We start from the raw sequence: 54,932 nt of genomic DNA, 5'->3' as shown, positions 1-54,932 counted from the left end.
GCAACGACGCTGCCTCGAACGCGGAGTGTTCTGCTCCCTCGACGACCTCAAGACCGCACTGGAGACCTGGATCAAGGTCTGGAACGACGACGCCCAGCCCTTCAAGTGGACCAAGACCGCCGACCAGATCCTCGACCGCATCTGCCGCTACTGCTCACGCATCTCCGAACCAGATCACTAGGCCAGGCCCGCCAGCTCCAGCGCCTCGACGCCGGCCCGCAGCGAGGCGAGCCGCTCGTCCAGCGTGAACCCCGCCGGGGCCAGCGTCAGCGTGGTGACCCCCGCCTCCGCGTACGCCTTCATGCCGTCCGCGATCCGCTCCACCGGACCGAGCAGGGTCGTCGAGTCGATCAGCTGGTGCGGTACGGCCGCGGCCGCGCCCGCCTTGTCGCCGCCCAGGTACTTGTCCTGGATCTCGGCGGCCTCCTTCTCGTACCCCATGCGCTGCGCGAGCTGGTTGTAGAAGTTCTGCTTCCGGCTGCCCATGCCGCCCACGTACAGCGCGGTGTACGGACGGAACATGTCGGCCAGCCCGGTCACGTCCGGGCCCACGGCCAGCGGGACCGTCGGGCACACGTCGAAGCCCTCCATGGTCAGCCCGGCCTTCTCGCGGCCGGCCCGGATGTGGGTGAGCGCGGTGGCCTCCAGGTGCTCGGCCGCCGGGAAGATCAGCAGGGCGCCGTCGGCGATCTCGCCGGTCTGCTCCAGGTTCTTCGGGCCGATCGCGGCGATGTAGAGCGGGATGTGCTCGCGCTCCGGGTGGACGGTCAGCTTGATCGGCTTGCCGGGGCCGCCGGGCAGCGGCAGCGTCCAGTGCTCGCCGTCGTACGAGAGCCGCTCGCGGGTCATCGCCTTGCGGACGATCTCGACGTACTCGCGGGTGCGGGCCAGCGGCTTGTCGAACTTCACGCCGTACCAGCCCTCGGAGACCTGCGGGCCCGAGACGCCGAGGCCGAGGCGGAAGCGGCCGCCGGAGAGGGAGTCGAGGGTGGCCGCGGTCATCGCCGTCATCGCGGGCTGGCGGGCCGGGATCTGCATGATGGCCGAGCCCACGTCGATGCGCTCGGTCTGCGCGGCGACCCAGGAGAGCACGGTCGGCGCGTCGGAGCCGTAGGCCTCCGCGGCCCAGCAGACGTCGTAGCCGAGGCGGTCCGCCTCCCGCGCGACGGCGAGATTGTCGGCGTCCATGCCCGCACCCCAGTAGCCGAGGTTGATGCCGAGCCTCATGACCTGTCCCCTTACCGATCAGTAACGTTCTGGTGCCGGGACTGTAGCGCGCGCAGGTCCGATCCGTCAGTGCCCCCAGTAGTCTCAGCCCTCATGGAGCAGAGGCGACTCGGCCGCACCGGCCTGCGGGTGTCCAGGATCGGACTCGGCACGCTCACCTGGGGGCGGGACACCGACGAGCACGACGCCGCCGACCAGTTGAAGACCTTCTGGGAGGCGGGCGGCACGCTGGTCGACACCGCCGACGTGTACGGCGGCGGGGACGCCGAGTACCTGCTCGGACAGCTCATCGGGGGCCTCGTGCCCCGGCGCGACCTGGTGATCGCCACCAAGGCCGGCAGCGTGCCCGACCCCGACCGGCGCTCCGACGGCTCCCGCGGGCACCTGCTCGCCGCGCTGGACGACTCGCTGGCCCGGCTGGGCACCGACCACGTCGACCTCTGGCAGCTGCACGCCTTCGACCCGTACACCCCGCTGGAGGAGACCCTCGGGGCGCTGGACCTGGCGGTGGCCAGCGGCCGGGCCCGCTATGTCGGCGTGTCGAACCTGTCGGGCTGGCAGCTGGCGAAGGCCGCGACCTGGCAGCTGGCGGCGCCGGGCGCGCGCACCCCGCTGGCGAGCACGCAGATGGAGTACTCGCTGCTCCAGCGGGGCGTCGAACGCGAGGTGCTGCCCGCCGCCCTGGACCTGGGCCTCGGGCTGCTGCCGTCCTCCCCGCTGGGGCGCGGGGTGCTGACGGGCAAGTACCGGGGCGGGGCGGCCCCGGTGGGCTCCCGGGGCGACGCCGAGCACCTGGCGCCCTTCGTCGCGCCGTACCTGGACGAGACCGCGAGCCGGATCGTGGACGCGGTGCTGACGGCGGCGAACGGGCTCGCGGTCACCCCGCTCCAGGTGGCGCTGGCCTGGGTGCGCGACCGGCCGGGCGTGGCCGCGCCGGTGGTCGGCGCGCGGACGGCGCAGCAGCTGACGGAGGCGCTGTCGGTGGAGGCCCTTAGTCTTCCCGAGGAGATCCGCCTGGCGCTGGACGACGTGTCCGCGCCGGTGCACCGCTATCCCGACCAGGACTGGAGCGAGCTGTGAGCACGGAGCCGGGGGCGCCCGAGGCGCCGCACACCGGGGAGCCCGAAGACACCGGGGCACCGACGGCGCCGGAGGCCGCCGGCGCCTCGGATGCCGCGCACCCGGAGGACGCCCCGGACACCGGCCGCGGCCCGGGGAGCGCCGCGGACGACGCTGCGGAGGCGGGTACGGGGGCCCGGGAGGGAATCGGTTCCGAGACCGGCACGGACGCGGAGGCCGAGGGCGGCGCGGACGCAGCCGCCGGTACCGACTCCGAGGGCGCCGAGGCGCCGCAGCTCAGCGAGGCCGAGGCCGAGCTGGCCGCGCAGAAGGTCGAGCGGGAGCGCATCGCGCGGCGCAAGGCCGAGCGCACGGCGCCCATCGAGGCCGGGGCCGGGCTCAGCGGCACCGCGGCCGACCTGCTGGCCGCGGTGCGCGCCGTGGAGGGCGGCGGCAGGCCCGCCCGGCCCGTGTTCGACGAGGCCGCCCCGGCGCCCCGCCGGGCGGCCCCCGCTCCCCCGCCGGCACCGCGCGCCCCCGTCCCCGTCCCGGCACCGGCCGCCGGCCCGGAACTCCTCGCCGCGGTACGCGAGGTGCTGGCCCGCGGCGGCGCCCCGGAGGCCCTGGCCGCGCCCGCCGTCGAGGCGCTCGGGACCGGCGCGGCGGAGCTGCTGCGCGAAGACCCCTGGCAGCTGCTGGCGGTCGCCTCCGTACGTCCCGCCCAGGCCGACGGCTTCGCCCGCGCGCTGCTGGGCCCCGAGTGCGGTCCCGGGGACGAGCGACGCGTACTCGCCCTGACCGGGTGGCTGCTGGAGCAGGCGGCGGTCAAGGGGCACACCGCCCTGGAGCAGCCCGTCCTGGCGTCCGCGCTCGGGCAGTACGCGGTGCCCGACCCGGAGCGGGCCGTGGAACTGGCCGTCTCCGAGGGCACGGTGATCGTCTTCCAGGAGCCCCTCGGCGAACCGCAGGCGGCGCAGGACACGGAGCGGGCGGAGGACGCGGAGGACGCGGACGAGGAGGTTCCGGTCCGGGTCCTGCTCGGTCTGGAGAGCCACACGCTGGCCGAGGAGAGCCTCGCGGACGGCCTGTTCCGGCTGATCGGCACGTTCGGCAAGGGCGGGGACGCCGACTGGGAGGGGGCCGCGGCGCAGGCGCCGTCGCCGTCCGCGGCCGAGCTGGTGCGCGCGGCGGCGGGGCACGGCCTGGTCGTCCACACCGGCGGCGAGGCCGCCCGGGCGGAGCCGGCCGCGCTGGTGGCTGCGGCCCGGTCGCTGGGCCTGCGGGCGTACGCGGCCACGCACACGGCCGACGCGCGGGACCGCCTGGGGGCCGGCGCGGTGACCGTCACGGGCCTGCTGTCCGGCGCGGAGGGCCCCGGCCGGGACGCGGAGGGCGTGCTCGCGCTGGACCTGCTGGTGGTGCTGGACGCCCCCCAGCTGGACGTGGACCGCGCCGCGGCGCTGGTGGAGTCGGTGCCGGACGGCGCGCGGCTGGTGCTGAGCGGCGATCCCGCGGTGCTCGGACCGGCGGGCGCCGGGCGGGTGTTCGGGGATCTGATCGCGGCCCGGGTCTGCCCGCAGGTCGCCTCCCGCACCCCCGACCCCGGCCCGCTCGGCGAGCTGGTGTCCGGCATCGGCGTGGGCGAGCTGAACCAGGTCGAGGCCCCCGGCAAGGAGGTCGTGATCGTCCCGGTGCGGGACGCCGGCGAGGCCGTGCACCGCACGGTGCAGCTGGTCGCCGACTCGGTGCCGCGCGCCTTCGGCCTGGCCGCCGACCAGGTCCGGGTGATCACCCCCGGGCACGGCGGCGCGGCGGGCACCCGGGCGCTGAACGCGGCGCTGAAGGAGCGGCTGAGCCCCGGCCCCGGCCGGTTCGGCGGCTTCGACCCGGGCGACCTGGTGGTGCACGTGCCGGCCCCGGGCCGGGCGGTGCCGGGCCGGGTGGTCTCGGCCGACGCGGCGGGGCTGCACCTGGACTGCGCGGGCGAGCGGGTCGTCGTACCGAAGGACCGCGTGGAGCAGGCGGTGCGGCACGGCTGGGCGGTGACCGCGCACCAGGCGGTGGGCAGCCGTTGGCCGGCCGTGGTGGTGGTGCTGCCGGGCGACGCGGCGGAGGCGCTGTCGCGGGACTGGGTGTACACGGCGTTCGGCCGGGCCGAGCGTCACCTGTCGGTGGTGCACGGGGTGGACCAGGCGCTGCCGCGGGCCGTGGCGGAGGTACTGCCGAAACCCCGTACGACGCGGCTGACGGCGCTGCTGCGGGCACTGGCGGCGCAGACAGCGGAGTAGGGCGCAGGAGCCGAAGGGCGGCATGGAAGCGCCCGGAGGTGGCGGAGCCGGCCGGTACTGCCGGCAGGAGCGGCGCCCGGCGGCCCCTGAGAGGGCTGCCGGGCGCCGTTTTTGGTTGGGGCCGGGGCCGTCCGGTAGCCGGGTCCCCGGTCGGGCGGGCCCGCGGTCGGGACGGTCAGCGGTCGGGACGGTCAGCGGTCGGGACGGTCAGCGGTCGAGGGGTTCCAGTTCCCCGTCGTCGAGTTCGTCGTCGAAGACCGAGCTGACGTCGATGCGGTGCAGCACGCTGCCCGGATCGGCGTGGTCGAAGGGGGTGTTGAACCACTCGCCGGGCTCGGGGGCCTCCTCGGCCGCCGTGATCCAGAGCGTGGAGTCGCCCTCTTCGAGGCCGAACTCCTTGTAGCGGGAGGCGATCTCGTCGGGTTCGTACTCGCCGAAGAGCACCCCGAGGGCCTCGGCCGTGCCTCCTCCGTCGCCGGGTTCGTCCTCGTGGTGCAGGGCGGCGACGCGGTCGGCCTGGGCGATCAGGCGCTGGGGTTCGGCGACCAGGTAGTCGCGGCGGATCAGGACGCTGAAGGAGGTGGGTTCGGCGGGCCCGCTGTACGGGGCCTGGCCCTCACCCGCGGGGATCTCGAAGGGGGTCACCTCGTCGTACCGCTCGTAGAGCAGTTCGTCGTACTCCTCGGCCGCTGCGGCCAGTTCGTTGAAGGCGGCGTAGACGGCCGGGTCGTCGTCCCCTGACCGGCCTTCGACCGCCGCCAGGTGACGGTCCAGCGCGGTCTTGACCGCCTCGGCGGCGGCGCGTACCTCGGCAGCGGTGGGCTGAGCGGCATCAGACATAGTGCAGACGCTATCCGTACGAGGCCCGTGCCCGCACAATAGATGCGATGCCGGAATACGAATTCGTCGACGTGTACGTGCCGCGCGGTGTGAGCCGTAAGGAGGCGACCCGTCTGCTGACCGACCACGCCGAGTACGGGAACTGGGAGCTGGACCGGTTGAGCCTGCACCGGGACGGCAGCCGCCGGGTGCGGCTGCGCCGCCGGATCATCCGCCAGGTCCGGGCCACCTGGTGAGACCGGGGTGGCCCGGATCCGGGTGACGGGCGCCGGCTAGCCGGCGGCGCCGTCGCGGCGGGTGCGGCGGTAGAGCACGGTCCCGGCGAGGAGCATGCCGCCGGCAAGCGGCAGGCCCGCGCCGAGGGCTCCCGCGCCGGTGTGGGCGAGCTCGGAGCCGCGCATGCCGTGGACACCGGTGCCGATGCGGCCGGTGCCGGGCTTCGCCGTGCCCGGGGTGCCGGGCTTCCCCGTGTGGTTCTTGCCGGGGCCGGGCTGGGCCGGGGTGCCGGGTCCGCCGGGGGTCCCGGGCGTGCCCGGGGTGCCGGGGTGGCCCGGAGTGCCGGGGGTCCCGGGCGTACCGGGGTGGCCCGGCGTACCCGGGTTTCCGGGGGTGCCGGGAGTCCCCGGCGTGCCCGGGTTACCGGGGTGGCCCGGCGTGCCGGGGGTGCCCGGGTGGCCCGGAGTGCCAGGGTGTCCGGGGTGTCCGGGATGACCGGGAGTGCCCGGATGGCCCGGAGTGCCGGGGCCCGGAAGATTGGCGCAATCGTTTCCCAGTGCGGGGTTCAGCAGACCGACCACGTCGGCCGTGTTCCCGCAGGCGTTGACCGGGAGCCGGAGCGGGGCCTGGATCAGGTTGCCCGAGCCCACGCCCGGCGAGCCGTGGGCGTCGCCGTGCGCGCCGGAGCCGGACCCGCCGCCGGCGTGGTCGCCCGATCCGCCGTACCCGCCGTCGTCCCCGTGGCCGCCGCCCGTGTTGGCGCAGCGGTTGCCCGCGGCCGGGTTCAGCAGACCGATGACGGAGACGGTGTTGCCGCAGGCGTTCACGGGTGCGTGCACCGGCGCCTGGATGGTGTTCCCGGACAGTACGCCCGGGGAATTCGAAGTGCCCCCCACGGCACCGGAATCCGCGTGTGCGTAGCCCCCACCCAGAGCGAGGGCACCGCCCGCGGCCGCCATGGTGAAGAGAGTCTTCCTGGTGACCTGTCGCATTGCTGCTCGTTCCCTGCTTGTGCGTTCCGGATCGGCGTACGTGCTCCCCTGCCCGGACGCCGAAGTGCTGGATGGCCCGCGGCCCCGGAACGCGGGAGGTGCGTTCCGGGGCCCGGGCTCAGACCCTTGGAAGGGTGAGACTTCGACGTCAGGCGTTGACGCAGGTGTTGCCGAAGGCCGGGTTCAGCAGGCCGATCACGTTGACCGTGTTGCCGCACACGTTGACCGGCACGTGGACCGGCACCTGGACGACGTTGCCGGAGAGCACACCGGGCGAACCGACAGCGGCACCCTGGGCGCCGGCGTCGGCGACGGCGAGGCCCGCACCCGCGAGAACCAGGCCACCGGTGGCAGCCGCGGCAGCGACAACCTTCTTGATCATCATTCCTCCTAGTAGGCAATGCGGTCCCAGCCGCGGACCGCACCACCAACAACGAGGAGGACCAACCAGGGCTACGAGCTTATGGTCGCATTCACTCTTCCGCGTGGTGTGCGAACACCTTGGCGATCGTTCAGCAGTTGTCGATGAATCGGTCGAGCACGCGCACGCCGAACTTCAGGCCGTCGACCGGGACGCGCTCGTCGACCCCGTGGAACATGCCGGCGAAGTCCAGCTCGGGCGGCAGCTGGAGCGGCGCGAAGCCGAAGCAGCGGATGCCGAGGTCGTCGAAGGACTTGGCGTCTGTACCGCCGGAGAGCATGTACGGCACGGCGCGGGCGATCGGGTCCTCGGCCTTGAGGGCGGTCTGCATGGCGTCGACCAGACGGCCGTCGAAGTCGGTCTCCAGTGCCTTGTCGCCGTGCACGTCCTCCCGCCTGACCTTCGGGCCGAGGATCCGGTCGAGGTCGGCCAGGAACTCCTGCTCGTACCCGGGCAGGAAGCGGCCGTCGACGTGGGCGGTGGCCTGGCCGGGGATGACGTTCACCTTGTAGCCGGCGCCGAGCATCGTGGGGGCGGCGGAGTTCCGCAGGGTCGCGCCGACCATCTTGGCGATGCCGCCGAGCTTGGCCAGGGTGCCGTCCATGTCCTCGGGGTCGAGGGGGGTGCCCAGGGCGTCGGAGAGCTCGTCCAGGAAGGACCGCACGGTCTTGGTGACCCGCACCGGCCACTGGTGGCGGCCCAGGCGGCCGACGGCCTCGCACAGCTCGGTGATGGCGTTGTCGTTGTTGGTCATCGAGCCGTGGCCCGCGGTGCCCTCGACGGTGAGGCGCATCCAGTGCATGCCCTTCTGCGCCGTCTCGACCAGGTAGAGGCGCAGGTTCTCGTTGACCGTGAAGGAGAAGCCGCCCACCTCGCCGATGGCCTCGGTGACGCCCTCGAAGAGGTCGGGGTGCTTGTCGACCAGGTGGCGGGCGCCGTAGGTGCCGCCGGCCTCCTCGTCGGCCAGGAAGGCCAGCACGATGTCCCGCGGGGGCTTGCGGCCGGTGCGCAGGCGGTCGCGGACGACCGCGAGGGTCATCGCGTCCATGTCCTTCATGTCGACGGCCCCGCGGCCCCACACGCAGCCGTCGGCGACCTCGCCCGAGAAGGGGTGGTGGGTCCAGTCGGCCGCGTTGGCCGGGACCACGTCGGTGTGGCCGTGGATGAGCAGGGCGGGCTTGGAGGGGTCCTCGCCCGCGATCCGGGCGACGGTGGAGGCGCGTCCCTGGTGGGACTCGAAGATCTGCGGCTCCAGGCCGACCTCGGCGAGCTTCTCCGCCACGTACTCGGCGGCCTTGCGTTCGCCCGGCCCGGAGTGGTCGCCGTAGTTGCTGGTGTCGATCCGGATCAGTTCGCGGCAGAGGTCGACGACCTCGTCCTCGCCGGAGACGGTCCTGCCGGTGCTCGACTCGCTCACGCTGCTTCCTCCCACACTCGGTGCCGGTGATCCCCCTCATCCTCTCGCCCCGGCCGCCGCTGCCCAAGGGCGGACCCGGCCGGACCCGCCGGGAGCGCGGCCGGGGCCGGGGCGGAGGGGGCGCGCGGGGGTGCGATCGGAGCACTCCGAATCCCTGGTAATGTTCTCTTCGTCGGAGCGGCCCGGAAGGGACGCGAGACAGACACCTTGTCCGGGTGGCGGAATGGCAGACGCGCTAGCTTGAGGTGCTAGTGCCCTTTATCGGGCGTGGGGGTTCAAGTCCCCCCTCGGACACCAGCTAAGACCCCACTTCACGTGGGGTTTTTTGCTTTTCTAGGCTGTGGCGTGACCAACCACGTGACCAACAGCCCAGAGATTCCCAGGTCAGACCAGGGATGACAGACCGATCCGGCCCGCTCCAGAGGCGGCGAGCTTCCGCGCTCCGTCCTTACGTGAGTGCCCGTACCGGGCCATCGTGTAGCCCGGCGAGTGGTGCCGGACGTTTGCTGAGACCTCTACGGGGTTCTCCCCGGCCTCCAGATCGTTCGTGACCTTGCTGTGCCTCCAGTCGTGAATCCGGAAGTCCTCCGGCAGGTGCAGGCGCGTCCGGAGGGTGCGCCAGCGTGCCGAAACCTTCTCAGGGTCCTGGGGCCCACCTGCCTCCCCTCGGTAGAGCTTGAAGCCGTCCCGGGCGAACACCAGGTCATGATCAACCCACGCGGTCCCTAGTCGTTTCCGCTCCTCGTCCTGGCGCTGCTTCTGCCACTTGAGGACGTTCATCACGGACTGATCTACGTAGATCCGAGCGTTGGCGTCACCGTCCTTGGTCAGCTTCCGAAGCCGGTAGGCGTTTCCTTCTTCGACTACCACCCAGCCCAGTTCGATCGACCCCTCGTCCCAGTGGATGAGAGACCACTTCATACCCAGTGCCTCGCTGCGCCGGACACCAGTCGCGGCGTAGACGGTCCACAGCGGAGCGTCCCGAAGACAGTGATGGGTCAGGCCGCCGTCACAGACCCGATTACCGCACGGCTCCCACACCGAGCCCAGGAAGCGGGCTGTCTGGCCGTCGTCCACGGTGGGGAAGTCGCGTTCCTGCTTCCGTATCTCTCGGGCGGTAGGCGGGTGCGCCGTGGCCGCCGGGTTGGCGGGTATCAGCTTGGGCACTGCCGCCCCGAGGGCACCCGACAGGATGTTGTGGACGTGCCGGACGCTCTTGGCGCCCAGGGGCTTGCCCTTGTTCGTCGAGCACGGGACGGTCTCCAGCAGCCGGTACAGGTCGTCAAGGGTGTCGTCCGTGACCTCGCACAGCTTCACTGCGCCGATGTGCGGCTTGATGTGCAGACGGATCTTTGTCTCGTACCCGGCCACGGTCGTCCCCTCCTTCCTGTGGTTGCTCAGCCACTTATCGAGCCAGTCGCCCAGCTTCATGTCTGAGCGGGCAGCGATCTTGCCCGCGTCGTGGTCGCTGTGCCACTGCCGTAGCGCCTTCTCCGCCTCGGTCTTGGTCTTGTACTCCCGGCCTATCCAGTAGCGCTCCTGCTTCCCGCTCGCCTTGTTGAAGTGGAGGGGCGTACGGACGCCCCAGGTGTTCGGTCGGCCCTTGCGCGGGATCTCCACAGGAGTCCCCCCGAGCCCGTTACCGCGCTTCGCCACGTGGCTCAGTTGCCTTCCCGCTCGCGCCACCACTGGGTAAGGAGGGCTGTCGCCTTGTCGGTGAGCCGTTGCCCGTCCCAGAGTCCGAGTCCTTTAGATCGTTTGATGCGCTCGGACATGGTGGCCTTGCCGATCCCCAGACGGCCGGCCAGCTCGCCCTGGGGCGCGGTGGTGCCCGTGGCGCGCATCCGGGCCAGCTCCGCAACGAGGAGGGTGTAGTCCTCTTCCGTGCGGCAGCGCGCCGGGACGGGGTAGGGCTCGTTCATGGCCCGGTCTTCCTGCTTGGCGAGTGCCGCGCGGGCTCCGGCCTTGATCTCCGCTAGCGGGATCTGGCGGAGGAGGCTGGCGGGGATGCCATCCGTCTCCAGGGCTTCATCCATGCCCTCCTCGGTCTCTTGGAGACTGCCGCCCACCGCGAGGCGAATGGTCAGCTCTGAGGGGCCGTTGAACGGGGCGGCGACGGGACAGCGGGCATCGACCCGCCAAGGACCGTAGAACCTCGTCCATACGATCTCTGTCCCGTCGCGCTGCCACTCCTGGCCTGCTTCGTGTGGTGTTGATGTGTTCACAAGATCGACCCTAGCAGCACCCGAACACGGCGCAACCTGTTCGGAAGGGTGGCGTACGCCACAGGTTCCGAACTTGCCGCAAGAGGTTCGGATGTGTTGTTAATGGAGAGCAGCCGGGCAGCAACGGACGGAAACACCGACCACCGGCCGACAAGGGAGCACACGCCATGAAGATCGATTTCTGCAAGCTCAATGAGGACCTTCCCCGGGAAGTCATGCGGGCCCACCAGGTCGGCATCCATGCGGCATTGGATGCAGGCGAACTCACCCCCGAGGGGCTTCGGATGATCTCTGACGCGGTCGGGGCACATCTCGATTCTCTGCGGCTCGCCGGGCGGTGGTGACCAGTTGGACACCCGGAAGCTGATGACCGTTGACGATGTGGCGGAGTACCTGGCGGTACCCGAATCCTGGGTCTACTCGAATTGGCGGCAACGCAAGATCCCTTTCCGAAAGGTCGGACAGGCCCTCCGATGCCGTCCGGCCGATCTAGAGAACTGGCTAGACCGGCAGAACTGAACGGCATGACCAACGACGCCCCCGAGGCAACCGGGGGCTTTTTCTTTGCCTGGAGTGGTAGTTGACCGCAGTCGCTGTGAAGCTCGTTGACCTTGTGTGCGCTACCTGCCGCGAGCCCTACACGTACGAACGCCCATGGGGTCCAGGGAGGAACCCGGCGACGAATCCGAACCACCCTGAGTGCAAGCAGAATCGGGAGAACCAGGGTCGCGCCATGTCTCGGGAACGCAAGCGAAAGGGACTGCCGCCGAAGAGGCGGACAGAGAGCGCCGACGCCCTGGATATCGCATGGCGTGCCGGGGCCTACGTCGAGGAGGTCCTACGGTTTCAGAGCCCGCCGGAAAAGTACGACACCCGGCAGGAGGCTGAGAAGCGTGTTCATCCGGACATCGCCTATTCGACCCGTGAGGACCGCCGCGCGGTCGCCCTGTGGTTTGCCGACACGAGGGAACCGAAGGTCGGCCCGGAAACGGGGCGGACCTCGCCCCGGCGCCTGACGGTGATCGGCTCCGCTCGGCCCTGGTGGGCGTCCGAGGTGACGTGTACGCGCGGCCCGGTCAGGCCCCTGGAGCCGTTCACGATGGGCGGTTGAAAAATGTGTGCGCATCCCATGTCCTGGATGCGTCCGTTTTTTCTTATAGGTGAGGGGAGCTTTCCCCTTGGAGTCATGACCGCTGGGCGGCGGTCCTCTGACGCGGACGAGAGTCCGGGCCCGTTCGAAGTCCTGAGCATCAACCATGCTCGAATGCGGCTCTGCGGATACCTGCCTGTGAGATCACAGCGGACAACCGGAGGGCGGACCCTTACCCCGTGAAGTTGATTGTGTGGGGGTAGGGGCCCGTCTGTCTCTTACGTTGTCCTGTTGTGAGGTTAGGGGCCGCCTTGAGAGCGGCCCTTACTTCTTTCCACTTGATTAGTTTCTGAGGAGGTGTCGCCTATGAGCGACCCACAGACTGATTCCCATTCTCCAGCCCAGGTGCCGGCCGACGGTTCCGAGACCGTTCGGGCCGAGGTGCAGCGTGAGTACGCCATCAAGCTCGTTAAGGCTGAACTCAGGGTTCAGGCCGCCCAGGCAGGTATCAAGCTCGGTGACGGTTTCACTGACTATCTGGATGCTTCCAAGCTGCTTGGTGAGGACGGGAATCCATCGACCGAGGCCATTGGCCAGGCTCTGGCTCCGCTGGCTGCGGCCCAGGAATCGAAGTTCGCTCCTCTTGCTGGAGCTGGCTACAACCGCAACGGTCCGCCCCCTGCCCGCCGCATTTCCCTTGACGTCCGTCAGCGCTAACTAGGAGTACCTATATGACCTTTGCTTACCAGTCTGCCGCCAGTCACTCGTTCGTCCCGGAAATCTGGGATGCCGACCTACTGACCCAGTTTGACCCGCTGCTTGTTTGGGCTTCTCCGGTCGTCTCCAACAATAAGTACGAGGGTGAGATCCGGAAGAAGGGCGATGTCGTCCACATCAACTCGCTTCTGCGGCCGACCGTTGGCGAGTACAAGCTTCCCGATGGCATGACGGCCCAGCGGCCGGAGACCGTGGATCAGAAGCTTCCGATTACTGAGGCGCGTTACCTCCAGGTCCTCATTGAGGACGCGGAGCGTGTCCAGGTTGCAGGCGGCCTAAGTTCCCCGATCAACCAGCAGATGATCCGGGCCCTTGCCCGGGAGGCCGACACGTTCATGGGCGGCGTCATCGCCAAGGCCGCCACGGCTCTCCCGAACGTCAAGCCGGGCGCAGGGAACATCCCTCAGAGCCTCTACAGCACGATCCTGGACATGATGCTGGCCCTGGACGACAACGACATCCCGGCAGGCCGGTACGTGGTCGTCTCGCCTCGCGTGAAGCGCTACCTCGTGGAACACCCGGCCGTCGCCAACGCTGCGGCCTACGGTGAGGGCGGCGTGACGGCGAACGGTGTTGTGGCGCGTCTGGCGGGCTTCACGATCCTGAGCACCACGGCCATGCCGACCGGCGTCGACATCGTGGCCGGACACAAGGAGTTCGCCACCTACGCTTCCCAGTTCTCCGGCTTCCGTGAGGGCCAGTCGGAGAAGTACCGGGCCGACTACATCGACACCCTCCACCTGTACGGCGGCAAGATCGTGCGGTACCCCGAGCTGGATACGAAGAAGTCGGACCAGACCTTTGATGAGTCCAAGCCCACCAAGGGAATCGTCAAGGCCACCGTCGAGTGGCCCACCGCTGCCTGATCGCCCGAGCCGTCCGGGGCCCCTGCCAGCACAGGCAGGGGCCCCGTTCCGTTCACGCTCCGCGGCGCCGGCCATCCACTCCCCGTGACCAGAACCGGAGGACACCACCGTGCCCAAGCCCCGTAACCCGATCTCACCCCATTCCCGATACCGAGAGGCCCAGAGGATTACGGTCCTGCCGATCGACCACGGCCTACCCGTTCCAGATATTCCGAAGGGGCGAGAATGGTCCGAGCATGAACGGGCCTATTGGGTTGAATTGTGGGAGACGCCGCAGGCTTCGCAATGGGACGATGCCACGGCGGGAATCGTGGCCGCTGTCGTCGTCCATTGGTCCGCGACCCTTGAGGGTCGGGCATCCAGTACCCAGCTCATGGAGTTCCGGCATCTGACGAAGGCTCTGGGACTGACGCCGGAGGGTTTGCGGGCGCTGGGGTGGGTGATCGGTGATGAGTAAGAAGCTCGCCCGTCGCAGGGCTCAGCATGTGTCGGAGTCAGGCGGGAGCCGTGACCAGGGCGACGGGGCAGAACGCTGGCTGACCTGGTGTCTTCATGTCGCCTGGCTGGCCACGGACGGGTCGGCGGAGCCGTGGGGCGACGGTCGGCGGCACGACACGGAAACATGCTCCGAATGCACGGAACCGAATGGGAATGACCCCGGTATTGATTGACAAACAAACGATGGAAGGAACGCACCCCCGGTGGGCCCTTTCCCCAATAACGAAGGCATTACCCCCTGTATTCATGTAATTAGAGTTATGTTTTCGTTATCTGTTAGTTACTGTCCTGAGATACGGAATCGGCAATGTTGATCACGTCGCACCTAGGAGTGCGGTAGCCGTAAGAGCGATGCTCCGGCCGGTTGACTTCCTGCCTTGCAGATCCCGAATCAAAGGATTCCGACGTGCGTAAGACTGTGCTCGTTCCCGTTCTTAAGACGCTTTGTGACGCCCACCTTGCGAAGGATGGGAGCGAGCAAGAGGCCACGGACACGCTGACTCTGGGAGTTCGTGAGTGGGACCTGTGCGGGTCTCACGCCGAGACCTTCGGTCTGTACCTCGTGGATGCCCTGGGGGTGCCGGAGAGTGCTGGTGTCGAACCTGAGCCCGTGGGTGAGCCGTCGCCCGTTGTGGCGGAGTGTGAAGCCGAGGATGGGGGCGAGGGTGCGAACGAGTCTGTCCCCGTGCGGTCCGTGATGGTGGCTGGTGAGGTCCCGGGCTACGACTGGGAGACCGCGCGGGAAGCGGTGCGGAACCTGGGCTACGAGGTCGTTGGCCGCGCCGATGACAGCACGGTCCTGCTCATCCTGGGTGAGGGTGGGGAGCGCAACGGGTCGAAGCTGCGGGATGCGTCCGAGCGTGGCATCCCGTGCATGGATGTGCGGGCCCCGGGCCGCTTCAAGGAAGCTGTCTGTGCTGGGGAGTTGGCCGGGGGTGACCCGCTTCCCGAGCCTGCCAAGGTGGACCGTTCCGAGATGAGCACGCGGGAGCGCAACCGCGTGATCCGGGTCTGGGCAAGGCAGAACGGTTGGCCGAACCTCCCCGTCCAGGGCCGTGTCCCGATGAACGTGCGCCATGCGTTCGAGCTGGCCCACAGGGAGCCTGTCCAGGGAAAAGCGGCAGCGGCCTGAGTGTCGCGCCCACGGTGACGGCCGCTGACTGCGGCCGTCACCCCGGCCCCCGTGACCTGAGCGTGTGGAAGAGCGCCAAGGCGTACGGGGCCGAATCGAAGCCATCCCAGGGCGACTGCACGCCCGGTTCCTGGATCACCTGGACCACGCCCAAGGGCAGGCAGCGTACGGGGATCGTGAGCAACGACCCCGCCACGGTGGCCACCGTGAGAAGACATGTCCCGATGGACAAGGTGTCCCGCTGTACCGCCGTGATCATCCCGGCGGACGGGGGCGACGTGCTCCCACTGCTGCGCAAGACAGCCAAGGAACCGAACACCCAGACCAAAGACGGGGGCCGATGGCGGTCCGTCGTCCCTCTCAACCGAACCAACTCTCAGGAAGCGAAAGCAGCATGAGCACCCCCGTTCTCTACGGTCCGATCGGCCGAGCCGTCCGCAAGATCGCCCCGTTCCTCGAAGCTGACGCGCTCGGGGTATATGTGGCGGCCCTGTCAATGTGGTCGGCCGCCATTGGCGGAACCGTCAAGGTCTCCTCCCGGGGGTCCGCTCGCCCCCTTCTGCTGTGGTCCGCTCTGGTGGCCGGTACCGGGCGCGGGAAAGGGACCGCGCTGCGGGCAGCGCTTCACGTTTTGGACCCTTCCCTGGGGCGGTTCCTCGCCACGCACACCACATCCGGAATCACCTCCGGGGCCAGCCTCGTCCATCACCTGTGGGAGCAGCAGGAAGCGACCACTGAAACCGAACGGGGTCGGGACGTCCGGGCCCTGGTGGTGGAAGAGGAATGGACGGAGGTCTTGAAGCGAGTCAAGCGTGACCCGTCGTTCACCACCAAGCTCCGCGCTGCCTGGGACGGGGCAACTCTGCGCAACACCACCAAGGAGGAGGCCCAGGAAATCCGCGATCCCGCCATGGTCCTTCACTCCCACATCACTCCGTCCGACTGGGCCAAGTACGTAGGCGAGTCGGAAGCGGCCGGAGGGTCGTACAACCGCATCCTGCCCTTCCTGCTCGGCGCGGTCCCGATGCTGGACGACGACCGCGTGAGCCTGCCCAAGGTGGATGGACGGGAGCTGTCCGACGCTTACGGATGGGCCACGGCCCGACTCCGTGTCATCACCCTTTCCGAGGACGCCCGGCCCCTGTGGCGGATCGTAAGGCGCTACGCCCGCATCCTGGGGGAGACGCTCCCCGAAGGGCAGGCCGTGTTCATCGAACGCACCGCAGAGCAGACGCTCAGGGTCGCGGCGTGCCTCGCGGCCTCCGAGTGCTCCGAGTCCATCACGGAAGAGATGCTGTCGGGCGCCCTCACTCTGGTACGCCGTTCCGTCCAGGACGCGGTACGGATCACCAAGGGGACTGACGCCCCGAGGGCGAAGCGGCAGCCGCTCAGTCTTGCGGACAAGGTCCGGGCCCGGATCGAACTGAACGGCGGACGGGCCACCTCCTCCCAGGTCCTCCCGTACGTGGGGGCAACCGCCGAAGAGGTCAAGGCACTGCCCGGAATCGTCGTCACCGTGGAACGGTCGGGGAAGACGGGCCGACCGGCGACGGTTTTCACGCTCCGCGGTGACACTCCCGTTCACACAGAGCAGCCGAATCCTTCTCCCACCCCACAGCCGGCCAGCGCGGAGCGTGACGTGAAGCGCGCCACGGTCGTCCAGATGGACGCCTACCGTCCGACCCCGAAGCCCGTTCCAGTGGACGTGCCGGTGGAGCGGCCCGCTGCTCCGGTTTCCGATTCCAACCCGTTCCGCGCACTGCTCTGAACCACCAACAAACCAAGCAAGCCCCGGCCAAATCGGCCGGGGCTTCTTTCGTTGGTTCGACTATGCCAGTGGGTAGGACAGTTCGGGACGGGAGGCGTTTGGGAAGCAGGGCACCAAAGGCAACCGAGCTACGCACGGTAGAACGAAGGGCGCTCGGCTACCTGGTCAGGGCTGAGGCCCTCCACGGCCAGGTTGCCGGTCCACAGATGATCTCGGTGGGCGTAGGTGGACTCGAAGCTGACGCGCTTCCCACCGGGCTCCAGCTTCCAGCCCTGGTCTTGGAACTGGGCGATGCGGTCGCTGCCGCAGACGAACGAGCGGGTCGCCTGGATCAGAATCCACTGTGCAAGTTCGGCGTCTTTGGCGGCGGGCCTGCCGCAGGTGCGGGCCATCTGCCAGAGCCGGGGCCATTCGACGCCGGGGCTCAGGGGGCCGATTACGGCCACCTCTCCGATCCGCCGGTCGTCAAGGTGGTGGGTGGCGTAGCCGAAGACCGCACCGAACATCGCGAACACCGTGACCCGACTTCGTCCGGTCAGGCCCTCGTCATTGCTGCTCATCTTTGGAACCCTTGGCTGTGGCCGTCCGGGCGCCTTAGCCACGCCCGGACGGCTTCCGTTCAGTGAGAGTGGATCAGCAGCCGTCGCCGTCACCGCAGCAGGCGGGCGGGTTGCACTCCTTCGCCGCGCCCCACAGCCGGTCATCGACGTGGAACCCGGCGGCCCTGACGCGGTCCACCACGGAACCGATCAGCGGCCGGGTGCGGACGGTGGCCTTGGGCTCGTGTCCGAGGAAGAACCCGAACTGTTCCTCGCACCACGCGGCGTATGCCTGGGTGTGGAGCACGAACGAGTGCCATCCGGGGTCGACGGCGTCGGACGGGGTCATGTCGAACGCGCGGGTGTCGCCCATGACCTTGAGGAAGGCAAGGGCCTGGTCCACGATCCGCCGGGCGGTGGACAGCTCGTGCCCGTACTCCTCCGCGCAGAACTCCGACACCTTCTCGAACAGCTCGGGACTGACGAGGTCCCGCCCGTGCCGTAAGGCGACGGGAGATTCCAGCATGGTCGTCATAGTGAGATTCCCTCTCTCTTGACGGTTGGGGACTGGTTACGCGGCGGGCGGGGGCGGGAACTTCTCGCCGCCGTCCTTCTCTCCGGGGTCGGTCATCGCTGCACCTCCTCTCCGTGCGTGTGCCGGCCGAAGGCCCGCCCCCACAAGGGGCGGGAGTCAGAGAGGAGCTGCGGGCAGGCGAAGAGCTTCGGCGATCTGCTCAACGACATCGGCCGGGAGCTTGCCGAAGTCCACGTAGGCCCCTCCGTTGTGGGTCACCGTGGGCCGAAGGCTGTTCCACACGGTCTCGGGAACGCCGAGGGCAGCCAGGGCCGTGCGTATGGACTCTGAAGCGTTGTCGGCCCGGCCCCAGGAATCCCGCCACGTCTGCATTTCCATCAGTGGCCCGTCCCGTGCATCCGCAGCAGGATGTTGCAGTCAACGATCGTGCTGTTGTCCCGCTCCATCACAGCGGCCTTCCGGAGCTGGCCCAGCCGCGCGCACTCGGGGCAACCTGCCACCGGCCGGGGCGAGGGGGGTTCCTTCCGCGTAGGCAGCGTCACCGTTGGTTCATGCCACCGATTCGGTTCCGTCGTCATTACGCCGCGCCCTCCCGATCGCTTCCGAGGTCGATGGAATGACCCTAGAAAGCGGGGAAGGGAGTGGGCCACGGTCTTGCACGAGCTTGCATGCAAACTAACCGAGGGACGTGATCGCATCCGAGATCAGAGCCCGGGCGGGTGCACCGTAGACAGCGAGCTTGGACAGCTCGGAAAACGCCTTGGCGTACGTGGCAACCTCGCTGGGCGCCGTGACGTTCACTGCGGCCGTGAGTAGCTCCACGCTCGCTTGGCGGCCGTCGAAGAGATAGAAGGCTTCCAAGGGCCAGACGCGCCGCTGGGCCGTGAAAGGGATTACCCCGAGGCTCACGTTCGGAAGCGCCATGACAGCCAACAGGTAGCCGAGCTGTCCAGCCATGGCGGCAGCGTCGCCAATGCGATAGCGAAGCACCGTTTCTTCCAACAGCAGAGCGAAGCGGTGGTTGCCGTCATGGAGCACGCGAGAGCGCTCGATTCGGGATGCTGCCGCCGTCTGCGAGTCGTCAGGGGTGCCTTGAAAGGCGGCAATGGTCGAGAGCAGAGCTGCCGCGTACGCCTCGGTCTGGAGCATGCCCGGCACCACGTTCGAGCAGTACACGCGGAAGTGGCGGGTCTGCTCGTAGAGAGGGACAACCTCCTCCTGCGCCCGGCGCATGCCGTGCCGGTGCAGCTTTTGCCAGTGGACATACATCTGGTCGGCTTGGCGGTTCGCCGCGATCAGATCGTCTGTCTGATCCTCTGCTCCGCACGCTTTGCACCAGGCGCGGATGTCGGCGGCCGATGCCGGTGTCTTGGCCCGCTCAATGCGGGATGACTTCGCGGGACTCCAGCCGCACCGAAGAGCCAACTCATGCCCGGTCAACTCCGCGTCTTTGCGTAGGCCCCCGAGACGGGCGGCGATGGCTTCACGGGCGGCCTGGGCGCTGGACGAGGGGGACGCAGACATGAGTGGGCTCTTCGTTTTCCGTCAGGTCAGACCGTGAACTTCTCGTGCGGGATGCCGCGCTCCCAGACTGCCTCGAACGCAGCCGAGGCCAGCCGTGCCACAGCGGGCTCGGAACGGACCTCCCAGCCGGGCTCGGACCAGTTCCCATCACCGGAGAAGTGGTTGAAGAGCACAATCTCTCCGTCGAACACCCAGCAGTCGTTTCCGGGAAGCGCGATGTCCGACGCCTGCCGCCTGGGCAGCCAGCGAACCTGCTCCCCGGCGTGAAGGTTGACCACAGTGCCGGCGTGCTCGTACCGGATGTAATCCGTTACCGGTTCCGATACGACGCGGGCACGGCGGACGGTCACTCCTCGGGCCACGGTGCTGCGAATCAAATCAACCCAGGGCGTCCAGTAGGTGGACGCCGGGTCAATGTCGCGCTGGCCCGTACGCTTCCAGGTCTCGAAGTCCTCGGCCTCATCACCCACGCCGTACGAGTCGCGCAGCTCCAGGTGCACAGCCGAGTGCTTGGCTGCGGCCAGCAGCTCGTTAAAGCCCGGCTCGTTCTGCGACATCGCACGCCTCCCTGAGCATCGGCACCATACGGGCCGGAATCCGAATCACGGCTTCGTGCGGCGGGATGCCCGGAGCGTGCCCGGGAACCTCGAACGCTGCACACTCTGCCTCAAGCTTCTCGTCTGGCTTCCAGCCCTGAAGCACCAGCTCCCCCTTCTCCTCGTCCACCCATACGGTGGGGGAACCCTGCTGCCCGGTGTCTGGATCAATCCCGATGAACCGTAGTGCCATGACTGCCTCCGGTGTCGAGTGGCTTACGCCAACTTGCACGAGCTTCGTCCTGAGGGCGTGGCAACGTCAAGGTTGACGAGCGCGTGCACGGCCGGTGTAGAGCGGTTCTCAGCCAGCCTGGAGGCCCTGCTGTGTGAAGGAGCGGACCGGGATGGTCACGTGACCAACGCATGACCAACAGCGGCCCGAAACAGGCAGAAACAGCAGGTGAGAGTGACCAACCGTGGCAGGCCCTGGACGGCCTCCACGGGGGCATTTATGCAGGTCAGCTCACTAAGAAGCTGGTGCCCGAGTGGAGAGTTCAAGTCCCCCCTCGGACACAGATGAGGACCCCAGTCGATGCGGCTGGGGTCCTCGCCGTTGTCCCGGTGGCGGGCGCGGTCACGTGTGACATTGCGATGTCACCTGTGACCGGAGGCCCGCGGGGAGGAACGGCAAGGGCCCCGTGGGCCGGGAGTGTCCCGGACCGCGGGGCCCTTCGGCATCGCGGGGGCCGTGTCAGCCGTTGCGCGTCGCGGTGTCCGAGCCGGCGGCGATGGCGGCCACGCGGCGGCGGACGAGGTACCAGCCGCCGACCAGGGCGGCGCCGATCAGGGGCAGGAACATCACCGTCTGGCGGCCCACTCCCCCGTCGCTCCACATCAGCACCAGCACGGTGGCGAGGAAGACCAGCGTGACGATCTGCGTGTACGGGGCCCAGGGCAGCCGGTAGCCGGGGCGCGTGACCAGACCGGCCCGGGAGCGGCGCCAGAACAGCAGCGAGCAGATCATGACCATGCCCCAGGTGCCCAGGATGCCGATCGAGGCGAGGTTCAGCACGATCTCGAAGGCGTCTGAGGGCACGAAGTAGTTGAGGGCCACGCCGGCGACGCCGAAGGCGGCGGTGAACAGCACGCCGCCGTAGGGGACCTTGCCCTTGTTCATGCGGGCGGTGAACCGCGGCGCGGAGCCGGACATCGCCATGGAGCGCAGGATGCGGCCGGTGGAGTAGAGGCCGGAGTTCAGGGAGGAGAGCGCGGCGGTCAGCACGACGAGGTTCATGATGCCCGCGGTGCCGGGGACGCCGAGCTTGTCGAAGACGGTGACGAACGGGCTCTGGTCGCCGGAGTAGGCGGTGTACGGCAGCAGCAGGGCGAGCAGGACGACCGAGCCGACGTAGAAGACGCCGACGCGCCACATGATCGAGTTGATCGCCTTCGGCATGATCTTCTCGGGGTTCTCGGTCTCGCCGGCGGCGACGCCGCACAGCTCGACGGAGGCGTACGCGAAGACGACGCCCTGGACGACGAGCAGCATCGGCAGCACGCCGGAGGGGAAGAGGCCGCCGTTGTCGGTGATGCTGGACAGGCCCGGGGTGTGGCCGTCGATGGGGTGGCTGGTGGCGACGAGGTAGATGCCCACCAGCATGAAGGCGACGAGGGCGGCGACCTTGACGATCGAGAACCAGAACTCCATCTCGCCGAACCAGCGGACGGAGATCAGGTTGGCGGCCAGCACCACCGAGAGGGCGATCAGCGCGAGGATCCACTGGGGGACGTCGCTGAACATGGCCCAGAAGTGGGCGTAGGTGGCGGCGGCGGTGATGTCGGCCACGGTGGTGGTCGACCAGTTGAGGAAGTACAGCCAGCCGGCGGTGTACGCGCCCTTCTCGCCCATGAACTCACGGGCGTAGGAGACGAAGGCACCCGAGGAGGGGCGGTAGAGGACCAGCTCGCCGAGGGCCCGTACGACGAAGAAGGCGAACACGCCGCAGACCGCGTACGCGATGGCGAGCGAGGGGCCGGCTCCGGCGAGGCGGCCGCCCGCGCCGAGGAAGAGGCCGGTGCCTATCGCTCCGCCGATCGCGATCATGTTGATGTGGCGGGACTTCAGGTCCTTGCTGTAGCCCTCGTCACCGGCGTCGACGTGCGGGGTCGCCGCGGTCGTCTGGGCCGCGGTCAGGGTGCGGTCACTCATGTATGACTTCGCCTTCGTGGATGGGACAGGCAGGTCCGGGCGGCACGGAGGCGGTCTGTTGTGGTCCGCCCGCGGTGCCGGAGGTCCGCCGGTCCGACGGTCGCTCCGCACCTCCGGGGATCGCCCCGTCGGTGACCCGGGCGCCCGGACTCGGGCCTGCGGGCGCGGTCCTGGGCATGGGTACAACGGCCACAAGGAGACCATGAGCTACTGGATCAGCCAAAACCGGGCGGACCGCTGCTGCGGTCCGCCCGGTTCGGTGGGGTGTGGCGCGGTATTGGCGGCGCGCCGGGTGACGTGTGACGTGGTACGCGGCGGGGGTCAGTCGCGTGCGGCCGCCTGGTCGAGGCGGAAGGCCTCGTTGCCGAGGCCGATGCGGGCGTGCGCCTCGGGGTTGCGGGAGCGCATGACCGCGCCGTGGAGCAGGCCGAGGCCGGCGGCGGCGCCGATCAGGCCGGGCAGGATCCAGCTCAGCGCGGAGCCGGGGCCGGCGCCAACGAGGACGCCGAAGTCCTTGACGGTGTAGACGGCGATGCCGAGCAGGGCGAGTCCGGCGAGGCCCGCCGCGGCCAGGCGCCAGACCTGGGCGCCGGCGGCGCCGCGCCGTACGAAGAAGGCGATGACGGCGAAGGAGGCGGTGGCCATCAGCACGGTGACGCCGAAGGCTCCGACGCTGCCCATCCAGGTGAACAGGTGCAGGACCGGGGTGGTGGGGTCGCCCGCCGGCTTGTCGTCGGTGAGGGCGAAGGCGGCCACGACGAGCACGGAGACGACGGTCTGGAGCAGCGAACCGGTGGCCGGGGCGCCGCTGGTGGGGCTGGTGCGGCCGAAGGCGGAGGGGAGCAGGCCCTCGCGGCCCATGGCGAACGCGTAACGGGCGACCACGTTGTGGAAGCTGAGCATGGCGGCGAACATGCCCGTGACGAAGAGCACGTGCAGCACGTCGGTGAAGGCGGTGCCGAGGCGGGCGCCGGTGAGCTCGAAGAGCAGGCCGGGGCCGGCCTTCAAGGAGGTGTCCACGACGGCGGCGGGTCCGGTGGCCACGGTGAGGGCCCAGGCGCTGAGGGCGAAGAAGAGGGCGACGAAGCCGACCGCGAGGAACATCACGCGGGAGACGACGATGTGCGGACGGCTGGTCTCCTCGGCGTAGACCGGGGACTGCTCGAAGCCGACGAAGGCGGCGATGCAGAAGCACAGGGCGGTGCCCAGGCCGGCGCCGCCGAGGGTGGCGGGGTCGAAGGCGGCGAGCGAGCGGCCCTCCGGGCCCGGCTCGACGAGGGCGGCGACGTCGAAGATCACGACGAGGGCGCACTCGACGAGCAGCAGCACGCCGAGGACCCGGGCGTTGAGGTCGATCTTGAGCCAGCCCAGCGCGCCGGTCACGGCGACGCCGGCCAGGGCGGGGATCCACCAGGCGATCTGCACGTCGAGGTAGGTGGCGAAGAGGCCGGAGACCTCGAAGCCGAGGATGCCGTAGACGCCGACCTGCATGGCGCTGTACGCGATGAGGGCGACCAGGGAGGCGCCGGCGCCCGCGGTGGGGCCGAGGCCGCGGGCGATGTAGGCGTAGAAGGCGCCCGCGTTGTGGACGTGCCGGCTCATCTCGGCGTAGCCGATGCTGAAGAGCGCCAGGACGAGGCCCAGGATCACGAAGAGCAGGGGCTGTCCGACGATGCCCATCACGCCGAACGTGGTGGGCATCACGCCGGCGACGACCATGAGGGGCGCGCTGGCGGCGAGTACGGAGAGCAGGAGGCCCGCGGTGCCGAGCCGGTCGGCGCGCAGCGCGCGGTCCTGGCCCTTGTACGTGCGTATCTCGGCCGTGCCGGGGAGCGTGCTGGAACTGCCCGTCGCCATGGCGGGTGGTCCTTTCCGAACGGGGGTGGGGTCGGGCTGGGGATGGTCCCGACGGTGGTGCGGCGTGGTGCGGCGTGCTGCGTTGCGGAGGGGTGGAGCGGGGGTGGGGCGTGGAGCGGGGTGGTGCCTGGTGGGGCAGGTGGTGCGGCGTGGTGACGGGGTGCGCGGTGGTGCCGGGTTCAGGCCGAGCCGAGGGCCGCGCTGCGGGCGGCCAGGAAGGCCTGGTGCGGGTCGAGGTCGGGGTACGACCAGGGGGCGGGGGTGGCGTGCCGGCCGATCCGGTGGAACAGGGCGGCGGCCTCGGCCGGGCGGCCCTCGCAGAGTTTGGCGTGGGCGAGGAAGTTGAGGTCGATGCGGTTGCGCGGGTGGTCCTCGCGCTCCCACTCCAGCCACCAGTCGAAGGCCGAGCGCAGCACCTGGCGGGCGCGGCGGCCCGACCAGTGGTCGGCGGCTCCGGGGGCGTGCCCCTCGGCGGCCAGCACGCGGTAGCGCTCGGCGTGGGCGATGACCGGCAGCACGGCGAGCGGGGAGTCGGCCGGTGACTCCTCGGCGGCCCAGGCGGCGAAGTCGTACACCTCGTGGAGCGGGTCGGGGCCGGCGGCGGGCGCGTGCTCGGCGAGCCGGGCGACCATCAGGTGGTGGGCGTGGTGGTGCTCGCGGTGCCGGGCGCGGACCTGGTCGAAGGTGCGGGTGAACTCCTCGGCCGGGCCGAAGGCACGGGCCAGGAGCAGGAGTCCGAGCCAGGGCGTGGGGTCGGCGGGTTCGCGGGCCGCGGCGGCGCGGCAGGCTTGTTCCGCCTTCTCGGGCGAACCCTTTCCGCGCAGGGCCGCGAAGACCTGGGCGCAGGCGAGGAGGGTCGCGGCGTCAGGGCTCTCGGGTTCGGCGAGGAGCCATTCGCGGGACCAGGCCACGGCGGCGGGGGTTTCGGCGAGGACGACCACGCGGTGGCCGCGGCGGTCCCAGTCGTCGCCGGTGGCGACCAGCAGGGCACGCGCCTTGACCCAGCGCCCCTGGGTGAACTGGCCGCGTACGTCGACGAGTTCGGTGTCGCAGAGCGCGGGGTCGAAGAACTGGTCGTCCTTCTTGCGGGGGCGGCCGAAGGGCGGCGGCGGAGGCGGTGACATCCGCGGACTTCCCTCCAGGCACACGGTCATCGGTGTCAACTACGGTCTACGAGCGAATGATCACGCACAGCAAAGCGGTAGGGGTTGCTCCGAGTCAAGGTCCAGTCCACTACGTGGCGCGTTTCAACTGGTCCGGAATGCAGCGTAGTTGGCTGGAGAGGTCGCCCCGGCGGCGGGGGTGCCGGCCGGGTTGCGCTGCGGCGGTGGGCACGTACGAGGGACTCCCGCCCCTCCTGCCGGGCTGCCCGGGGCCGCCTCGCGACCGGTCGGCCTCCGCGGTGCCCGGCGGCGCGAAGACGACCACGCCCGGCACGATGCCCGTCGCCGGCCGGTGCCGGGTCAGCCGGTGGCCGCCGCGGCCGCGCGGCCCGCCGTACGGCCGGAGAACAGGCAGCCGCCGAGGAAGGTGCCCTCCAGGGCGCGGTAGCCGTGCACGCCCCCGCCGCCGAAGCCGGCGGCCTCGCCGGCGGCGTACACGCCGGGCAGCGGCTCGCCGCCCTCGGCGAGGACCCGGGAGGAGAGGTCGGTCTCCAGCCCGCCGAGGGACTTGCGGGTGAGGATGTTCAGCCGTACGGCGATCAGCGGGCCGGCCTTGGGGTCGAGGATGCGGTGCGGCGCGGCGGTGCGGATCAGCTTGTCGCCGAGGTACCTGCGGGCCCCGTGGATGGCGGTGACCTGGAGGTCCTTGGTGAACGGGTTGGTGATCTCGCGGTCGCGGGCGACGATCTCGCGGCGCAGCGCCTCCTCGTCGATGAGCGGCTTCTCGGTGAGCGCGTTCATGCCGCGGACCAGGGCGGACAGGTCGCGCTCGACGACGAAGTCGACGCCGTGGTCCATGAAGGCCCTGACCGGTCCGGGCACCGCCTGCCGGGCGCGGTTGATCACGTCGCGGACCGACCGGCCGGTGAGGTCCGGGTTCTGCTCGGAGCCGGAGAGCGCGAACTCCTTGCCGATGATGCGCTGGTCGAGCACGAACCAGGTGTGGTCGTGGCCGGTGCGCATGATGTGTTCGAGCGTGCCGAGGGTGTCGAAGCCGGGGAAGAGCGGTACGGGCAGCCGCTTGCCGGTGGCGTCGAGCCAGAGGCTGGACGGGCCTGGCAGGATGCGGATGCCGTGCCGGGGCCAGATGGGGTCCCAGTTCTCGATGCCCTCGGTGTAGTGCCACATGCGGTCCTTGTTGATGTGGCGCGCGCCCGCCCGTTCGGTGATGCCGAGCATCAGGCCGTCGACGTGCGCGGGCACGCCGGAGAGGAGCTTGGCGGGCGGGGTGCCGAGGCGGGCCGGCCACTGGGCGCGGACCAGGTCGTGGTTGCCTCCGATGCCTCCGGAGGTGACGATCACGGCCTGGGCGCGGAGTTCGAAGGCGCCGGTGACCTCGCGGCTGCTGGACTGGCCGCGGGCGACCGTGGAGGGTTCGAGGACCTCTCCGGTGACGGTGTCCACGGCGCCGGCGCTGCGGCCGAGGCCGGTGACCCGGTGCCGGAACCGCAGCTCGACCAGGCCCCGGGCCACGCCGGCGCGGACCCGCCGCTCGAAGGGCTCGACCAGGCCGGGGCCGGTGCCCCAGGTGATGTGGAAGCGGGGCACGGAGTTGCCGTGGCCGGTGGCGTCGTAGCCGCCGCGCTCTGCCCAGCCGACGACGGGGAAGAAGCGCACGCCCTGGGCGTGCAGCCAGGACCGCTTCTCGCCGGCGGCGAAGTCGACGTAGGCCTCGGCCCAGCGGCGGGGCCAGTGGTCCTCGGGCCGGTCGAAGCCGGCTGTGCCGAGCCAGTCCTGGAGGGCCAGGGCGTGGCTGTCCTTGATGCGCATGCGCCGCTGTTCCGGCGAGTCGACGAAGAACAGGCCGCCGAAGGACCAGTGGGCCTGGCCGCCGAGGGACTGCTCGGGCTCCTGGTCGAGCAGGATCACCTTCCTGCCCGCGTCCACCAGCTCGGCGGTGGCCGCGAGGCCCGCGAGTCCGGCTCCGATAACGATCACGTCTGCGTCGTACGCCATGGCCAGATCTTGGCTACGCGGCGGTAACCCGTCAACAGCGGTGCTTGGATGAATCCATGAGCGCTTCCGAGGAGATCCTGGACATCGTGGACGAGAACGACCGGGTGGTGGGGCGGGCCACCCGGGGCGAGATGTACGAGCGGGGGCTGCGGCACCGCTGCGTGTTCGTCCAGGCCCGCGACGCCGAGGGGCGGATCTTCGTGCACCGGCGGACCGCCACGAAGCTGGTGTTCCCCTCGCTGTACGACATGTTCGTGGGAGGCGTGGTGGGCGCGGGCGAGGGCTACGCCGAGGCGGCGCTGCGGGAGGCCGAGGAGGAGCTGGGGGTGTCGGGGCTGCCGCAGCCGGTGCCGCTGTTCAAGTTCCTGTACGAGGACCCGGCGAGCGGGCAGTCCTGGTGGTCGTACGTGCACGAGGTGCGGTGTGACATGGCGGTCGATCCACAGGCGGAGGAGGTGGCCTGGCACGCCTTCCTCGACGAGGCCGAGCTGGAGCGGCGGCTCGACGGCTGGGCGTGGGTGCCGGACGGGCTCGACGCGTACCGGCGGCTGAGGGCCTTCCGGGCGGGGCGCGGGGAGGGGCCGCAGTAGATTGCCCGGGTGATCGACTTCCTGAAGGACGTGCGCCTCTGGTTCTCGCCCGAGCTGCTCCGCGACGAGGGCGGCACCCCGGACTACCGGTTCTCGCTGGCCAACGAGCGGACCTTCCTGGCCTGGGTGCGGACCGCGCTGGCGCTGGTGGGCGGCGGGTTCGCGGTGGACCAGTTCCTGCCGGACCTGCGGTGGGGCGTGCGCGTCGGGATCGCGGTCGCGCTGCTGGTGGTGGGCGCGGCCTGTGCGCTGCGGGCGGTCAACCACTGGATGCGGTGCGAGCGCGCGATGCGGCGGGGCGAGGACCTGCCGCTGTCCCGCTTCCCGGTGGTGCTGACGCTGGGGGTGGCGCTGGTCGCGCTGGTGATGATCGTGGTCGTCCTGCTCGGCTGGACGGCGGGGAAGTGACCGGGGCGCCGGCAGCGGCCGGGGCCGGCGGGGCACGGAGAGCGGGCGGGCCCCGGGGAGCCGGCGGGGCCGGGCCGCCGGCGGACGACGGGACGACGGCGCGGGATCCGGGGCTCCAGCCGGAGCGGACCCGGCTGGCGTGGCGGCGCACCACGCTGACCTGCACGGTGGTGGCGGTGCTGGCGCTCAAGCAGGCGCTGCGGAGCTCCGGTTCGCCGCTCACGGTGGCGGGGACCGCGCTGATCACGCTGGTCTGGGCGGGGTTCCTGGTGGTGGCGCACCGCCGCATCCGGGCGCTCGCCGCGCCCCGGCCGGCGCTGCTGCCGGTGCACCACGCGCTCGCCGCCGGGCTGGGCATCGCGGTGCTGGCGGGCTTCGCGGTGGTGGTGGTCCTCGCGGCCTGAGCGGGCGCGCCGCGGCACGGCGGGCGATGCGGTCGGCCCCTGCGGCCGGCCGGTGCCGTCGGCCGCCGCGGTCTGTTCGTGTGATGGTCGCGCTTGTCCCGCGGCACGCCGGCCCGTCAGGACATACCGGGGCAGTACGGACTAGCCTCGACCCATGACCACCCTGCACCAAGAGCACGGCACCCACGAGCACGCCCACGGGCCGGACTGCGGTCACGCCGAGGTCCCGCACGGCGACCACGTCGACTACGCCCACGACGGCCACCTGCACCGCGAGCACTCGGGCCACTGGGACGAGTGCGAGACGACCTCGCACGTCGCGCACGACGCCCACGAGCACGCCCACGGCGAGGGCTGCGGGCATCCGGCCGTCGAACACGGCGACCACCTGGACTACCTGCACGACGGACACCGGCACGCCGCGCACGACGGGCACTGGGACGACCACTGACCGACCCCGGGGGCCCACGCAGGGGCCCCCTCCCCCGGGGCGTGGGGCGGCTGGCAGGATGCTGCCGCCCGCACCACGACCCGGGGAGCCGTGATGACCGCAGGAACGACCGTCGAAGAGCCCTACACCGTCGAGTTGACGCCCGAGGTGTACGCCTACGTCCAGCCCGACGGGGGCTGGTGCCTGAGCAACGCGGGGTTCGTCAGCGACGGCGGACGGACCCTGCTGGTGGACACGGCCTCCACCCGGCGGCGGGCGCTGTGGCTGCGGGAGGCCGTCGAGGCGGCCGGCGCGCCGGTGCCCTCGCTCATCGTGAACACCCATCACCACGGCGACCACACCTACGGCAACTGCGTGTTCCCCGAGGCGACCGTGGTGGCGCACGACAACAGCCGGCGGGAGCAGCTCGACGCCGGCCACCAGCTGCACCTGATCTGGCCCCGGACGGACTTCGGGGAGATCAGCATCGCCGCGCCCACGCTCACGTACCACGACAGTGTGACGTTGCACATCGGGGAGACCGAGGTACGGGTGCTGCACCCGGGCGTCGCGCACACGACGGGCGACTCCGTGGTCTGGCTGCCGCACCGGCGGGTGGTGTTCACCGGCGACCTGGTCTTCGCCGGCGGCACCCCGTTCATCCCGTTCGGCTCGCTGTCCGGCTCGCTCCGCGCCCTGGACCTGCTGCGCTCCCTGGACGCGCGGACCGTCGTACCGGGGCACGGGCCGCTCACCGACGCCTCGGCATACGACGCGACCGAGCGGTACCTGCGGTTCGTCGGGACGCTGGCGGAGGAGGGCCGGGCCAAGGGGATCACCCCGCTGGAGGCGGCCCGCCAGGCCGACCTCGGGGAGTTCGGGCAGTGGCGGGAGCCCGAGCGGCTCGTGGCCAACCTGCACCGGGCGTACGCCGAACTGGCCGGCGCGCCGGGCGGCTCGCGGCTGGACCTGGTCGCCCTGCTGACGGACATGACCGAGATGAACGGCGGGGTGCCGGTCGCCTGTCACGCATGACGCCGGTCCGGGGCCCCGCCGCGCAGGGGCCCCGGACCGTACGGCCGCCCGGCCGGGGCAGCCGCACGGTCCCTCCGGAGCGGAGGGATCCGGCCACCCCCCTGGACGGCATACCGACTGGTCGGCATGATGGGCGGGGCAGCGGCGGCAACGATCCGCCCCCCTCCCGACGGAAGGTGCGCCCATGACCCCAGCCGGCCCCCGGGGCCTCGACCTGGCACGGCTCCGCGAGCGGCTCGACCGCGAGCGGCCGCCGCTCACCGCCGGCCCCCTCACCGGCCGGCTGATCGAGGGCGGCCGCTCGAACCTCACCTACGAGGTCACCGACGGCCACACCCGCTGGGTGGTCCGCCGCCCGCCGCTCGGACACGTCCTGGCCACCGCGCACGACATGTCCCGCGAACACCGGGTGATCCGCGCCCTGCACGGCACCCGGGTGCCCGTGCCCGCGCCGGTACTGCTCTGCGAGGACGAGGACGTCATCGGGGCGCCGTTCTACGTCATGGAGTACGTGGACGGCACCCCGTACCGGACCGCCGCACAGCTCGCCCCGCTCGGCCCCGGGCGCACCCGGGACGTGGTGCTGCGGCTCGTGGACACCCTGGCCGACCTGCACCGGGTGGACCCCGACGAGGTGGGACTGGGCGACTTCGGCCGGCCCGAGGGCTTCCTCGACCGGCAGCTGCGCCGCTGGGCCAAGCAGCTCGCCGCCTCCGGCAGCCGCGAACTGGCCGGCATCGACGAGCTCCAGGCCACCCTGGCCCGCCGGCTGCCCGCCTCCCCCGCACCGACGGTGGTGCACGGCGACTACCGCCTCGACAACGTGCTCGTCGACGACGGGGACCGGATCGCGGCCGTGCTGGACTGGGAGATGTCCACGCTCGGCGACCCCCTCACCGACCTCGGGCTGCTCGTGATGTACAGCTCCGACCTGGGCCTGGACGACTCCCCGGTGAGCACCACCAGCGGCGCCCCCGGCCACCCCTCCCCCGCCGAGCTGGTCGAGCGGTACGCCGCCCGGTCGGGCCGGGACACCTCGGGGATCGCCTGGTACACGGCCTTCGCCTGGTTCAAGCTGGCCGTGATCCTGGAGGGCATCCACTACCGCTACACGCTCGGCCAGACGGTCGGCGCGGGCTTCGAGCAGATCGGCGCCCTGGTTCCCGTGTTCATCGAGCACGGCCTGACGACCCTTCAGGAAGGCTGACCCGCAATGGACTTCGCATACGACGCGCGCACCGAGGAGCTGCGGGAGCGGCTGCTGGCCTTCATGGACGCGTACGTGTACCCGGCCGAGACGGTCGCGGAGGAGCAGCGCGCCGGCCTCGCCTCCCCGTGGGACACGCCCCCGGTGGTGGCCGAACTCAAGGCGGAGGCACGGCGGCAGGGACTCTGGAACCTCTTCTTCGTGGACGAGCACGGCGCCCCGGGCGAGGGCCGCGGCGCGGGCCTGACCAACCTCCAGTACGCCCCGCTGGCCGAAATCACCGGCCGGAGCCCGCAGTTGGCACCCACCGCCCTCAACTGCGCGGCCCCGGACACCGGGAACATGGAGCTGCTGGCCCAGTTCGGGTCCGAGGAGCAGCAGAAGCGGTGGCTGGAGCCGCTGCTGGCCGGCGAGATCCGCTCGGCCTTCGCGATGACGGAGCCGGAGGTGGCCTCGTCCGACGCGACGAACATCGAGACCCGGATCGAGCGCGACGGTGACGAGTACGTGGTCACCGGGCGGAAGTGGTACATCTCGGGGGCGATGAACCCGGACTGCCGGGTGTTCATCGTGATGGGCAAGACCGACCCCGACGGCCCGGACGTGCGCCGCCAGCAGTCGATGCTCCTGGTGCCCCGGGACACGCCCGGCGTCGAGGTCCGGCGCGCCATGAAGGTGTACGGGTACGAGGACCACTCCCACGGGGGCCACGCGGAGGTGCTGTTCCACGGGGCGCGGGTGCCCGTGGACCACCTGGTGGGCGAGGAGGGCGGCGGCTTCGCCATCGCCCAGGCGCGGCTGGGGCCGGGCCGGATCCACCACTGCATGCGGCTGATCGGCATGGCGGAGCGGGCGATCGAGCTGATGTGCCGGCGGGCGGTCGCGCGGACCGCGTTCGGCAAGCCGCTGGCCGCGCAGGGCGTCGTACAGAACTGGATCGCGGACGCCCGGGTGACCGTGGAGCAGCTGCGGCTGCTGGTGCTGAAGACGGCCTGGCTGATGGACACCGTGGGCAACCGCGGGGCGCACACCGAGATCCAGGCCATCAAGATCGCCACCCCGCGGGCGGTGGTGGGGATCCTCGACCAGGCCGTCCAGCTGCACGGCGCGGGCGGGGTGAGCCAGGACCAGCCGCTGGCCGAACTCTGGGCGGCGGCGCGGACGTTGCGGCTGGCGGACGGCCCGGACGAGGTGCACCAGCGGTCGCTGGCGCGGCGGGAGCTGAAGCGGTACCTCTGACGGGACGGGTCGCCCTTACGGGCGCAGGGCGCGCAGCAGGAGGTCGGCCAGGTGGTCGGCGACCTGCTGCGGGCTCAGCGGGCCGTCGGCGCGGTACCAGGTGGACAGGTGGTGGACGGAGCCGAAGTGGTAGTCCACCACCAGGTCGGCCGGGGTGGCGGTGGAGAACACCCCGGTCTTCTGCCCCTCTTCGATCAGGGCGCGGAACCTCTCGTGGTAGTGCCGGCGGGCGGCGCGCACCTGCTTGCTCTTCTCCGGGCTGAGCTGGTGCATCGACCGGAAGAAGATCATCGCGTCGTCGAGGTTCTCGATGGTGGTGACGACGACGTCGGCCGCCGCGGTGCGCAGCCGCTCCTCGACCGGGGCGTCGGATCCGGCCACGGCGTCGAGGCGCTCCTGCTGGAGGCGGAGCATGCGCGCGTACACCTCGTGCAGCAGGTCGTCCTTGGAGCCGAAGTAGTGGTACAGCGCGCCCTTGGTGACGCCGGCGGCCTCGACGATCTCCTGGACGGAGGTCCGGTCGTAGCCGCGGTCGGCGAACAGCCGGGTGGCGGCGGCGAGCAGCCGCTGGGGAACGGGGGTGTCCTCCGTGTCCGTGGACCTGGCCATGACCGCCACCTGCCTTCGTGTGCGCGTGCGTGAACGACTGCCGGACGAGTGTGCCGGGTCAGGGGGCCACCGGCGAAATCCGGCCGGGAGCGGGGCCGGGAACCGGGTGGGGAGCCGGGGTCGGGCCGGGAGCCGGGGCCGGGGTCGGGCCGGGAGCCGGGACCGGGGTCGGGCCGGGAGCCGGGACCGGGGTGGGGGTCGGGCCGGGAGCCGGGACCGGGGTGGGGGTCGGGCCGGGAGCCGGGACCGGGGTCGGGCCGGGAGCCGGGGCCGGGCCGGCGGCCCGGTCGCGGAGGTCCCGGCGGAGGATCTTGCCGCTGGTGGTCTTGGGCAGCGCGGGGAGGATCTCCACCGTGCGCGGGTACTTGTAGGCGGCCAGCCGGTCCGCGCAGTACGCGGCCAGGGCGCCGGGGGTGGCCTCGGTGCCGGGGCGCAGGCTCACGTACGCCTTCACGGTCTCGCCGCGGTACGGGTCGGGGACGCCGACGACGGCGGCCTCCCGGACGGCGGGGTGGGTGTAGAGGACGTCCTCGACCTCGCGGGGCCAGACCTTGAAGCCCGAGGCGTTGATCATGTCTTTCTTGCGGTCGACGACGTAGAGCCAGCCCTCCGGATCCATGAACCCGACGTCGCCGGTGCGGAGTTCGCCGCCGGGGAGGGCGCGGGCGGTGTCCTCGGGCCGGCGCCAGTATCCCGGGACGACCTGGGGGCCGCGGACCACGATCTCGCCGGTCTCGCCGAAGGGCAGCTCCGCGCCGTGGTCGTCGACGATCCGGACGACGGTGTCGGCGCCGGGGACGCCGACGGAGAGGGTGCCCGAGGCCGGGTCGACGGGGGCGGTGCGGTGGACGGGTACGGAGGTGCAGTGGGCGGTGGTCTCGGTGAGGCCGTAGCCGTTGCGGAGTTCGAGGCCGAGGGTGTCGCGGAGGCGGGTGACGAGGGCGGGCGGCAGGGGGGCGCCGCCGGAGGACACGATCCGGAAGGAGGCGAAGTGGTCCGGGGTGACGCCGGGGTGGGCGGCCAGGGCCATGAAGGCGGTGGCGGGGCCGACCGTGTAGTGGGGGCGGTGTTCCCGGAAGGCGTCGAGGACGGTGCCGGGTTCGAAGCGGTGGGCGAGGACGAGGGTACCGGCGTTGGTGAGGCAGGTGGCCAGCTCGCAGACCATGCCGGTGATGTGGAAGAGGGGGGCCAGGGCGAAGTAGCGGGCGCCCTCGGGGAGGGCGTGGGCGGTGCGCTGGCGTTCGGCGTTGTACGTGAGGGCGCCGTGGGGGTTGACGGCGCCCTTGGGGGTGCCGCCGGTGCCGGAGGTGTAGCTGATGAGGGCCGGGTCGGCGGGGCCGGGTGCGGGGACCTCGGGTGCGGGGTGGGCCTGGCGGGCGACGGTGAGGAGGTCGGCGGGGGTGGGGGCGGGGCCGCTGGGGGTGGGGGCGGGACCGTCAGGGGTGGGGGCCGGCTGGTCGGCCGGGGTCGCCGGCGTGGTCGGGGAGGCCGGGTGCGGGGGGCGGTGGCCCGGGAGGACGCGGGGGTCGTCGCGGGTCTGGAGGTCGTGGTCGCGGGCGGTGAGCACCGTGTGGACGGTGGTGGCCGGGGACGCCTCGGCGAGGGTGTCGCGGAGGAAGCCCTCCCAGGCGTGGTCGGCGCAGACCAGCGCGGACACCTCGGCGTCACGCAGCACATGTGACACCTCACCGGCCTTGTACATGGGGTTGACCGGGACGACGACGGCCCCGGCCTTCCAGGCGGCGAGGACGGCCAGTACGAAGTGCGGGGTGTTCTGGAGCATCACGGCGACGCGGTCGCCCGGGCGTACCCCGCGGCCGGCGAGGTGGCCGGCGACGGCGTCGGAGAGGGCGTCCGTCTCGGCGTAGCCAAGGCGCCCGTCGAAGTAGGCGAGGGCGGTGCGGTCCGGGGCGCGGGCCACGGCCGACCGGAAGGCGGCGAGCACGCTGGGCGGCGGGCTGACGGGCTCCCGCTGGGCGGGGCCGAGCAGCGCGAGCCAGGGGCGGGCGGCGTAGCGGGACGCCCCGGCCGTCTCCGGCTCCGTGCGGCCGGCCCGTTCCGTCATGCGCCCTCCCAGTTCCGTTGCAGGTGGTTCATGCTGCCAAGCCACCGCTCGGGGTCGGTTGCCCGGGTCCGGTAGTAGTCGGCGACCTCGGGGTGCGGGAGGATCAGGAAGCGGCCCTTGGCCATTCCCTCGAAGAGGGCGTCGGCCACGTCCGCGGGTTCGATCGCGGTGGGGGCCAGGACCAGTTCCCCGGCGGTGCCGGCGGCGGTGAGCATGTCGGTGCGTACGCCCTGGGGGCAGATGGCGTGGACGTCGAGGCCCCGGTGCCGGTAGGTGAGCGAGAGCCATTCGGCGAAGGCGAGCGCGCCGTGCTTGGTGACGCTGTACGGAGCCGCGCCGATCATGGTGAGGAGTCCGGCGGCGGAGACGGTGGAGACGAACCGGCCGCGGCCGCGGTCCAGCCAGCCGGGCAGCAGGGTGCGGACGGCGCGGACGTGGGACATGACGTTGGTGTCCCAGGCGGCGGCCCAGGCGTCCTCGTCGGCGAAGGCGTCGCCGCCGGCGGGGATGCCGGCGTTGGCGCAGTAGACGTCCACGGCGCCGTCGAGGGCCTCCAGGGCGGCCGGGGCGATGGCGGAGGCGTCGCCGGGGAGGGCGACGGCGTCCAGCTCGGCGGCGATGTCGGCGGTCCGCCCGGGGTCCAGGTCGTTGACGGCGAGCCGGGCCCCCTCTGCGGCGAACCGGCGGGCCAGGGCGGCGCCGATGCCCCCGCCCGCTCCGGTGACGACGACACGCTGTCCCTCGAACGCACCCACGCGGATCCACTCCTCCTGGTCGGCCGGCGGCGCCGGTGGCCCGGCCCGGCGGCAGACTAACCGGTCGGTATGCCCGGCCGGAAGGGGGCGTTCTCCTAGCGTGGGCCGGTATGAGCCTGTCGAGACGAGGACTGCTGGCCGGCGCGGGGGCGGCCGGCGCGGCGAGCACGGTGGGTACGGCGCGCGCGGCGGGCTCCCCGCCGGGACGGGTGCGGACGGGTTTCGAGCGGCTGGCCGGGAGCGGGTACGCGGCGCTCGCCGGCCGGCGCGTGGGGGTGGTGACCAATCCGACCGGCACCGGCCCCGGGGCCCGGCACGTCGTGGACCTGATGCACGCCGACCCCCGGGTGGACCTGGTCGCGGTCTTCGGGCCGGAGCACGGCTTCCGGGGCACGGCGCAGGCCGGGGGTTCGGAGGCGGTGCGGCGGGACCCGGCGACGGGGCTGCCGGTGTACGACACGTACGGCAGCGACGGGCGGGCGCTGGCGGCGGCCTTCGAGGCGGCGGGCGTGGACACGGTGGTCTTCGACATCCAGGACGTGGGGGCGCGGTTCTACACGTACGTCTGGACGATGTACGACTGCATGGCGGCGGCCGCGCGGGCGGGGAAGGCGGTGGTGGTGCTCGACCGGCCGCACCCGGCGGGCGGGGTGCGGGCGCTGGGGCCGGTGCTGGACCGGGCGTACGCGAGTTTCGTGGGGCGGGAGCCGGTCGCGCTGGCGCACGGGATGACGGCCGGGGAGCTGGCGCTGCTGTTCAACGGGGAGTTCCTCGGCGGGGCGGTGCGGCTGCGGGTGGAGCGGCTGGCGGGGTGGCGGCGCGGGATGGACTTCGCCGCGACGGGGCTGCCGTGGGTGCCGCCGAGCCCGAACATGCCCACCCCGGACACGGCGCTGGTGTATCCGGGGACCTGCCTGTTCGAGGGGACGAACCTGTCGGAGGGGCGTGGGACGACGCGGCCCTTCGAGCTGCTGGGCGCGGAGGGGATCGACCGGCGGTGGGCGGAGGCGGCGGACGCGCTGGGGCTGCCGGGGGTGTGGGTGCGCGAGGCGTGGTTCGCGCCGGTGTTCTCGAAGTTCCAGGGGCGGACGGTGGGCGGGGTACGGCTGCTGGTGCACGACCGGGAGGCATTCGACCCGGTGCGGACCGGGATCGGGCTGCTGGTGACGGCGCGGCGGGTGTGGAGCGGGTTCGCGTGGCGGCCGGACCACTGGATCGACCGGCTGACGGGCTCGGACCGGGTGCGGACGCTGATCGACGCGGGGGCCGGGGTGGACGAGGTGACGGCCTCCTGGGAGGCGGGGCTGAGCCGGTTCCGCGGGGTGCGGGAGGAATACCTGCTGTACGGGTGACGGGGCGGGTGGGGCGGGGGCGTCCGGTGTGACGGGTGACCGTACACGGTGACATGTGACCGGACGGCTTCGCCCGTCACGGGTCTGGCCGCGGGCCCGGGGCGGCGGGATGCTGGTGCTCAGGTGCACGGTGCGGTGCGGGAGGGGACCGTCATGTCGGGTGTGGGCGTGGGACCGTACACGGAACTGACCTTCGACGCCGACGGGGACTGCGACCCGCGGCAGCGCGCGGCGGTGGACCGGCTGGACGCGACCGACCTGATCGTGTTCTCGCACGGCTGGAACAGCGACCGGTCCACCTCGACGCGGCTGTACGACCGCTTCTTCGCCCCCTTCCCCGCGCTGGTGGCCGGCTCCCCCGGCGTCCGGCTGGGCTACGTGGGCGTGGTGTGGCCGTCGATCCGGTTCTCCGACGAGCCGATCCCCGACTTCGACGCCCCTGCCGCGGCCGGTGCCCCGCCGGCCGGGCCCGAGTTGGACGCGGGGACGCGGGCGGCGCTCGGGGAGTTCTGGCCGGGCCGCGGCACGGAGCTGGACCGGATCGCGGAGCTTCTGCGGGAGCAGCGGGAGTCGGAGGCGGCGTTCGGGGAATTCGGCGCTCTGGTAAGGGCGTTGCTCTCCGGTCCGGAGGGCGGGCCGGTCGCGGCGGCGACGGCGGCCGGTGCGGGCGGCGGTGTCGACGACCCGGCCGGTGGTGCGGGCGGCGTCGCCGGCGATCCGGTGCCCGCGCTGCTCGCGGAGGATCCGCTGGTCCTGTGCCGGCTGCTCACGGAGGGGCTGCGGGAGGCCGGGGCGGAGCTCGCCGGGCCGGAGGCCTCGCTCTTTGTGGGCGGCGGGCTGAAGAGGCTGTGGCGCGGCGGCAAGGAGCTGCTTCGTCAGGCGACGTACTACGAGATGAAGCGGCGGGCCGGGAAGGTCGGCGAGCGGGGGCTGGGTCCGGTGCTGGCCCGGCTGGCGGGGGCGCGGCCGGGCGTACGGGTCCATCTGGTCGGCCACAGCTTCGGCGCCCGGCTGGTGGCGTACGCACTGCGGGGCGTCCCGACCGAGGCGCGCCACGTCCGTTCTCTGACGCTCCTTCAGGGCGCCTTCTCGCACTACGCGTTCGCGGACTCGCTGCCGCACGCGCGGAGCAGCGGCGGGGCGCTGCGGGGGCTCCAGCGGCGGGTGGCGGGGCCGGTGGTCTGCTGCTACTCGCGGCACGACGCCGCGCTGCGGGTGTTCTACCCGCTGGCCTCGCGGATGGCCGGGGACTCCTCGTCCTTCGCGGGCTTCGACGAGCGGTGGGGCGCCATGGGCCACGACGGCGTGCAGGCGGTGGGCGGGGCGGTCCGGCTGACGCTGGAGGCGGCGCTGCGGGACGGGCTGCCGGGTGCGGGATGCGTCAGTGTCGACGCGGCGGCGGTGGTGCGGCGCGGCGGGGCGCCCTCGGGGGCGCACAGTGACATCTGCCACGAGGAACTCGCCCGGATCGTGGTCGCGGCGGGCCGGATCGGCCGCTGAGATCGCGCCAATGCCACCCGGGCGCCCCGTGCGCTCGGCATGCGCCCGGCCGGCTCCGGGCATGTTGGGCACAGCGCCGGTGATGGTTCCCATCGTGTCCTCGATGGAGCCGGAGCGCCCTCCGGTTCGTCTCTCCCCCGGCGCATCCGGGCACGAGCGATGGAGGTGGCTGCGCGATGGCGGGTTTCCGGAGTCTGGCGGTGCAGGTGCGCGACGCGTCCAACGACCGTGCGCTGCGCCGGCATTCGCTGCGGCGCTGTCTGGAGCGGTTCGCTCCGTACGGGCACCGGGCGACCTGGTGGCACCTGTGCGACCGGCACGGGATCGGGCCCGAGGACCGGGGCTGCGATCCGCTGCGGCTGGTGGCGGCGCTGGAGGAGCTGGAGGACGCGCGGGGCGTGTGGCTGGCGTACGAGCGGCAGTTCGCGGAGCGGCGGCGGCGCGAGAAGCACGTGGGGGTGCGCACACCGGAGTGGGCGTGGAGCGGTGCCGCGGTGGTGCCCTGCGCGGATCCGGGGGTGCGGCCGGAGGGGGCGCTCGGCGAGGTGCTGCGGCGGCTGGTACGGGCGTTGGAGGCGGAGGAGCCGGGGACGGGGTGCCCGGTGTGCGGGGAGGCGGTGCTGCGGTGGCCGGCCGGGGCGGGGCGGGGGCCGGTGTGCGGGGGGTGCGGGATCGTGGTGCCGCCGCCGGCGCTGGCGGGGGCGCTGGACGAGGGCGTCGTGGGGGCGGCGGGGCGTGCGGCGTGAGGCCGGGCCGCCGGGTGCGCCGGGCGGGAGGCGCTGGGGCGTGGCAGGACGCTGCGGCGGGGCAGGGGTGCGTGCGTGAGGCGTGACCGTACAGGGTGACATGTCACAGGATGGTGTGGTGGTGCTGATCCTGGCGGCTCTGAACGGGGCGCGGAGTGCGGCGGACGGGCCGGCCGTGCCGTTGTCCCCGGCCGCGCTGGCCGAAGCCGCGGCGCGGGCCGTGGCGGCGGGCGCGGGTGAGGTGCGGGTGCGGCCGCGGACGCCGTGCGGGCGGGAGAGCCTGTCGCCGCGGGTGCTGGGCCCGCTGCTGGCGGAGGTGCGGGCGGCGGTGGGCGTGCCGGTCGGGGTGGACGCGTACGCGGGCGGCGACCGGGTGCGGGAGTGGACGGAGCTGCCCGACGTGGCGGCGGTGGACTGGGCGCTGCCGGGTGCCGAGGAGCTGGCGGGGTTGCTGCTGGCGCGCGGTGTGGGCGTGGAGGCCCTGGTGCGTACGGGTTCGGCGGGCCCGGGGCGGTTCCTCGGTTCGCCGTTGCGCGGCCGGGTGCTGCGGGTGGCGGTGGCCGTGTCCGGCGGGGATCCGGCGGGGGCGCCGGGCGCGGCCCGGGAGGTGGTGGACCGGCTGGCGGCGCGGGTGCCGGGCCTGCCGGTGCTCGGGTACGGCGTGGACGGGGCGGCCTGGCCGGTGCTGCGCTGGGCCGCCGGGCGCGGGCTGGACGTGCGGGCGGGGGTGGCGGACACCCGGTGGCTGCCCGACGGCCGGCCGGCGGTGTCGAACGCTCAGCTGGTGGCCGCCGCCGCGGCCGTGCGGGACGGGGTCACAGCCGGGAGCCCGTGAGGCGGTTGCCGAACTCGTCGTCGGGGTTGGACAGTCCGCAGGTCTTCAGTGAGAGGCAGCCGCAGCCGATGCAGTCGCTGAGCTGGTCGCGGAGGCGGCCGAGCCGGGCGATGCGTTCGTCGAGGACGGCGCGCCAGTGTGCGGAGAGGTTGGCCCAGTCCTCGCGGGTGGGGGTGCGGCCCTCGGGCAGCTGGGCGAGGGCCTCGCCGATGGTGGCGAGGGGGATGCCGACGCGCTGCGCGGCGCGGACGAAGGCGACGCGGCGGAGGGTGTCGCGGCTGTAGCGGCGCTGGTTGCCGGTGGTGCGGCGGCTGCTGATCAGGCCCTTGGACTCGTAGAAGTGCAGCGCGGAGACGGCGGCGCCGCTGCGGGCGGACAGCTGTCCGACGGTCAGTTCGTGGATCTTCTCTGGGATCTGGGGCACTCCGCCGACCCTACTGGGCGGTCCGGTGCATGCGTTGACAGGGCTGCCGCGCCCGAGCATCCTGGGCAAGCCCTTCTGAGCAAGCGCTTAATCAAGTGACCCCCATGGGAGGCAGAGGCATGGCCGAGCCGAGGATCTTCACGTCCGCCGAGGAGCTGGTCGCCGGGATCGGCGCCCCGCTCGGGCCCAGCGACTGGCTGGAGGTCGACCAGAAGCGGATCGACCTGTTCGCCGACGCGACCGGCGACCACCAGTGGATCCACGTGGACCCGGAGCGGGCGGCGTCCGGGCCGTTCGGCTCGACCATCGCGCACGGCTACCTGACGCTGTCGCTGCTGCCCAGCCTGGTCCCGCAGGTGATGCGGGTCGAGGGGATGCGGATGGGTATCAACTACGGCGTGGACAGGGTGCGTTTCCCCGCCCCGGTGCCGGTCGGCTCGCGGCTGCGCGCCAGGGCCGTGATCACCGCGGTCACCGAGGCCGGCGGGGGCGTGCAGGTCGCGGCCACGGTCACCGTGGAGACCGAGGGCGGCGACAAGCCGGTGTGCGTGGCGGAGACGGTCTCCCGCTACTACTTCTGACGCGCCTCCGGCGCCCGCGGGGCGGCGCTCGCGGAGCTCCGGCGCCCGCGGGGCGGCGCTCGCGGAGCTCCGGCGCCCGCGGACCGGCCGTCAGGCGGTCCGGGCGCCCACCATGCGCAGTACGAGGTCGGCGTAGAGCGCGCCGACCTCGTCGGGTGTGCGGCGGCCGGCCACGTCGAACCAGCGGGCGACGTCGATGCAGAGCGACAGCACGGCGAGCGTGGTGCCGGGCACGTCCGGAACGTCGAACTCCCCCGCCGCGACCCCGTCGGCCAGGATCCGGCGCACCGCGGCGTCGCTCTCGCGGCGCAGGGCGACGATCTCGGTGCGGTGCTCGTCGCCGAGGGCGTCGAGTTCGTACTGGACCACGCGGGCCGTGGTGTGGTGTGCGGCGTGCCACCGTACGAAGGACCGGACGGCGGCGTCGAGGCGGTCGGCGGCGGTGCCGGGGCCGTCGGCGGCGCTCCGCAGGATCTCCAGGGCCTTGTCGTGGCCGATGCGGCTGATCCGGTGGAGCAGCTCTTCCTTGGTCTTGTAGTGGATGTAGAGCGCGGCGGGGCTCATGCCGGCGCGGCCCGCGATGTCACGGGTGGTGGTGGCGTGGTAGCCGCGTGCCGCGAAGGCGTCGACGGCGGCGACGAGCAGCCGCCGGGCCGCGTCGGGGTTGACCTCCGACCAGGGCACGTACTCCCCGGCCTGCTCCTCCACGCCGTCCATCGCTCACCCTTTCCCCGGTGACTGACCACCTTACCGGAGGGTGAGCAAGCGCTTAGCCGGATCTCCGGGACGGGGCGGGACCGGGCAGGGCGGGGCCGGGCTGGACGGGACAGGACCGCGCGGCACGGGGCGGCGGGGCGCCGGGGCGGCCGGCGGGCGCTACCGCCCCTCCTCCTGGCGGTCGCGGATCACCTTGGCCAGCGTGAAGGCAGAGGTGGTCAGGTAGAGCACGCCGATCCCGAGGAAGGCGCGGACCCAGCCGTCCGCGTCCAGCTGGTAGATCCCGATGGCCACGGCGGCGAGCGCGATGGCGAACGAGGCGACGGCCTGGCCGTAGTAGGCGCCGCTGTTCTGCGGCTTGCCCGGCGCGCCGGCCGGGCGCACCGGGTGCATGGGCGCGGGGTTCATCGATGTCATGGCCCCAGGATGGGCGGATGTGGCCGGCGCCACATCCGTGCTCGTACTCAGTGCCGTACTCAGAAGGCCGAAACCCCGGTCAGCGCACGGCCGATGACGAGCTTCTGGATCTGGCTGGTGCCTTCGTAGAGGGTCATCACGCGGGCGTCGCGCAGCAGCTTGCCCGCGGGGTACTCGTCGATGTAGCCGTAACCGCCGTGCACCTGGAGGGCGTTGCTCGCGGCGCGGACGGCGGCCTCGGAGGCGAAGAGCTTGGCGGTGGAGGACTCGGTGGCGAACGGCCGCCCCCGGTCGATGAGATCGGCCACCCGCCAGGTCAGCAGCCGGGCCGCGTCCACGTCGACGGCGATGTCGGCGATCAGCTCCTGGACGAGCTGGTGGTGGGCGATGGTGCGGCCGAACTGCTCGCGCTGCCCGGCGTACGAGACGGCCGCGTCCAGCGCCGCCTGTGCCAGCCCGACGCATCCCGCGGCCACCGACATCCGGCCCTTGGCCAGGGCGGACATGGCGACGGAGAAGCCCTTGCCGGCGGGGCCGAGGAGGGCCGATTCCGGCACCCGCACGCCCTGGAGGACCAGCTCGGCGGTGGCCTGGCCGCGCAGGCCGAGCTTGCCGTGGATCTCCCGGCGGGTCAGGCCGGGGGTGTCGGCCGGGACGAGGAAGGCGGAGATGCCGCGGTGGCCGGGCTCCTCGCCGGTGCGGGCGAAGAGCAGCACCACGTCGGCCAGGGTGCCGTTGGTGATGAACATCTTGCTGCCGTCGATCACGTACGCGTCCCCGTCGCGGACCGCGCGGGTGGCGAGGTGGGCGGCGTCGGAGCCGGTGCCGGCCTCGGTGAGCCCGAAGCAGCCGAGGGCCTCGCCGGAGCAGAGCCGGGGCAGCCATTCCCGCTTCTGCTCCTCTCTGCCCCAGGCGGCCACGGTCTTGGCGACCAGGCCCAGGGAGACGGAGAGGATGCCGCGCACGGCGGAGTCGCCGCGGCCGAGTTCCTCGGTGACCAGGACGTACGAGAGGTGGTCGCCGCCGGAGCCGCCGTACTCCTCCGGGACGGTCAGGCCGAGGAAGCCGAGGTCGCCCAGCTTCTTGACGATGCCGGGGTCCACGCTCTCGGCGCGGTCCCAGGCCGCGGCGTGCGGGACGACCTCGCGCTCGACGAACTCGCGGGCCAGCCGGCGTACGGCGGTCTGCTCCTCGCTCAGCTCCAGGTTCACCGGGCACCTCGGGTTCCGAAGGGCGGTTAATTACCACCGCTAGTTTTTGGCTGGGAGGCCTTACTATGTGCCGCATGGCCCGACCGCGCAAGCCCCTCCTCAGCCGAGAACGCATCGTCGACGCGGCGGGGGCGCTGGTGGACGCGGAGGGCCTGGAGGCGGTGTCGACCCGGCGGCTCGCGGCCGCGCTCGGGGTGAGCGGGCCCTCGCTGTACAACCACTTCCGGACCAAGGACGAGATCCTGGACGCGGTCGCGGACGCGGTGAGCGCGCGGGTGGACCTGTCGATGTTCGAGGACGGCGACGGCCGGGACTGGCGCACCGCCCTGCATGACTGGGCCGTCTCGTACCGCCGCGCCCTGGCCGACCACCCGAACATCGTCCCGGTGCTGGCGCGGGGGCCGGGCCGCCGCCCGGCGGGCCTGCGGCTGGCCGACGCGGTCTTCGGGGCGATGACCCGGGCCGGCTGGCCGCCCGCGCAGGCCACCCGGATCGGCGCGCTGATGCGGTACTTCGTGATGGGCTCGGCGCTGGGCTCGTTCGCCCGCGGCTTCGTCGACGACCGCACCGCCTACGACCCGGCCGACTACCCTCACCTGGGCCAGGCCCACCTCCTCGCCGAACGCCGGCAGGAGATCGACGAGGGCGCCTTCGAAACGGGCCTCACCGCCCTCCTGGACGGCCTGACCACCCAGTACGAGGCCCTGGCCCGCGCCTGACGCAGCCGCGGCCGGCCGACACGAGCACGAGCACGAGGGGGAACGTTGGATCCGGGAGCGGTGATCATCGCGGTCGCGGGCGTGGCCGGCACGTTGGGGGGCTCGTTCCTCACCCAGCGCGTGGCCGAGCGCGCGAAGCGGCGGGAACTGGCGCTCGTGCGCACCCAGGAGGAAGCCCGCGAGACCCGGCAGCTGCGCCGCACCTGCTATGTGGAACTCAACCGGGACGCCCGGCAGTTCACCACGGCTCTCAACCGCCACCTGCACGTCATGCGCGAGCGCGGCGTCGGGGACGCCGACATCGCCGCGCTCGACGAGGCGAAGGCCGCCCACCGGGACCGGTACTCCGAGGCGCAGATGATCGCCCCGGACGAGGTGCTCGCCCGCGCGAGCGCTGTCAACCAGGCCCTCAACGCCGTCTACGGCCAGGTCAAGCGGCTGGAGCGCGGCGAACCGGGCCCCGGGGAGACCGTGGACGCGGCGGCGCGCGCCCGGGAGGAGGTCTGGGAGCTGCTGCGGGCCATGAGGGGCGCGATGCGCCACGATCTCGGGGTGGCGACCGCGCCGGTACCGGGCGTGGCGCCGGCACGGCGGTCCGAGGGTCGGGTCCTGGCCGGGGGCTGAAGCGCCGGGCCAGGACCTGCGGCGCTCGGGGCCCGGGAGGGGGCCGGGATGGAGCCGGGACGGGGCCGGGATGGAGCCGGGAGGGCCGTACCGGAACGACGCGGCCCCGGCGCGCGGCGGCGGGGGCGTGCCGCTGTGCGCCGGGGCCCCGGGTGCGTGCTGTCAGAAGACCACCAGCGAGCGGCCTCCCTTGCCGGCGAGCATGGCGTCGAAGGCGGCCGGGATGCCGTCCAGGGTGATGCGGTCGGAGACCATGGCGCCGAGGTCCAGGCGGCCGGCGCGGATGTGGTCCGCCAGGACCGGCAGGTCGCGGGCCGGGTCGCAGTTGCCGTAGACGCAGCCCGAGAGGGTGCGGGCGAAGTGGAAGATCTCCAGGGCGTGGAACGTGACCTGCTGTTCCTTGCCGCCGATGCCGACGACCGTGGTGCGGCCGCCGCGCCGGGTGGAGTCCCAGGCCGTGCGGATGGTCTCCGCGCGGCCCACGCACTCGATCGCGACGTCCGCGCCGTGGCCGCCGGTGAGGGCCCGGACCTCCTTGGCCGTGGTCTCGGATGCGAGGACGAAGTCGGTGGCGCCGGCCGCCCGCGCGAGTTCCTCCTTCGCCGGGGAGACGTCGACGGCGACGACCGGTCCGGCGCCCGCGATGCGGGCGGACTGGAGGGCCGCCAGGCCGACCCCGCCCACGCCGAAGACGGCCACCGACTCGCCCTCGCGCACGCGGGCGTTGTGGTGCACGGCCCCGTAGCCGGTCAGCACGGCGCAGCCGAGCAGCGCGGCCTCGGCGAGCGGGATGCCCTCGGGTGCGGGCAGCACGCAGTCGGCCGCGACGACGGTCTCCTCGGCGAAGGCGGCGACGTTGAGGCCGGGGTGCAGGTCGGTGCCGTCGGCGGTACGGGCGTACACGGCGCCCACCCCGGTCAGGGCGGAGGCGCAGAGCCACACCTCGCCCAGCCGGCAGTGGTGGCAGGCGCCGCAGGAGGGCGCCCAGTTGAGGACCACCCCGTCGCCGGGGGCGACGTGGGTGACGCCCTCGCCGACGGAGACCACCGTGCCGGCGCCCTCGTGGCCGAGGACGGCGGGGACGGGGACCCGCATGGTGCCGTTGGTGAGGGACAGGTCGGAGTGGCAGACCCCGGCGGCGGCGAGCCGGACCCGGACCTGGCCGGGGCCGGGCTCGGGCAGGTCGATCTCGGCAATCCGCAGGGGTGAACCGACGGCGGGCAGGATGGCGGCGCGGACCACGGACGACTCCCGGGGGCTCAGAACTGCAGGGACTTGGTCTGGAGGTACTCGGTCAGGCCGTGCGGGCCGAGCTCGCGGCCGACGCCGGACTGCTTGAACCCGCCGAAGGGGGCGAGCGGGTTGAACCGGCCGCCGTTGATGTCGACCTGGCCGGTGTCCATGCGGCGGGCGAAGGCGGCGGCCGTCTCGGCGTCGGCGGCCCAGACGGCGCCGCCGAGGCCGTAGGAGGTGCCGTTGGCGATCTCCAGGGCGTGCTCCTCGCCTTCGTACGGCAGGATCGCGAGGACCGGCCCGAAGATCTCCTCCTGGGCGATGGTCATCTCCGGGGTGACGTCGGCGAAGACGGTCGGGGCGACGTAGTAGCCCTTGTCGTGGAGGGCCTCGGCGCCGCCGGCGACCAGGCGGGCGCCCTCCTCGACGCCCTGGGCGATGTAGCCGCGTACGCGTTCCAGCTGGCGGGCGTTGACCAGCGGGCCGAGGCGGGAGGCGGGGTCGCGGGGGTCGCCGGCCCGGGCCTTGCCGGCGGCTTCGGCGGCGAGGGCGACGGCCTCCTCGTAGTGGTCGCGGTGGACGAGCATGCGGGTCAGGGCGTTGCAGCTCTGGCCGGAGTTGTTGACCACGTGCGCGACGCCGAGGCCGACGGCCTTCGGGAGGTCGGCGCCGGGAAGGATGACGTTGGCGGACTTGCCGCCGAGTTCGAGGGCGACCCGCTTGACGGCGCCGCCCGCGGTGGCGCCGATGGCGCGGCCGACGGCGGTGGAGCCGGTGAAGGAGACCAGGTCGACGTCGGGGTGGGCGGCGAGGGCCTGGCCGGCGACCGGGCCGGTGCCGGTGACCAGGTTGAAGACGCCGGCCGGCAGGCCCGCTTCGTGGACGGCCTCGGCGAACAGCCGGGCGGTGAGCGGGGTGTCCTCGGAGGGCTTGAGGACCACGGTGCAGCCCGCGGCGAGGGCGGGGGCGACCTTGGCGACGATCTGGTGGAGCGGGTAGTTCCAGGGGGTGATCGCGGCGACGACGCCGACCGGCTCCAGGTAGACGGTGGAGTTGCCGATGCGCTGCTCGAAGGCGTACGAGGCGGCCAGGTCGGCGTACGAGGAGGCGACCGCGATCGGGGCGCCGGCGTGCACCGTCTCGGCGAAGCCGAGCGGGGCGCCCAGCTCGGCGGTGACGGTCTCGGCGATCTCGGCCTTGCGGGCCACCAGGACGTCGCGGAGGGCGGCGATCCGGGCGGCGCGGTCGGCGGGCGGGGTGGCGGCCCAGCCGCGGAAGGCGGTACGGGCGGCCCGTACGGCGGCGTCGACGTCCTCGGCGGTGCCCGCGGGGACGTGGGCGATGACCTGCTCGTCGGCGGGGTTGATGACGGCGATCGTGTCCGTGCCGGCGGCGGGGCGCCACTCTCCGCCGATGTACATGCCGTCGTGCGCCTTCATCGCGTCCTCCCTGGGGTCCCTTCCCAGCGGTGGCTGGGGGATGGGTGCTGGTCGACCACCCTACAAACTAGCGGTGATAGTTTTCGGCCACCAGGGGTGGGGTCCGGCCGGGGCCGGCCGGACCCCGCCGGTGCGCGCCGGCCCGCGGGTCAGATGATGCCGAAGAGCATGCCCGCGCCGAGGACCACCAGGGAGGTGAGGGCGGCCCACTTGACGGTGAAGCGGGTGTGGTCGCCGAACTCGACCTTGGCCATGCCGACCAGGACGTACACGGCCGGCACCAGCGGGCTGGACATGTGCAGGGCCTGGCCGACCAGTGAGGCGCGGGCGATCTCCAGGGGCGAGACGCCGTGGGCCGCGCCGGCCTCGGCGAGGACCGGCAGGACGCCGAAGTAGAAGCCGTCGTTGGACATGAAGTAGGTGAGCGGCAGGCTGAGCAGGCCGGTGACGAGGGCCATGTGCGGGCCCATGCCGTCGGGAATGGCCGATACCAGCCAGTCGGCCATGTCCTTGACCATGCCGGTGCCGGAGAGGACGCCGGTGAAGACGGCGGCGGCGAAGACCATGCCGGCGACGTTGAGGACGTTCTCGGCGTGGGCGGCGATGCGGGCCTTCTGGTCGGCCATGCGGGGGTAGTTGACCGTGAGGGCGAGGGCGGCGCCGAGGAGGAACAGCACCGGGATGGGCAGCAGCTCCATGATCATCGCCGTGAGGAGGGCGACGGTGAGGCCGGCGTTGAACCAGTAGAGGCGGGGGCGGAGGGTGGCCCGGTGCGGGTCGAGGCCCTGGAGGGCGGGGTCCACGGCAGGGCCCTCGGTGCCGTCGTCGGCGGGGTCGGGGGTGTCGGCTGCGGCGGGGCCGCCGGTGGTCCCGGCGCCGGGGGCGGTGGTCGTCGTACGGGACGCGCGGGCCTTCGTACGGGACGCGCGGGCCTTCGTACGGGACGCGCCGGCCTTCGTACGGGACGCGCCGGCGCCCGGGCCGCCCACCAGGACGGGCTCCCGCTCCTCGGCTCCGCCGGGCAGGACGAGGGTGCCGACGCGCTTGCGCTCGCGCAGGCCGAGGACGTAGGCGAGGGCGAAGACGAAGAGGAGGCCGACGCCGAGGGCCGGGATCATCGGGACGAAGATGTCGCCGGCGTCGAGCTTGAGGGCGGTCGCGGCCCGGGCGGTCGGGCCGCCCCAGGGGAGGGTGTTCATCACGCCGTTGGCCGTGGCGGCGACCCCGGTCATGACGACAAGGCTGAGGCCGAGCCGCTTGTAGAGCGGGTACATGGCCGAGACCGTGATCATGAAGGTGGTGGAGCCGTCGCCGTCGAGGGAGACGATTGCGGCGAGGACGGCGGTGCCGACGACGACGCGCACCGGGTCGGCCTTGCAGAAGCGCAGGATGCCCCGGACGATCGGGTCGAACAGCCCGACGTCGATCATCACGCCGAAGTAGACGATGGCGAACATCAGCATGGCGGCGGTCGGCGCGAGTTTGCCGACGCCTTCGATGACGTAGTCGCCGAGGTGGGCGCCCTGTCCGGCGATGACGCAGAAGAGGGCGGGGATCAGCACGAGCGCCGCGATCGGCGACAGCTTCTTCATCATGATCAGGACCAGGAAGGTCGCGATCATGGCGAAGCCGAGAATGGTCAGCATGGAAGGAACCTCACGTTCACCCTGGGAGTTCCGCTTGAGCCGCTGGTGGACGCCCTTGGGGGCCGCGGTCCGGATGAACGTAGGGCTCGCGGGACGACGTGAACAAGACGTCGGCCCGCGAGCAATACGCGCAAAAGCCCTGGTCAGGCCGGGGTGAGGGGGGCGGGCGCGGGCAGCGGCGCGAGCGTGACGGGAAAACCGTTCAGCACGGCGGTGCCGGAGAGCGGGTCCATGCGCGTGCCGTCGAGGAGCTGGTTGACGTTGGCGCCGGGGTCGGCCGAGGCGACCGAGAGGCGGGTGCCGGGGCGGTCGTGGCCCCAGCCGTGCGGGAGGCTGACGACGCCCGGGCGGAGGGTGTCGGTGAGTTCGGCGGGGGCCTCGACGGAGCCTCCGTCCGCGGTGACGCGCACGCGGGTGCCGTCGGAGATGCCGAGGGGAGCGGCGTCGTCGGGGTGGATCTGGAGGGTGCAGCGGTTGGAACCGCCGGTCAGGGCGGGGACGTTGTGCAGCCAGCTGTTGCTGGAGCGCAGGTGGCGGCGGCCGACCAGGAGGAAGGCGGCGGGGTCGGGGGTGAGGGCCGCGCGGAGCCGGGGCAGGTCGGCGGCGACGGGGGCGGGCAGCAGGTCGATGCGGCCGGTGGTGGTGCGCAGGATGCCGGGCAGGCGGGGCGCGAGGGGGCCGAGGTCGATGCCGTGGGGCGCGGCGAGCAGGCGGTCGAGGGTGAGGCCCTCGGGGTCGGCGCCGAAGCCGTCGCCGTAGGGGCCGAGGCGCAGCATCAGGTCGAGGCGGCGCTCGGGGCCGTTCTCGCCGGTCAGGAGGGCGGTGAGGGCCTCGGGGTCGCGGCCGTGCACGGGTGAGGCGGGGTCGGCCACGGCCTTGCCGAGGGTGGTGGCGATGACGAGGTCGTCGACGCTCCCGGGGTCCGCGCCGTGCATGCCGGAGGCGGCGAGGATCAGGCGGGCGTGGATCTCGCACTCGTCCATGAGGCCGTCGGCGAGGGGGACGGCGGGCCGGGTGTAGCGGACCTGGTTGCGGACGGCGAAGGCGTTGAAGGCGAAGTCGTGGTGGGCGCTCTGGGAGGGCGGCGGCGGGGGCAGCACGACGTGGGCGTGGCGCGAGGTCTCGTTGAGGTACGGGTCGACGCTGACCATGAAGTCCAGGCCGGCCAGGGCCGCGTCGAGCCGGCGGCCGTCGGGGGCGGAGAGCACCGGGTTGGCGGCGATGGCGACCAGGGCCCTGATCCGGCCCTCCCCCGGGGTGTCGATCTCCTCGGCGAGGGCGGCGGCGGGCAGTTCGCTCTTGGCTTCGGGGTGGCCGGAGACGCGGCTGTGCCAGCGGCCGAGGGCGAAGCCGCGGCCGGGGCCGGCGGGGCGGGGGCGGGGGCCGGCGGCGGGGAGCGGGAAGAGGACGCCGCCGGGGCGGTCGAGGTTGCCGGTGAGGACGTTCAGTACGTCGACGAGCCAGTTGGCGAGGGTGCCGTGGGCGACGGTGCAGCTGCCGATGCGGCCGTAGACGGCGGCGGTGCGGGCGGCGGCGAGCTCCCGGGCGAGGGTACGGATCTCCGCGGCCGGTATGCCGCAGGTGCCGGCAGCGGCCTCGGGGGTGAACGGGGCGAGTGCGTCGGCGAGTTCGGCCAGGCCGTCGGTGTGGTCTTCGAGCCGGCCGGGCGCGGTGGGCTGCTCGGCGAGCAGGACGTGCGCGAGGGCGGCGAGGAGCAGCGCGTCGGTGCCGGGCCGGATGGCGAGGTGGCGGTCGGCGAGGCGTGCGGTGCGGGTGCGGCGGGGGTCGACGACGACCAGGGTGCCGCCGCGGGCGCGCAGGGCCTTGAGGCGGCCGGGGAAGTCGGGGGCGGTGCAGAGGCTGCCGTTGGACTCCAGGGGGTTGGCGCCGAGGAGGAGCAGGTGGTCGGTGCGGTCGAGGTCGGGGACGGCTATGGCGAGGGGGTCGCCGAAGAGGAGGCCGCTGGAGACGTGCTTGGGCATCTGGTCCAGGGTGCTGGCCGTGAAGAGGTTGCGGGTGCGCAGGGCCTGGAGGAGCACGGGCGGATAGAGGGCGCCGGCCATGGTGTGGACGTTCGGGTTGCCGAGGACGACGCCGAGGGCCTGGGGGCCGTACCGGTCGACGAGGGGGCGCAGTCCGGCGGCGACGGCGTCGAAGGCCTCGTCCCAGCCGGCCTCGTGGAGTTCGCCGTCCGCGCCGCGGACGAGGGGGGTGGTGAGGCGGTCGGGGTCGGCGTCGAGTTCGCCGAAGGCGGCGCCCTTGGGGCAGATGAAGCCGCGGCTGAAGACGTCGTCCCGGTCGCCGCGGGCGCCGGTGACGCGGGTGCCCTCGATGCTGAGGGTGAGTCCGCAGGTGGCCTCGCAGAGGGGGCAGATGCGGAGGGCGGTGCGGGTGGGGGCGGGGGGTGCGGGCGGAGCGGGCGGAACGGGCGGCGTTGCGGACACGGGTCCTCCCGGGCGGCGGGCTGGCGGCACACGAGCGGAGCGAGCATACCGACCGGTAGGGACGGCGGGGAGGGGTGCGGGGCGGCAGGCGGGGCGGTGGGAGTGTCAGTCGAGGACGCGGGCCAGGTAGGCGTGCATCATGGCCCGGGTCTCGGTGATCAGTTCGTCGTCGCCCTGCGGGTCGGTGCGGAAGGCCAGGTGGAGCAGGGCGTCCGTGGCCTCGACGGCGACGAGCACCGCGCGCCGCAGGGGCGCGTCGGCGGGGCGGCCGAGGTGGGCGCAGAGGAGTTCGGCCAGGCGCGCGGCCACGACTTGGTTGGTGTCGGCGGCCGGGCTCTCGGGCGGCGCGGGCACGCCGAAGTCGACCAGCCCGAAGCCGGGGACGGTGCGCTTCATCGAGAGGTACTCGTCGAGGACGGCATCGACGGCGGGCCGCCAGTCGGTGGCCGGGAGGGCCGCCAGGCGTGCGGCGATGCCCTCGGCGTACTGGTCGAGGTTGCGGTGGGCGAGGGCGTCGGCCATGGCCCGCTTGTTGCCGAAGAAGCGGTAGACGGAGCCGATGGGCACGCCGGCCCGCAGGGCGACGGCGCGGGTGCTGAGGTTTTCGTAGCCCGTCTCGTCGAGCAGTTCTGCACAGGCGTCGAGGATCCGGGCCAGCCGCTCCGTGCTGCGCTGCTGGATCGGGGTGCGGCGGAGTGAGTTCGCGGGAGACACGGGGTCCATGATGCCGCTCCGGTGTGCCGGCGGCCGGGCGGGGGCCGCGCCGGCAGGGGGGCGCCCGGGGGCGGGCCCCGGGCTCAGGCGAGGAGCAGGGTGAGCCCCCCGGTGGTGTACGTGATCATCAGGGCCAGCAGCGGCAGTTGGCCGGCGACCGCGCGGGCGGGCGGGAAGAGCCGTACGGCGCGGTCGTGGGCGGCGACGACGCCGAGCACGTGGCCGGTGACGACGGCGGTGACCTGGAGGGCGGCGAGACCGCCGGGGCCCAGCGGCGGGGCGGGCGGGAGGGCGTTGTCGGTGCCCAGTGCCACCATGACGGTGCGTGGCCCTTCGGTCACGAGGAGGGAGAAGTAGTGGGCGACGAGATAGCCGAGGGCGATCGGCAGGAGTGAGTGCGCGAAGGCGGCGAGCGGGCGCGGGACCGGGCCCGAGAGGGGGCGGGTGGCGGCGGCGCACAGGCAGTAGAGGGCGGCGACCAGGGCGACGGCGCCGAGGAGTCCGAGGGTGGCGGTGGGGGTGCGGCCGAGGGGGGAGGTCTGGACGGTGTCGATCCAGGAGGGGGTGTCGGAGAAACCGTCGTAGGCGGTGGAGCCGAGCAGGACACAGACGGTGGCGACGAGTCCGGGCTGTTCGGGGGTGGCGTCGAGGCCGTGGAAGGGGTTGCGCAGGACGAGGCGTCCGTCGGCGCGGCGGCCCAGGGGGGACAGGCGGGCGAGGAGGGTGGAGTACGCCTCGAAGGGGTCGGCCTGGGCGAACCACGCCTCGCCGTGGCGGGCGGCGGCGAGGAGGTGGAGCACGGTGTAGGCGGTGAGGGCGGCGAGGAGGGTGGTGGCGGACGCGGGGTCGGGGGCCACGAGTTCGAGCCAGGTGAAGGCGAACAGGCCGAGCGCGGCGGGCCGGAGGCCGAGCCGGGGCGGCAGCGGGCGGGGCGCGGCGGGCCGGGGCAGCAGGGCGTGCAGGGCGCGGAGGGGACTGGCCAGGCGCCAGACGGGGCCGAGGAGGAGGGAGGCGGGGACGAGGCCGACCCAGAGCAGGACGTAGACGGCGCCGGGTGCGGGGTTGGATTCGGGGTCGTCGGGGCCGAGGAGCAGGCACAGGAGGACGAACGCCCAGGCGGCCAGGCCGAGGACCCGCAGGGCGGTACGGGTCGCGGGGGCGTCGGCCGCGCGCTGGAGGGCGCCCGGCAGCGGGAGGCCGGAGGCGTCGCCGCGGAAGCGGGAGCGGGACCAGAGCAGGCCGAGGGCCAGGAAGGAGACGAAGAGGGCGGTGAACGCGCCGGCGAAGGCGTAGAAGGGAGAGATCGGCAGGTCGTGCTGGGACCCGACGCCGTGCGCGAGGGCGCGGAGGGGGCCGGGGTCGAGGAGGCGTAGGGGGGTCATCGGACGAGGAGTTGGGTGAGGACGAGGCCGGTGTCGTGGGTCTCGACCTCGAAGAGGCCGGTGCGGTCCACGGTCAGGACGAGGGTGGCGGGGCGTCCCGCGGGCAGGGCGAGCTCCTTGTCGTAGCCGTGGACGTGCAGAGTGTCGGCGGTGTCGCTGGTGACGGTGAGGGCGACGCGCCGGCCGCGGTCGAGTTCGATGCGGCCGGGCGGGGGCTCGACCTTGCCGTCCCGTACGGCGACCGTGACCGTGTGGTCGACGGGGGTCGACGGGCCGCCGCCCGGGGCGGGCGCGTGGCCGTGCCCGGCCCCGGCGCCGCCCCCAGCCCCGGTGGAGGCGAGGGGGGTGCTCGCCTCGACCGGCTTGCCGGCCACGGCCCAGGCGGTGTGGTCGTCGGCGTAGAGGCGGACGGTCAGCGTGTGGGCGCCCGCGGGGACCTGTGCCGCGGACAGGTGGTGCCAGGGCCCGTACAGGCGTGCCAGCTTGCGGCCGTCGAGCAGGAGGTGGGCGTGCCCGCCGCCCAGGACGGCCCCGCCGCCGGTGCTGTCGGGGGTGAAGCGGAAGTTCCGCACGGCCAGCTGGAGGTTCCAGCCGTCCTCGGTGTCGGGGCGTACGGACAGCTGCACCTCGGGTGCGCCGTCGGCGCCGACCTGCCGCAGCCGGTGGCCCTGCCCGTCCTGCGCGGCCAGCAGGGTCCCGGCCGGCCCGGAGGCCTCCTGGTGGCTGGTGCCGGGCTTGTGGTGGGTGGTCGCCCGCCCTCCGCACCCGCCCAGCGCCCCGACGACGAGCAACCCCAGCACACCGCCGGCCACCCACCGGACCGTCCACGCCGCTCCACCCCGGCGGGCCCCAAGCACGGGCGCCGCACCCGCAGCCACCCCGAGGCCCGGACCGCGGCCCGCCGGCGGTACCGGACCCCCGCTCGGTGCCGCGTCCGCAGCGGGTCCGGCACCCGGCCGCCACCACCGCCCCACTCCCCCTTGGCTGCCCTGGTGGGTCGTGTGGTGTGTGGGGAAGGTGCTTGACGCGTCGTGGCAGGCTGGTCCGGAGGCAGGCCCGGGCCTGGGGTGG

At 72.6% G+C, this 54,932-nt stretch carries 54 protein-coding genes, 1 tRNA gene and 1 pseudogene; 26 read left to right on the top strand and 30 right to left on the bottom strand.

Annotated elements, in window-relative coordinates:
* Positions 1–181 (top strand): annotated as a pseudogene (locus ACIF6F_RS36055) (IS630 family transposase); the annotation flags it as partial.
* Here the strand turns inward: ACIF6F_RS36055 and ACIF6F_RS36050 are convergent.
* Positions 178–1,227 (bottom strand): LLM class F420-dependent oxidoreductase, encoded by a 1,050-nt coding sequence (locus ACIF6F_RS36050; protein WP_399957498.1) that lies wholly within the window; start codon positions 1,225–1,227, stop codon positions 178–180. The pseudogene ACIF6F_RS36055 and the gene ACIF6F_RS36050 sit on opposite strands and share 4 nt — an antisense overlap.
* A gap of 93 nt (positions 1,228–1,320) precedes the next feature.
* Here ACIF6F_RS36050 and ACIF6F_RS36045 point away from each other — a divergent pair, with 93 nt between their 5' ends.
* Both ACIF6F_RS36045 and ACIF6F_RS36040 read left to right on the top strand, forming a co-directional pair.
* Complete coding sequence (locus ACIF6F_RS36045; protein ID WP_399957496.1) at positions 1,321–2,307, top strand: aldo/keto reductase; 987 nt, start codon at positions 1,321–1,323, stop codon at positions 2,305–2,307.
* On the top strand, positions 2,304–4,574 hold the full coding sequence (locus tag ACIF6F_RS36040) for an ATP-binding domain-containing protein (protein WP_399957493.1): 2,271 nt from the start codon (positions 2,304–2,306) through the stop codon (positions 4,572–4,574). Before ACIF6F_RS36045 ends, ACIF6F_RS36040 begins: the two co-directional genes overlap by 4 nt.
* Positions 4,575–4,781: 207 nt before the next feature.
* Here the strand turns inward: ACIF6F_RS36040 and ACIF6F_RS36035 are convergent, their stop codons facing one another.
* Entirely contained in the window at positions 4,782–5,414 is a 633-nt protein-coding gene (locus tag ACIF6F_RS36035) for a hypothetical protein (protein WP_399957490.1), read from the bottom strand.
* Positions 5,415–5,461: 47 nt separating this feature from the next.
* Here ACIF6F_RS36035 and ACIF6F_RS36030 point away from each other — a divergent pair, with 47 nt between their 5' ends.
* Entirely contained in the window at positions 5,462–5,650 is a 189-nt protein-coding gene (locus ACIF6F_RS36030) for a DUF5703 family protein (protein WP_399957487.1), read from the top strand.
* A 36-nt stretch (positions 5,651–5,686) separates the two neighbouring features.
* Here the strand turns inward: ACIF6F_RS36030 and ACIF6F_RS36025 are convergent, their stop codons facing one another.
* The 3 genes from ACIF6F_RS36025 to ACIF6F_RS36015 form a co-directional block, all read right to left on the bottom strand.
* A complete protein-coding gene (locus tag ACIF6F_RS36025) occupies positions 5,687–6,622 on the bottom strand; it encodes a chaplin (RefSeq protein ID WP_399957485.1) in 936 nt (311 codons plus the stop codon).
* Positions 6,623–6,770: 148 nt separating this feature from the next.
* Positions 6,771–7,004, bottom strand: a complete 234-nt coding sequence (chpH, locus tag ACIF6F_RS36020) for a chaplin ChpH (protein WP_399957482.1) — start codon at positions 7,002–7,004, stop codon at positions 6,771–6,773.
* 130 nt (positions 7,005–7,134) lie between these two features.
* Positions 7,135–8,460 carry a M20/M25/M40 family metallo-hydrolase gene (locus ACIF6F_RS36015; protein ID WP_399957479.1) on the bottom strand — a complete coding sequence of 442 codons (1,326 nt, stop codon included), beginning with the start codon at positions 8,458–8,460 and terminating at the stop codon, positions 7,135–7,137.
* 209 nt (positions 8,461–8,669) lie between these two features.
* On the opposite strand from ACIF6F_RS36015, the gene ACIF6F_RS36010 reads away from it, so the two are divergent.
* A tRNA-Leu gene (locus ACIF6F_RS36010) sits at positions 8,670–8,757 on the top strand.
* 87 nt (positions 8,758–8,844) lie between these two features.
* Here ACIF6F_RS36010 and ACIF6F_RS36005 read toward each other — a convergent pair.
* Both ACIF6F_RS36005 and ACIF6F_RS36000 read right to left on the bottom strand, forming a co-directional pair.
* The gene (locus ACIF6F_RS36005) at positions 8,845–10,080 is read right to left on the bottom strand and encodes a tyrosine-type recombinase/integrase (protein WP_399957476.1); all 1,236 of its coding nucleotides are present in this window, start codon (positions 10,078–10,080) and stop codon (positions 8,845–8,847) included.
* A 41-nt stretch (positions 10,081–10,121) separates the two neighbouring features.
* Complete coding sequence (locus tag ACIF6F_RS36000; protein WP_399957473.1) at positions 10,122–10,685, bottom strand: hypothetical protein; 564 nt, start codon at positions 10,683–10,685, stop codon at positions 10,122–10,124.
* 167 nt (positions 10,686–10,852) lie between these two features.
* On the opposite strand from ACIF6F_RS36000, the gene ACIF6F_RS35995 reads away from it, so the two are divergent.
* The 7 genes from ACIF6F_RS35995 (at position 10,853) to ACIF6F_RS35965 (ending at position 16,816) form a co-directional block, all read left to right on the top strand.
* Complete coding sequence (locus ACIF6F_RS35995; RefSeq protein WP_399957470.1) at positions 10,853–11,029, top strand: hypothetical protein; 177 nt, start codon at positions 10,853–10,855, stop codon at positions 11,027–11,029.
* Positions 11,030–11,051: 22 nt separating this feature from the next.
* Positions 11,052–11,204: a helix-turn-helix domain-containing protein gene (locus ACIF6F_RS35990; RefSeq protein ID WP_399957467.1), complete on the top strand. Its 153-nt coding sequence runs from the start codon at positions 11,052–11,054 to the stop codon at positions 11,202–11,204.
* A 214-nt stretch (positions 11,205–11,418) separates the two neighbouring features.
* Positions 11,419–11,796 carry a hypothetical protein gene (locus tag ACIF6F_RS35985; RefSeq protein WP_399957464.1) on the top strand — a complete coding sequence of 126 codons (378 nt, stop codon included), beginning with the start codon at positions 11,419–11,421 and terminating at the stop codon, positions 11,794–11,796.
* A gap of 345 nt (positions 11,797–12,141) precedes the next feature.
* The gene (locus ACIF6F_RS35980) at positions 12,142–12,492 is read left to right on the top strand and encodes a hypothetical protein (protein ID WP_399957462.1); all 351 of its coding nucleotides are present in this window, start codon (positions 12,142–12,144) and stop codon (positions 12,490–12,492) included.
* A gap of 14 nt (positions 12,493–12,506) precedes the next feature.
* Positions 12,507–13,418, top strand: a complete 912-nt coding sequence (locus ACIF6F_RS35975; RefSeq protein WP_399957459.1) for a hypothetical protein — start codon at positions 12,507–12,509, stop codon at positions 13,416–13,418.
* A 904-nt stretch (positions 13,419–14,322) separates the two neighbouring features.
* Positions 14,323–15,048, top strand: a complete 726-nt coding sequence (locus tag ACIF6F_RS35970; protein WP_399957456.1) for a hypothetical protein — start codon at positions 14,323–14,325, stop codon at positions 15,046–15,048.
* A 394-nt stretch (positions 15,049–15,442) separates the two neighbouring features.
* Positions 15,443–16,816, top strand: a complete 1,374-nt coding sequence (locus ACIF6F_RS35965) for a DUF3987 domain-containing protein (RefSeq protein WP_399957453.1) — start codon at positions 15,443–15,445, stop codon at positions 16,814–16,816.
* Positions 16,817–16,944: 128 nt separating this feature from the next.
* Here the strand turns inward: ACIF6F_RS35965 and ACIF6F_RS35960 are convergent, their stop codons facing one another.
* The 9 genes from ACIF6F_RS35960 to ACIF6F_RS35920 all read right to left on the bottom strand — a co-directional run bounded on the left by ACIF6F_RS35960 (position 16,945) and on the right by ACIF6F_RS35920 (position 27,135).
* The gene (locus tag ACIF6F_RS35960) at positions 16,945–17,376 is read right to left on the bottom strand and encodes a hypothetical protein (RefSeq protein ID WP_399957450.1); all 432 of its coding nucleotides are present in this window, start codon (positions 17,374–17,376) and stop codon (positions 16,945–16,947) included.
* Between the two features lie 73 nt (positions 17,377–17,449).
* The gene (locus ACIF6F_RS35955; protein WP_267803983.1) at positions 17,450–17,881 is read right to left on the bottom strand and encodes a hypothetical protein; all 432 of its coding nucleotides are present in this window, start codon (positions 17,879–17,881) and stop codon (positions 17,450–17,452) included.
* Between the two features lie 684 nt (positions 17,882–18,565).
* A complete protein-coding gene (locus ACIF6F_RS35950) occupies positions 18,566–19,414 on the bottom strand; it encodes a helix-turn-helix domain-containing protein (RefSeq protein WP_399957446.1) in 849 nt (282 codons plus the stop codon).
* Positions 19,415–19,440: 26 nt separating this feature from the next.
* Complete coding sequence (locus ACIF6F_RS35945; RefSeq protein ID WP_399957443.1) at positions 19,441–19,971, bottom strand: DUF6879 family protein; 531 nt, start codon at positions 19,969–19,971, stop codon at positions 19,441–19,443.
* A complete protein-coding gene (locus ACIF6F_RS35940; protein WP_399957440.1) occupies positions 19,946–20,203 on the bottom strand; it encodes a hypothetical protein in 258 nt (85 codons plus the stop codon). Before ACIF6F_RS35940 ends, ACIF6F_RS35945 begins: the two co-directional genes overlap by 26 nt.
* A 498-nt stretch (positions 20,204–20,701) precedes the next feature.
* A complete protein-coding gene (locus tag ACIF6F_RS35935) occupies positions 20,702–22,159 on the bottom strand; it encodes an amino acid permease (RefSeq protein WP_399957437.1) in 1,458 nt (485 codons plus the stop codon).
* 321 nt (positions 22,160–22,480) lie between these two features.
* Positions 22,481–24,016 carry an APC family permease gene (locus ACIF6F_RS35930; RefSeq protein ID WP_399957434.1) on the bottom strand — a complete coding sequence of 512 codons (1,536 nt, stop codon included), beginning with the start codon at positions 24,014–24,016 and terminating at the stop codon, positions 22,481–22,483.
* Between the two features lie 179 nt (positions 24,017–24,195).
* On the bottom strand, positions 24,196–25,140 hold the full coding sequence (locus ACIF6F_RS35925; RefSeq protein WP_399957431.1) for a hypothetical protein: 945 nt from the start codon (positions 25,138–25,140) through the stop codon (positions 24,196–24,198).
* A gap of 339 nt (positions 25,141–25,479) precedes the next feature.
* On the bottom strand, positions 25,480–27,135 hold the full coding sequence (locus tag ACIF6F_RS35920; RefSeq protein WP_399957428.1) for an FAD-binding dehydrogenase: 1,656 nt from the start codon (positions 27,133–27,135) through the stop codon (positions 25,480–25,482).
* A 56-nt stretch (positions 27,136–27,191) separates the two neighbouring features.
* Between ACIF6F_RS35920 and ACIF6F_RS35915 the strand changes: the two genes are divergently transcribed.
* The 7 genes from ACIF6F_RS35915 to ACIF6F_RS35885 all read left to right on the top strand — a co-directional run bounded on the left by ACIF6F_RS35915 (position 27,192) and on the right by ACIF6F_RS35885 (position 32,448).
* On the top strand, positions 27,192–27,725 hold the full coding sequence (locus ACIF6F_RS35915) for an NUDIX domain-containing protein (protein WP_399957425.1): 534 nt from the start codon (positions 27,192–27,194) through the stop codon (positions 27,723–27,725).
* Positions 27,726–27,734: 9 nt separating this feature from the next.
* The gene (locus tag ACIF6F_RS35910; RefSeq protein ID WP_399957422.1) at positions 27,735–28,133 is read left to right on the top strand and encodes a YidH family protein; all 399 of its coding nucleotides are present in this window, start codon (positions 27,735–27,737) and stop codon (positions 28,131–28,133) included.
* Complete coding sequence (locus tag ACIF6F_RS35905) at positions 28,130–28,537, top strand: DUF202 domain-containing protein (RefSeq protein WP_399957419.1); 408 nt, start codon at positions 28,130–28,132, stop codon at positions 28,535–28,537. Before ACIF6F_RS35910 ends, ACIF6F_RS35905 begins: the two co-directional genes overlap by 4 nt.
* Positions 28,538–28,691: 154 nt before the next feature.
* Entirely contained in the window at positions 28,692–28,988 is a 297-nt protein-coding gene (locus tag ACIF6F_RS35900; protein ID WP_399957416.1) for a hypothetical protein, read from the top strand.
* Positions 28,989–29,081: 93 nt separating this feature from the next.
* A complete protein-coding gene (locus ACIF6F_RS35895; RefSeq protein WP_399957413.1) occupies positions 29,082–30,002 on the top strand; it encodes an MBL fold metallo-hydrolase in 921 nt (306 codons plus the stop codon).
* A gap of 184 nt (positions 30,003–30,186) precedes the next feature.
* Positions 30,187–31,209, top strand: a complete 1,023-nt coding sequence (locus ACIF6F_RS35890; RefSeq protein ID WP_399957410.1) for a phosphotransferase family protein — start codon at positions 30,187–30,189, stop codon at positions 31,207–31,209.
* Between the two features lie 6 nt (positions 31,210–31,215).
* On the top strand, positions 31,216–32,448 hold the full coding sequence (locus ACIF6F_RS35885; RefSeq protein WP_399957407.1) for an acyl-CoA dehydrogenase family protein: 1,233 nt from the start codon (positions 31,216–31,218) through the stop codon (positions 32,446–32,448).
* Positions 32,449–32,463: 15 nt separating this feature from the next.
* Here the strand turns inward: ACIF6F_RS35885 and ACIF6F_RS35880 are convergent, their stop codons facing one another.
* Genes ACIF6F_RS35880 through ACIF6F_RS35870 form a run of 3 tightly spaced genes read right to left on the bottom strand, consistent with a single transcriptional unit; the run spans position 32,464 to position 35,877 of the window.
* Positions 32,464–33,057, bottom strand: coding sequence for a TetR/AcrR family transcriptional regulator (locus tag ACIF6F_RS35880; RefSeq protein WP_399957404.1), 594 nt, complete (start codon positions 33,055–33,057; stop codon positions 32,464–32,466).
* Positions 33,058–33,115: 58 nt separating this feature from the next.
* Positions 33,116–35,122 carry an AMP-binding protein gene (locus ACIF6F_RS35875; RefSeq protein WP_399957401.1) on the bottom strand — a complete coding sequence of 669 codons (2,007 nt, stop codon included), beginning with the start codon at positions 35,120–35,122 and terminating at the stop codon, positions 33,116–33,118.
* Positions 35,119–35,877, bottom strand: coding sequence for an SDR family NAD(P)-dependent oxidoreductase (locus ACIF6F_RS35870; RefSeq protein WP_399957398.1), 759 nt, complete (start codon positions 35,875–35,877; stop codon positions 35,119–35,121). The genes ACIF6F_RS35875 and ACIF6F_RS35870 overlap by 4 nt, the downstream gene beginning before the upstream one ends.
* A gap of 110 nt (positions 35,878–35,987) precedes the next feature.
* On the opposite strand from ACIF6F_RS35870, the gene ACIF6F_RS35865 reads away from it, so the two are divergent.
* From ACIF6F_RS35865 to ACIF6F_RS35850, 4 genes are all read left to right on the top strand, one after another.
* Positions 35,988–37,229, top strand: coding sequence for an exo-beta-N-acetylmuramidase NamZ domain-containing protein (locus tag ACIF6F_RS35865; RefSeq protein WP_399957395.1), 1,242 nt, complete (start codon positions 35,988–35,990; stop codon positions 37,227–37,229).
* Between the two features lie 168 nt (positions 37,230–37,397).
* Entirely contained in the window at positions 37,398–38,729 is a 1,332-nt protein-coding gene (locus ACIF6F_RS35860) for a serine-threonine protein kinase (RefSeq protein WP_399957392.1), read from the top strand.
* A 176-nt stretch (positions 38,730–38,905) separates the two neighbouring features.
* Positions 38,906–39,475, top strand: a complete 570-nt coding sequence (locus tag ACIF6F_RS35855; RefSeq protein ID WP_399957390.1) for a hypothetical protein — start codon at positions 38,906–38,908, stop codon at positions 39,473–39,475.
* Positions 39,476–39,575: 100 nt separating this feature from the next.
* On the top strand, positions 39,576–40,310 hold the full coding sequence (locus ACIF6F_RS35850; RefSeq protein WP_399957387.1) for a 3-keto-5-aminohexanoate cleavage protein: 735 nt from the start codon (positions 39,576–39,578) through the stop codon (positions 40,308–40,310).
* Here ACIF6F_RS35850 and soxR read toward each other — a convergent pair.
* A complete protein-coding gene (gene soxR / locus ACIF6F_RS35845) occupies positions 40,291–40,734 on the bottom strand; it encodes a redox-sensitive transcriptional activator SoxR (RefSeq protein ID WP_399957384.1) in 444 nt (147 codons plus the stop codon). The genes ACIF6F_RS35850 and soxR overlap by 20 nt on opposite strands.
* Before the next feature lie 119 nt (positions 40,735–40,853).
* Between soxR and ACIF6F_RS35840 the strand changes: the two genes are divergently transcribed.
* Positions 40,854–41,315, top strand: a complete 462-nt coding sequence (locus tag ACIF6F_RS35840; protein ID WP_399957381.1) for a MaoC family dehydratase — start codon at positions 40,854–40,856, stop codon at positions 41,313–41,315.
* A 90-nt stretch (positions 41,316–41,405) separates the two neighbouring features.
* On the opposite strand, the gene ACIF6F_RS35835 is transcribed toward ACIF6F_RS35840, so the two are convergent.
* From ACIF6F_RS35835 to ACIF6F_RS35825, 3 genes are all read right to left on the bottom strand, one after another.
* A complete protein-coding gene (locus ACIF6F_RS35835; protein ID WP_399957378.1) occupies positions 41,406–42,032 on the bottom strand; it encodes a TetR/AcrR family transcriptional regulator in 627 nt (208 codons plus the stop codon).
* Positions 42,033–42,191: 159 nt separating this feature from the next.
* On the bottom strand, positions 42,192–42,425 hold the full coding sequence (locus ACIF6F_RS35830; protein WP_399957501.1) for a YiaA/YiaB family inner membrane protein: 234 nt from the start codon (positions 42,423–42,425) through the stop codon (positions 42,192–42,194).
* 83 nt (positions 42,426–42,508) lie between these two features.
* Positions 42,509–43,660: an acyl-CoA dehydrogenase family protein gene (locus ACIF6F_RS35825; RefSeq protein WP_399957375.1), complete on the bottom strand. Its 1,152-nt coding sequence runs from the start codon at positions 43,658–43,660 to the stop codon at positions 42,509–42,511.
* Positions 43,661–43,734: 74 nt separating this feature from the next.
* Here ACIF6F_RS35825 and ACIF6F_RS35820 point away from each other — a divergent pair, with 74 nt between their 5' ends.
* Together ACIF6F_RS35820 and ACIF6F_RS35815 are read left to right on the top strand one after the other, a co-directional pair.
* Complete coding sequence (locus ACIF6F_RS35820; RefSeq protein WP_399957372.1) at positions 43,735–44,379, top strand: TetR/AcrR family transcriptional regulator; 645 nt, start codon at positions 43,735–43,737, stop codon at positions 44,377–44,379.
* A 60-nt stretch (positions 44,380–44,439) separates the two neighbouring features.
* The gene (locus ACIF6F_RS35815; protein WP_399957369.1) at positions 44,440–45,003 is read left to right on the top strand and encodes a hypothetical protein; all 564 of its coding nucleotides are present in this window, start codon (positions 44,440–44,442) and stop codon (positions 45,001–45,003) included.
* A gap of 162 nt (positions 45,004–45,165) precedes the next feature.
* Here the strand turns inward: ACIF6F_RS35815 and ACIF6F_RS35810 are convergent, their stop codons facing one another.
* The 7 genes from ACIF6F_RS35810 to ACIF6F_RS35780 form a co-directional block, all read right to left on the bottom strand.
* Positions 45,166–46,245: a Zn-dependent alcohol dehydrogenase gene (locus ACIF6F_RS35810; protein WP_399957366.1), complete on the bottom strand. Its 1,080-nt coding sequence runs from the start codon at positions 46,243–46,245 to the stop codon at positions 45,166–45,168.
* Between the two features lie 17 nt (positions 46,246–46,262).
* Positions 46,263–47,675 carry an aldehyde dehydrogenase family protein gene (locus ACIF6F_RS35805; RefSeq protein ID WP_399957363.1) on the bottom strand — a complete coding sequence of 471 codons (1,413 nt, stop codon included), beginning with the start codon at positions 47,673–47,675 and terminating at the stop codon, positions 46,263–46,265.
* 149 nt (positions 47,676–47,824) lie between these two features.
* Positions 47,825–49,321, bottom strand: coding sequence for a CitMHS family transporter (locus ACIF6F_RS35800; RefSeq protein ID WP_399957360.1), 1,497 nt, complete (start codon positions 49,319–49,321; stop codon positions 47,825–47,827).
* Between the two features lie 143 nt (positions 49,322–49,464).
* On the bottom strand, positions 49,465–51,765 hold the full coding sequence (locus ACIF6F_RS35795; protein WP_399957357.1) for a molybdopterin-dependent oxidoreductase: 2,301 nt from the start codon (positions 51,763–51,765) through the stop codon (positions 49,465–49,467).
* Between the two features lie 105 nt (positions 51,766–51,870).
* Positions 51,871–52,488 (bottom strand): TetR family transcriptional regulator, encoded by a 618-nt coding sequence (locus tag ACIF6F_RS35790; RefSeq protein WP_399957354.1) that lies wholly within the window; start codon positions 52,486–52,488, stop codon positions 51,871–51,873.
* A 74-nt stretch (positions 52,489–52,562) separates the two neighbouring features.
* Positions 52,563–53,861: a hypothetical protein gene (locus ACIF6F_RS35785; protein WP_399957351.1), complete on the bottom strand. Its 1,299-nt coding sequence runs from the start codon at positions 53,859–53,861 to the stop codon at positions 52,563–52,565.
* Complete coding sequence (locus ACIF6F_RS35780) at positions 53,858–54,673, bottom strand: hypothetical protein (protein WP_399957348.1); 816 nt, start codon at positions 54,671–54,673, stop codon at positions 53,858–53,860. Before ACIF6F_RS35780 ends, ACIF6F_RS35785 begins: the two co-directional genes overlap by 4 nt.
* Positions 54,674–54,932: the final 259 nt, after the last annotated feature.

Source organism: Streptomyces sp. NPDC086023 (assembly GCF_044540325.1).
Taxonomy (GTDB): Bacteria; Actinomycetota; Actinomycetes; order Streptomycetales; family Streptomycetaceae; genus Streptomyces.
This window is presented reverse-complemented; position numbering and strand designations above follow the sequence as displayed.

Bases quoted from the DNA above. Each gene is read 5' to 3' on its own strand.
- ACIF6F_RS35880 (WP_399957404.1), bottom strand. From the start codon at position 33,057: ATGGCCAGGTCCACGGACACGGAGGACACCCCCGTTCCCCAGCGGCTG.
- ACIF6F_RS35995 (WP_399957470.1), top strand. From the start codon at position 10,853: ATGAAGATCGATTTCTGCAAGCTCAATGAGGACCTTCCCCGGGAAGTC.
- ACIF6F_RS35920 (WP_399957428.1), bottom strand. From the start codon at position 27,135: ATGGCGTACGACGCAGACGTGATCGTTATCGGAGCCGGACTCGCGGGC.
- ACIF6F_RS35820 (WP_399957372.1), top strand. From the start codon at position 43,735: ATGGCCCGACCGCGCAAGCCCCTCCTCAGCCGAGAACGCATCGTCGAC.
- ACIF6F_RS35785 (WP_399957351.1), bottom strand. From the start codon at position 53,861: ATGACCCCCCTACGCCTCCTCGACCCCGGCCCCCTCCGCGCCCTCGCG.
- ACIF6F_RS36045 (WP_399957496.1), top strand. From the start codon at position 1,321: ATGGAGCAGAGGCGACTCGGCCGCACCGGCCTGCGGGTGTCCAGGATC.
- ACIF6F_RS35790 (WP_399957354.1), bottom strand. From the start codon at position 52,488: ATGGACCCCGTGTCTCCCGCGAACTCACTCCGCCGCACCCCGATCCAG.
- ACIF6F_RS35945 (WP_399957443.1), bottom strand. From the start codon at position 19,971: ATGTCGCAGAACGAGCCGGGCTTTAACGAGCTGCTGGCCGCAGCCAAG.
- ACIF6F_RS35985 (WP_399957464.1), top strand. From the start codon at position 11,419: ATGTCTCGGGAACGCAAGCGAAAGGGACTGCCGCCGAAGAGGCGGACA.
- ACIF6F_RS35875 (WP_399957401.1), bottom strand. From the start codon at position 35,122: ATGACGGAACGGGCCGGCCGCACGGAGCCGGAGACGGCCGGGGCGTCC.
- ACIF6F_RS35835 (WP_399957378.1), bottom strand. From the start codon at position 42,032: ATGGACGGCGTGGAGGAGCAGGCCGGGGAGTACGTGCCCTGGTCGGAG.
- ACIF6F_RS35800 (WP_399957360.1), bottom strand. From the start codon at position 49,321: ATGCTGACCATTCTCGGCTTCGCCATGATCGCGACCTTCCTGGTCCTG.
- ACIF6F_RS35840 (WP_399957381.1), top strand. From the start codon at position 40,854: ATGGCCGAGCCGAGGATCTTCACGTCCGCCGAGGAGCTGGTCGCCGGG.
- ACIF6F_RS35865 (WP_399957395.1), top strand. From the start codon at position 35,988: ATGAGCCTGTCGAGACGAGGACTGCTGGCCGGCGCGGGGGCGGCCGGC.
- ACIF6F_RS35915 (WP_399957425.1), top strand. From the start codon at position 27,192: ATGAGCGCTTCCGAGGAGATCCTGGACATCGTGGACGAGAACGACCGG.
- ACIF6F_RS35950 (WP_399957446.1), bottom strand. From the start codon at position 19,414: ATGTCTGCGTCCCCCTCGTCCAGCGCCCAGGCCGCCCGTGAAGCCATC.
- ACIF6F_RS35885 (WP_399957407.1), top strand. From the start codon at position 31,216: ATGGACTTCGCATACGACGCGCGCACCGAGGAGCTGCGGGAGCGGCTG.
- ACIF6F_RS35955 (WP_267803983.1), bottom strand. From the start codon at position 17,881: ATGCTGGAATCTCCCGTCGCCTTACGGCACGGGCGGGACCTCGTCAGT.
- ACIF6F_RS35980 (WP_399957462.1), top strand. From the start codon at position 12,142: ATGAGCGACCCACAGACTGATTCCCATTCTCCAGCCCAGGTGCCGGCC.
- ACIF6F_RS36050 (WP_399957498.1), bottom strand. From the start codon at position 1,227: ATGAGGCTCGGCATCAACCTCGGCTACTGGGGTGCGGGCATGGACGCC.
- ACIF6F_RS35895 (WP_399957413.1), top strand. From the start codon at position 29,082: ATGACCGCAGGAACGACCGTCGAAGAGCCCTACACCGTCGAGTTGACG.
- ACIF6F_RS35900 (WP_399957416.1), top strand. From the start codon at position 28,692: ATGACCACCCTGCACCAAGAGCACGGCACCCACGAGCACGCCCACGGG.
- ACIF6F_RS36030 (WP_399957487.1), top strand. From the start codon at position 5,462: ATGCCGGAATACGAATTCGTCGACGTGTACGTGCCGCGCGGTGTGAGC.
- ACIF6F_RS35850 (WP_399957387.1), top strand. From the start codon at position 39,576: ATGTCACAGGATGGTGTGGTGGTGCTGATCCTGGCGGCTCTGAACGGG.
- ACIF6F_RS35805 (WP_399957363.1), bottom strand. From the start codon at position 47,675: ATGAAGGCGCACGACGGCATGTACATCGGCGGAGAGTGGCGCCCCGCC.
- ACIF6F_RS36025 (WP_399957485.1), bottom strand. From the start codon at position 6,622: ATGCGACAGGTCACCAGGAAGACTCTCTTCACCATGGCGGCCGCGGGC.
- ACIF6F_RS35940 (WP_399957440.1), bottom strand. From the start codon at position 20,203: ATGGCACTACGGTTCATCGGGATTGATCCAGACACCGGGCAGCAGGGT.
- ACIF6F_RS35975 (WP_399957459.1), top strand. From the start codon at position 12,507: ATGACCTTTGCTTACCAGTCTGCCGCCAGTCACTCGTTCGTCCCGGAA.
- ACIF6F_RS35965 (WP_399957453.1), top strand. From the start codon at position 15,443: ATGAGCACCCCCGTTCTCTACGGTCCGATCGGCCGAGCCGTCCGCAAG.
- chpH (WP_399957482.1), bottom strand. From the start codon at position 7,004: ATGATCAAGAAGGTTGTCGCTGCCGCGGCTGCCACCGGTGGCCTGGTT.
- ACIF6F_RS35855 (WP_399957390.1), top strand. From the start codon at position 38,906: ATGGCGGGTTTCCGGAGTCTGGCGGTGCAGGTGCGCGACGCGTCCAAC.
- ACIF6F_RS35890 (WP_399957410.1), top strand. From the start codon at position 30,187: ATGACCCCAGCCGGCCCCCGGGGCCTCGACCTGGCACGGCTCCGCGAG.
- ACIF6F_RS35990 (WP_399957467.1), top strand. From the start codon at position 11,052: ATGACCGTTGACGATGTGGCGGAGTACCTGGCGGTACCCGAATCCTGG.
- ACIF6F_RS35935 (WP_399957437.1), bottom strand. From the start codon at position 22,159: ATGAGTGACCGCACCCTGACCGCGGCCCAGACGACCGCGGCGACCCCG.
- ACIF6F_RS35925 (WP_399957431.1), bottom strand. From the start codon at position 25,140: ATGTCACCGCCTCCGCCGCCGCCCTTCGGCCGCCCCCGCAAGAAGGAC.
- ACIF6F_RS35830 (WP_399957501.1), bottom strand. From the start codon at position 42,425: ATGCACCCGGTGCGCCCGGCCGGCGCGCCGGGCAAGCCGCAGAACAGC.
- ACIF6F_RS35930 (WP_399957434.1), bottom strand. From the start codon at position 24,016: ATGGCGACGGGCAGTTCCAGCACGCTCCCCGGCACGGCCGAGATACGC.
- ACIF6F_RS35960 (WP_399957450.1), bottom strand. From the start codon at position 17,376: ATGAGCAGCAATGACGAGGGCCTGACCGGACGAAGTCGGGTCACGGTG.
- ACIF6F_RS36035 (WP_399957490.1), bottom strand. From the start codon at position 5,414: ATGTCTGATGCCGCTCAGCCCACCGCTGCCGAGGTACGCGCCGCCGCC.